60 protein-coding genes (2 of these 60 only partly in view) are annotated in these 54212 nt (G+C 73.9%); 14 read left to right on the forward strand and 46 right to left on the reverse strand.

Translation table 11 applies throughout. The annotated features are described in order from the left end of the window. The 3 genes in view from recD to recC are tightly spaced (each overlapping or abutting the next) and all read right to left on the reverse strand, a layout consistent with a single transcriptional unit that may run on beyond the window. Positions 1-1493, reverse strand: the 5' portion of a protein-coding gene (gene recD / locus ACYVKX_RS01970; protein ID WP_460828848.1) for an exodeoxyribonuclease V subunit alpha. Its footprint begins 253 nt before the window's first position; the window shows 1493 of its 1746 coding nt (coding positions 1-1493); the start codon lies at positions 1491-1493; its stop codon lies beyond the left edge, outside the window. Beyond that, on the reverse strand, positions 1486-4743 hold the full coding sequence (locus tag ACYVKX_RS01975) for a UvrD-helicase domain-containing protein (protein WP_460828849.1): 3258 nt from the start codon (positions 4741-4743) through the stop codon (positions 1486-1488). Before ACYVKX_RS01975 ends, recD begins: the two co-directional genes overlap by 8 nt. Next, positions 4740-8033, reverse strand: a complete 3294-nt coding sequence (gene recC / locus ACYVKX_RS01980; protein ID WP_460828850.1) for an exodeoxyribonuclease V subunit gamma — start codon at positions 8031-8033, stop codon at positions 4740-4742. The genes ACYVKX_RS01975 and recC overlap by 4 nt, the downstream gene beginning before the upstream one ends. A gap of 59 nt (positions 8034-8092) precedes the next feature. Between recC and ACYVKX_RS01985 the strand changes: the two genes are divergently transcribed. Both ACYVKX_RS01985 and ACYVKX_RS01990 read left to right on the forward strand, forming a co-directional pair. Then, a complete protein-coding gene (locus ACYVKX_RS01985; RefSeq protein WP_460828851.1) occupies positions 8093-8581 on the forward strand; it encodes a cupin domain-containing protein in 489 nt (162 codons plus the stop codon). Positions 8582-8622: 41 nt separating this feature from the next. Next, entirely contained in the window at positions 8623-8889 is a 267-nt protein-coding gene (locus tag ACYVKX_RS01990; RefSeq protein ID WP_460828852.1) for a GlsB/YeaQ/YmgE family stress response membrane protein, read from the forward strand. Positions 8890-8897: 8 nt separating this feature from the next. On the opposite strand, the gene ACYVKX_RS01995 is transcribed toward ACYVKX_RS01990, so the two are convergent. The 3 genes from ACYVKX_RS01995 to ACYVKX_RS02005 are packed head-to-tail and all read right to left on the reverse strand — an operon-like array spanning position 8898 to position 11352. Continuing rightward, on the reverse strand, positions 8898-9524 hold the full coding sequence (locus ACYVKX_RS01995) for a 3-oxoacid CoA-transferase subunit B (protein ID WP_460828853.1): 627 nt from the start codon (positions 9522-9524) through the stop codon (positions 8898-8900). Beyond that, positions 9521-10186, reverse strand: a complete 666-nt coding sequence (locus ACYVKX_RS02000; protein ID WP_460828854.1) for a 3-oxoacid CoA-transferase subunit A — start codon at positions 10184-10186, stop codon at positions 9521-9523. The genes ACYVKX_RS01995 and ACYVKX_RS02000 overlap by 4 nt, the downstream gene beginning before the upstream one ends. Next, positions 10183-11352, reverse strand: coding sequence for a thiolase family protein (locus ACYVKX_RS02005; RefSeq protein ID WP_460828855.1), 1170 nt, complete (start codon positions 11350-11352; stop codon positions 10183-10185). The genes ACYVKX_RS02000 and ACYVKX_RS02005 overlap by 4 nt, the downstream gene beginning before the upstream one ends. A gap of 70 nt (positions 11353-11422) precedes the next feature. Here ACYVKX_RS02005 and ACYVKX_RS02010 point away from each other — a divergent pair, with 70 nt between their 5' ends. Beyond that, positions 11423-12322 carry a LysR family transcriptional regulator gene (locus ACYVKX_RS02010; RefSeq protein ID WP_460828856.1) on the forward strand — a complete coding sequence of 300 codons (900 nt, stop codon included), beginning with the start codon at positions 11423-11425 and terminating at the stop codon, positions 12320-12322. 71 nt (positions 12323-12393) lie between these two features. Here ACYVKX_RS02010 and pcaDC read toward each other — a convergent pair whose 3' ends face one another. Genes pcaDC through pcaH form a run of 4 tightly spaced genes read right to left on the reverse strand, consistent with a single transcriptional unit; the run spans position 12394 to position 15911 of the window. After that, a complete protein-coding gene (gene pcaDC / locus ACYVKX_RS02015; RefSeq protein ID WP_460828857.1) occupies positions 12394-13578 on the reverse strand; it encodes a bifunctional 3-oxoadipate enol-lactonase/4-carboxymuconolactone decarboxylase PcaDC in 1185 nt (394 codons plus the stop codon). Next, positions 13575-14642: a lyase family protein gene (locus tag ACYVKX_RS02020; protein WP_460828859.1), complete on the reverse strand. Its 1068-nt coding sequence runs from the start codon at positions 14640-14642 to the stop codon at positions 13575-13577. The genes pcaDC and ACYVKX_RS02020 overlap by 4 nt, the downstream gene beginning before the upstream one ends. Before the next feature lie 4 nt (positions 14643-14646). Next, a complete protein-coding gene (gene pcaG, locus ACYVKX_RS02025) occupies positions 14647-15144 on the reverse strand; it encodes a protocatechuate 3,4-dioxygenase subunit alpha (RefSeq protein WP_460828861.1) in 498 nt (165 codons plus the stop codon). Next, positions 15141-15911, reverse strand: coding sequence for a protocatechuate 3,4-dioxygenase subunit beta (gene pcaH / locus ACYVKX_RS02030; RefSeq protein WP_460828862.1), 771 nt, complete (start codon positions 15909-15911; stop codon positions 15141-15143). The genes pcaG and pcaH overlap by 4 nt, the downstream gene beginning before the upstream one ends. A gap of 70 nt (positions 15912-15981) precedes the next feature. Between pcaH and ACYVKX_RS02035 the strand changes: the two genes are divergently transcribed. The 3 genes from ACYVKX_RS02035 to ACYVKX_RS02045 all read left to right on the forward strand — a co-directional run bounded on the left by ACYVKX_RS02035 (position 15982) and on the right by ACYVKX_RS02045 (position 18772). Continuing rightward, entirely contained in the window at positions 15982-16740 is a 759-nt protein-coding gene (locus ACYVKX_RS02035) for an IclR family transcriptional regulator (protein ID WP_460828863.1), read from the forward strand. 36 nt (positions 16741-16776) lie between these two features. Then, positions 16777-17949 (forward strand): 4-hydroxybenzoate 3-monooxygenase, encoded by a 1173-nt coding sequence (locus tag ACYVKX_RS02040; protein WP_460828864.1) that lies wholly within the window; start codon positions 16777-16779, stop codon positions 17947-17949. Positions 17950-18037: 88 nt separating this feature from the next. Then, complete coding sequence (locus ACYVKX_RS02045) at positions 18038-18772, forward strand: hypothetical protein (RefSeq protein WP_460828865.1); 735 nt, start codon at positions 18038-18040, stop codon at positions 18770-18772. A gap of 125 nt (positions 18773-18897) precedes the next feature. On the opposite strand, the gene ACYVKX_RS02050 is transcribed toward ACYVKX_RS02045, so the two are convergent. The 4 genes from ACYVKX_RS02050 to ACYVKX_RS02065 form a co-directional block, all read right to left on the reverse strand. Then, positions 18898-19350, reverse strand: coding sequence for a PGPGW domain-containing protein (locus tag ACYVKX_RS02050; protein WP_460828866.1), 453 nt, complete (start codon positions 19348-19350; stop codon positions 18898-18900). 124 nt (positions 19351-19474) lie between these two features. Next, positions 19475-20137 carry a hypothetical protein gene (locus ACYVKX_RS02055; RefSeq protein WP_460828867.1) on the reverse strand — a complete coding sequence of 221 codons (663 nt, stop codon included), beginning with the start codon at positions 20135-20137 and terminating at the stop codon, positions 19475-19477. Positions 20138-20334: 197 nt separating this feature from the next. Continuing rightward, complete coding sequence (gene npdG, locus ACYVKX_RS02060) at positions 20335-21012, reverse strand: NADPH-dependent F420 reductase (protein ID WP_460828868.1); 678 nt, start codon at positions 21010-21012, stop codon at positions 20335-20337. Between the two features lie 43 nt (positions 21013-21055). After that, entirely contained in the window at positions 21056-21622 is a 567-nt protein-coding gene (locus ACYVKX_RS02065) for a TetR/AcrR family transcriptional regulator (RefSeq protein ID WP_460828869.1), read from the reverse strand. Between the two features lie 42 nt (positions 21623-21664). Between ACYVKX_RS02065 and ACYVKX_RS02070 the strand changes: the two genes are divergently transcribed. Then, the gene (locus tag ACYVKX_RS02070) at positions 21665-22846 is read left to right on the forward strand and encodes an acyl-CoA dehydrogenase family protein (RefSeq protein WP_460828870.1); all 1182 of its coding nucleotides are present in this window, start codon (positions 21665-21667) and stop codon (positions 22844-22846) included. Here the strand turns inward: ACYVKX_RS02070 and mftF are convergent. The 7 genes from mftF to mftA are packed head-to-tail and all read right to left on the reverse strand — an operon-like array spanning position 22791 to position 28304. Beyond that, on the reverse strand, positions 22791-24125 hold the full coding sequence (mftF, locus tag ACYVKX_RS02075; protein WP_460828871.1) for a mycofactocin biosynthesis glycosyltransferase MftF: 1335 nt from the start codon (positions 24123-24125) through the stop codon (positions 22791-22793). The two genes, ACYVKX_RS02070 and mftF, sit on opposite strands and share 56 nt — an antisense overlap. Beyond that, complete coding sequence (locus tag ACYVKX_RS02080; RefSeq protein WP_460828872.1) at positions 24122-24844, reverse strand: mycofactocin-coupled SDR family oxidoreductase; 723 nt, start codon at positions 24842-24844, stop codon at positions 24122-24124. Before ACYVKX_RS02080 ends, mftF begins: the two co-directional genes overlap by 4 nt. Continuing rightward, positions 24841-25509 carry a mycofactocin biosynthesis peptidyl-dipeptidase MftE gene (gene mftE / locus ACYVKX_RS02085; protein ID WP_460828873.1) on the reverse strand — a complete coding sequence of 223 codons (669 nt, stop codon included), beginning with the start codon at positions 25507-25509 and terminating at the stop codon, positions 24841-24843. The genes ACYVKX_RS02080 and mftE overlap by 4 nt, the downstream gene beginning before the upstream one ends. Beyond that, positions 25506-26714, reverse strand: coding sequence for a pre-mycofactocin synthase MftD (mftD, locus tag ACYVKX_RS02090; protein WP_460828874.1), 1209 nt, complete (start codon positions 26712-26714; stop codon positions 25506-25508). The genes mftE and mftD overlap by 4 nt, the downstream gene beginning before the upstream one ends. Beyond that, positions 26711-27925, reverse strand: a complete 1215-nt coding sequence (mftC, locus tag ACYVKX_RS02095) for a mycofactocin radical SAM maturase (RefSeq protein ID WP_460828875.1) — start codon at positions 27923-27925, stop codon at positions 26711-26713. Before mftC ends, mftD begins: the two co-directional genes overlap by 4 nt. Further along, positions 27922-28212 (reverse strand): mycofactocin biosynthesis chaperone MftB, encoded by a 291-nt coding sequence (gene mftB, locus ACYVKX_RS02100; protein ID WP_460828876.1) that lies wholly within the window; start codon positions 28210-28212, stop codon positions 27922-27924. The genes mftC and mftB overlap by 4 nt, the downstream gene beginning before the upstream one ends. Continuing rightward, positions 28212-28304 carry a mycofactocin precursor MftA gene (gene mftA / locus ACYVKX_RS02105; RefSeq protein WP_460828877.1) on the reverse strand — a complete coding sequence of 31 codons (93 nt, stop codon included), beginning with the start codon at positions 28302-28304 and terminating at the stop codon, positions 28212-28214. Before mftA ends, mftB begins: the two co-directional genes overlap by 1 nt. Before the next feature lie 70 nt (positions 28305-28374). On the opposite strand from mftA, the gene mftR reads away from it, so the two are divergent. Next, positions 28375-28950, forward strand: coding sequence for a mycofactocin system transcriptional regulator (gene mftR / locus ACYVKX_RS02110; RefSeq protein WP_460828878.1), 576 nt, complete (start codon positions 28375-28377; stop codon positions 28948-28950). Positions 28951-29185: 235 nt separating this feature from the next. Here the strand turns inward: mftR and ACYVKX_RS02115 are convergent, their stop codons facing one another. Further along, positions 29186-29332 (reverse strand): hypothetical protein, encoded by a 147-nt coding sequence (locus ACYVKX_RS02115; RefSeq protein WP_460828880.1) that lies wholly within the window; start codon positions 29330-29332, stop codon positions 29186-29188. Positions 29333-29431: 99 nt separating this feature from the next. On the opposite strand from ACYVKX_RS02115, the gene ACYVKX_RS02120 reads away from it, so the two are divergent. From ACYVKX_RS02120 to ACYVKX_RS02135, 4 genes are read left to right on the forward strand one after another with little or no spacing between them, the layout of a single operon-like run. Continuing rightward, complete coding sequence (locus ACYVKX_RS02120; protein WP_460828881.1) at positions 29432-29677, forward strand: hypothetical protein; 246 nt, start codon at positions 29432-29434, stop codon at positions 29675-29677. After that, positions 29674-30546: an AAA family ATPase gene (locus tag ACYVKX_RS02125; RefSeq protein ID WP_460828883.1), complete on the forward strand. Its 873-nt coding sequence runs from the start codon at positions 29674-29676 to the stop codon at positions 30544-30546. Before ACYVKX_RS02120 ends, ACYVKX_RS02125 begins: the two co-directional genes overlap by 4 nt. 2 nt (positions 30547-30548) lie before the next feature. Continuing rightward, a complete protein-coding gene (locus tag ACYVKX_RS02130) occupies positions 30549-31649 on the forward strand; it encodes a vWA domain-containing protein (RefSeq protein WP_460828884.1) in 1101 nt (366 codons plus the stop codon). After that, positions 31646-32041 carry a hypothetical protein gene (locus ACYVKX_RS02135; protein ID WP_460828885.1) on the forward strand — a complete coding sequence of 132 codons (396 nt, stop codon included), beginning with the start codon at positions 31646-31648 and terminating at the stop codon, positions 32039-32041. The genes ACYVKX_RS02130 and ACYVKX_RS02135 overlap by 4 nt, the downstream gene beginning before the upstream one ends. Here the strand turns inward: ACYVKX_RS02135 and ACYVKX_RS02140 are convergent. The 24 genes from ACYVKX_RS02140 to ACYVKX_RS02255 form a co-directional block, all read right to left on the reverse strand. After that, positions 32020-32382, reverse strand: a complete 363-nt coding sequence (locus ACYVKX_RS02140; protein ID WP_460828886.1) for a hypothetical protein — start codon at positions 32380-32382, stop codon at positions 32020-32022. The genes ACYVKX_RS02135 and ACYVKX_RS02140 overlap by 22 nt on opposite strands. Next, positions 32379-32666 carry a hypothetical protein gene (locus tag ACYVKX_RS02145; protein WP_460828887.1) on the reverse strand — a complete coding sequence of 96 codons (288 nt, stop codon included), beginning with the start codon at positions 32664-32666 and terminating at the stop codon, positions 32379-32381. The genes ACYVKX_RS02140 and ACYVKX_RS02145 overlap by 4 nt, the downstream gene beginning before the upstream one ends. 2 nt (positions 32667-32668) lie before the next feature. Next, a complete protein-coding gene (locus ACYVKX_RS02150) occupies positions 32669-32911 on the reverse strand; it encodes a hypothetical protein (RefSeq protein WP_460828888.1) in 243 nt (80 codons plus the stop codon). Between the two features lie 2 nt (positions 32912-32913). Beyond that, entirely contained in the window at positions 32914-33141 is a 228-nt protein-coding gene (locus ACYVKX_RS02155) for a hypothetical protein (RefSeq protein ID WP_460828889.1), read from the reverse strand. Next, positions 33141-33392, reverse strand: coding sequence for a hypothetical protein (locus ACYVKX_RS02160; protein ID WP_460828890.1), 252 nt, complete (start codon positions 33390-33392; stop codon positions 33141-33143). Before ACYVKX_RS02160 ends, ACYVKX_RS02155 begins: the two co-directional genes overlap by 1 nt. Continuing rightward, the gene (locus ACYVKX_RS02165) at positions 33392-33976 is read right to left on the reverse strand and encodes an SRPBCC family protein (protein ID WP_460828891.1); all 585 of its coding nucleotides are present in this window, start codon (positions 33974-33976) and stop codon (positions 33392-33394) included. Before ACYVKX_RS02165 ends, ACYVKX_RS02160 begins: the two co-directional genes overlap by 1 nt. Positions 33977-34133: 157 nt before the next feature. Further along, the gene (locus ACYVKX_RS02170; protein ID WP_460828892.1) at positions 34134-35054 is read right to left on the reverse strand and encodes an XdhC family protein; all 921 of its coding nucleotides are present in this window, start codon (positions 35052-35054) and stop codon (positions 34134-34136) included. Next, positions 35051-37468, reverse strand: coding sequence for an aerobic carbon-monoxide dehydrogenase large subunit (locus ACYVKX_RS02175; RefSeq protein WP_460828893.1), 2418 nt, complete (start codon positions 37466-37468; stop codon positions 35051-35053). The genes ACYVKX_RS02170 and ACYVKX_RS02175 overlap by 4 nt, the downstream gene beginning before the upstream one ends. After that, positions 37465-37995: a (2Fe-2S)-binding protein gene (locus ACYVKX_RS02180; RefSeq protein WP_460828894.1), complete on the reverse strand. Its 531-nt coding sequence runs from the start codon at positions 37993-37995 to the stop codon at positions 37465-37467. Before ACYVKX_RS02180 ends, ACYVKX_RS02175 begins: the two co-directional genes overlap by 4 nt. Continuing rightward, complete coding sequence (locus ACYVKX_RS02185) at positions 37992-38864, reverse strand: FAD binding domain-containing protein (protein WP_460828895.1); 873 nt, start codon at positions 38862-38864, stop codon at positions 37992-37994. The genes ACYVKX_RS02180 and ACYVKX_RS02185 overlap by 4 nt, the downstream gene beginning before the upstream one ends. Before the next feature lies 1 nt (position 38865). Next, positions 38866-39129: a hypothetical protein gene (locus ACYVKX_RS02190; protein WP_460828896.1), complete on the reverse strand. Its 264-nt coding sequence runs from the start codon at positions 39127-39129 to the stop codon at positions 38866-38868. 176 nt (positions 39130-39305) lie between these two features. Then, positions 39306-40247 carry a hypothetical protein gene (locus tag ACYVKX_RS02195; RefSeq protein WP_460828897.1) on the reverse strand — a complete coding sequence of 314 codons (942 nt, stop codon included), beginning with the start codon at positions 40245-40247 and terminating at the stop codon, positions 39306-39308. Positions 40248-40437: 190 nt separating this feature from the next. After that, entirely contained in the window at positions 40438-41394 is a 957-nt protein-coding gene (locus tag ACYVKX_RS02200; protein WP_460828898.1) for a LysR family transcriptional regulator, read from the reverse strand. Next, positions 41391-41993: a nucleotidyltransferase family protein gene (locus tag ACYVKX_RS02205; protein ID WP_460828899.1), complete on the reverse strand. Its 603-nt coding sequence runs from the start codon at positions 41991-41993 to the stop codon at positions 41391-41393. Before ACYVKX_RS02205 ends, ACYVKX_RS02200 begins: the two co-directional genes overlap by 4 nt. Then, positions 41974-44346 (reverse strand): aerobic carbon-monoxide dehydrogenase large subunit, encoded by a 2373-nt coding sequence (locus ACYVKX_RS02210; protein ID WP_460828900.1) that lies wholly within the window; start codon positions 44344-44346, stop codon positions 41974-41976. The genes ACYVKX_RS02205 and ACYVKX_RS02210 overlap by 20 nt, the downstream gene beginning before the upstream one ends. Further along, entirely contained in the window at positions 44343-44819 is a 477-nt protein-coding gene (locus tag ACYVKX_RS02215) for a (2Fe-2S)-binding protein (RefSeq protein ID WP_460828901.1), read from the reverse strand. Before ACYVKX_RS02215 ends, ACYVKX_RS02210 begins: the two co-directional genes overlap by 4 nt. Continuing rightward, positions 44810-45688, reverse strand: a complete 879-nt coding sequence (locus ACYVKX_RS02220) for an FAD binding domain-containing protein (RefSeq protein WP_460828902.1) — start codon at positions 45686-45688, stop codon at positions 44810-44812. Before ACYVKX_RS02220 ends, ACYVKX_RS02215 begins: the two co-directional genes overlap by 10 nt. A gap of 113 nt (positions 45689-45801) precedes the next feature. Then, positions 45802-47643, reverse strand: a complete 1842-nt coding sequence (locus tag ACYVKX_RS02225; protein WP_460828904.1) for a phosphoenolpyruvate carboxykinase (GTP) — start codon at positions 47641-47643, stop codon at positions 45802-45804. Between the two features lie 42 nt (positions 47644-47685). After that, a complete protein-coding gene (locus ACYVKX_RS02230; protein WP_460828905.1) occupies positions 47686-48516 on the reverse strand; it encodes an enoyl-CoA hydratase/isomerase family protein in 831 nt (276 codons plus the stop codon). Further along, the gene (locus ACYVKX_RS02235; RefSeq protein WP_460828907.1) at positions 48513-49784 is read right to left on the reverse strand and encodes a CaiB/BaiF CoA transferase family protein; all 1272 of its coding nucleotides are present in this window, start codon (positions 49782-49784) and stop codon (positions 48513-48515) included. Before ACYVKX_RS02235 ends, ACYVKX_RS02230 begins: the two co-directional genes overlap by 4 nt. Then, complete coding sequence (locus ACYVKX_RS02240) at positions 49777-51048, reverse strand: hydroxymethylglutaryl-CoA reductase, degradative (protein WP_460828908.1); 1272 nt, start codon at positions 51046-51048, stop codon at positions 49777-49779. Before ACYVKX_RS02240 ends, ACYVKX_RS02235 begins: the two co-directional genes overlap by 8 nt. Next, a complete protein-coding gene (locus ACYVKX_RS02245) occupies positions 51045-51698 on the reverse strand; it encodes an FMN-binding negative transcriptional regulator (protein ID WP_460828909.1) in 654 nt (217 codons plus the stop codon). Before ACYVKX_RS02245 ends, ACYVKX_RS02240 begins: the two co-directional genes overlap by 4 nt. Continuing rightward, positions 51698-51937 (reverse strand): hypothetical protein, encoded by a 240-nt coding sequence (locus ACYVKX_RS02250; protein WP_460828910.1) that lies wholly within the window; start codon positions 51935-51937, stop codon positions 51698-51700. The genes ACYVKX_RS02245 and ACYVKX_RS02250 overlap by 1 nt, the downstream gene beginning before the upstream one ends. Positions 51938-51940: 3 nt before the next feature. Further along, positions 51941-52729 (reverse strand): COG4280 domain-containing protein, encoded by a 789-nt coding sequence (locus ACYVKX_RS02255; protein ID WP_460828911.1) that lies wholly within the window; start codon positions 52727-52729, stop codon positions 51941-51943. A 181-nt stretch (positions 52730-52910) separates the two neighbouring features. Between ACYVKX_RS02255 and ACYVKX_RS02260 the strand changes: the two genes are divergently transcribed. Both ACYVKX_RS02260 and ACYVKX_RS02265 read left to right on the forward strand, forming a co-directional pair. Further along, positions 52911-53627 carry a VIT1/CCC1 transporter family protein gene (locus ACYVKX_RS02260; RefSeq protein WP_460828912.1) on the forward strand — a complete coding sequence of 239 codons (717 nt, stop codon included), beginning with the start codon at positions 52911-52913 and terminating at the stop codon, positions 53625-53627. A 40-nt stretch (positions 53628-53667) separates the two neighbouring features. After that, positions 53668-54212, forward strand: partial view of a PucR family transcriptional regulator gene (locus tag ACYVKX_RS02265; protein WP_460828913.1) — the start only. It continues 1069 nt past the right edge of the window; the window shows 545 of its 1614 coding nt (coding positions 1-545); it begins with the start codon at positions 53668-53670; its stop codon lies beyond the right edge, outside the window.

The following is a 54212-nucleotide window of genomic DNA, read 5'->3' on the forward strand; positions in this document are numbered from 1 at the left end:
GGCGCGAACTCCTTGAGCCGCTGCGACCCCGCCACGAACACCCGGCGCCGCTGGTCCTGCCGCACCACCACACCGGTCTCGCCGTTGTAGACGTCGAGCGCGTAGTCGTTGCTGGTCACCAGCAGCGGGCGGCCGACGTACCACTCGCCGTGCACGTCGACCTCGGGGTCCTCGGCCAGCCACCGCTCGACCAGGCGGTTCCAGCGGCGTACGCCGAACGGCCCCTCGCGATGCGCGCAGAGCAGCCGGTAGCGGTCGAGCTCCGCCAGCGCGGCCGCCGCGTCCTCGTTGCGGGCTGCCGCCCAGATCGCCCGGGCCGCCGCGACCGAGTCGGGGCGCAGGGCCGTCTCGACCTGCTCCTCGTCGGACGCCTCCACCCAGGAGACCTGGTCGGACGGGGTGCGGAGCACGCGGACCACCTCGTCGGCGTCGCCGGAGCGGAGCGCCGCGGCGAGCAGCTTGATGTCCTCCTCGGAGCGGAAGTTCGTGGTCAGCGCCTCGACGGGCGAGTCCGGCCGGCCCTCGAAGCCGGCGACCAGGTCGCTCAGCACCGCGCCCGCGCCGACCGACGTCAGCTGCTGCGGGTCGCCGACGAGCACGAGCCGGCAGTCCGGGCGCAGCGCCTCCAGCAGCCGGCCCATCATCGTCAGCTCGACCATCGAGGACTCGTCGACCACGACGACGTCGTACTTGAGCCGGTTGGCGCGGTCGTGGCGGAAGCGGGTCGCGTTGTCGGGCCGCCAGCCCAGCAGCCGGTGCAGCGTCAGCCCCTCCGGACGGCCGACGAGGGCCGGCGCCTCGGGCCAGGTCCGTGCGACCGCGGCGAGCTCGATCGCGACCGCCTCCTGGAGCCGGGTCGCGGCCTTGCCGGTGGGGGCAGCGAGCGCGATGGCGAGGTCGCCGTCCGCCTGGTCGGCGAGCAGCGCGAGCAGGCGGGCGACCGTGGTCGTCTTCCCGGTGCCGGGGCCGCCGGTCAGGATGGCGGTACGCCGCCGTACGGCCGCCACGACCGCGGCCTCCTGCTCGGGGCTGAGGTGGGCGCCCCGGACCCTCGCGACCGCGGTGGACAGCCGCGCCTCGTCGACGGCCGGCGGGGCGAGTGCCAGCCGGGCGGCCAGGTCGTCGTGGACCTGGGACTCGAGCCGGTGGTAGCGGTCGAGGTAGAGGAGTCCCCGCTCGAATCGGACGACCCCGGCGTGGACGAGCGGCGACTCCTCGACCGGCCACTCGTCGGGCCAGGGCAGCTCGGGCGCCGTCGCGGTGACGGTCGCGAGGTCGAGGCAGACCGAACCGCGCCGGACCGCGCGCACGGCGAGCGCGACCGCGAGCAGCATCCGCTCGTCGGCCTCGCCGCCGAGGGCGCCGATGCGGGTGGCGACGTGCACGTCGGAGGAGGTGAGCACGCCGGCCTCGTTGAAGGTCGCGAGCAGCCCGGTCGCGCCGGTGGCGATCCGCCAGTCGTGCTCGTCGACGGGCTCGAACAGCTCACTCATGGCGGCCGTCCAGCAGGTCGGAGAGCTCCTCGACCAGCGCCGCCGGGGGCCGCCACGCGAAGACGCCGCACGGGGCGCCCTCGACGAGCGGCGTCGACGGCCCGCACATGCCGCGCAGGTAGAGGTAGAGCACGCCGCCGAGGTGCCGCTCCGGGTCGTAGCCGGGCTGGCGCCAGCGCAGGAACCGGTGCAGCACGGCGGCGTACAGCAGCGCCTGCAGGGGGTAGTCGGAGTGGCCCATCGCCGCGGCGAGCGCGGCCGGCGCGTAGCTGTGGGCGGTCGGCGGCGCGTCCATCGGGCCGAGCCAGTTGGTCTTGTAGTCGACGACCAGGTAGCGAGGGCCCTGCTCGGTGCGGAGCCGGAGCACCACGTCGACCGAGCCGGTGAGGTAGCCGCGCAGGGTCTGCTCCCCGAGCGGCCCGGCCAGCGCATCTGCGTACTGCCGCACGGGGTCGCCGGGCGGGAGGTGGCGCTCGAGCAGCGGCCCGATCGAGCCGAGGCGGCCGTCGCCGAGGGGCAGCTCGAACTCCATCTCGCGCAGTCGGTCGGCGAGCGGCACCGCGCGCAGGGTGGTGGGCGCCAGCGGCCCGAGCGGGGAGTCGCACACCGCGACCAGCGCGGCGGCGAGCTCCTCGCGGTCGAGCTCGACCGGCCACCAGCCGAGCTGCTCGTCGATGTGGCCGAGCAGCTCCGCGCGCAGGTCGGGCGCGTCGGGGTCGGTGTGCTCCAGCACCGCGTGCACGAGCGAGCCGAACGTCGCACCCACCGGCAGCCCGCCCATCGGCGAGGGCACGTCACCCGCGACCGGCGGTGCGACCACGGGCTCGGCCTCGAGCTCCTCGTCGTCCTTGCCGGTGATCTCGGGCTCGCTGGCGACCGCGCCGGCGGGGGTCACCTCGACCCTGCTCAGGGAGGAGTACGACGCCCGGCGCCACTCGGTGTCGACCTCGCGGGTGAACGCCCGGGCGGCGAGAGCCGGCGCGGGGTCCGCGGGTGGGTCGGCGCCCGGGTCGGCGAGCAGCGCTGCCTCCGGGGCGGGTCCACCACGGTCGCGCCAGGCGGAGAAGAGCGCGATCACGGCGTCGTCGTCCGGGACCGCCGGCGACTCCGGCACGTCCGGGGAGTCGGGGTCGCGCATCAGCATCCGGTGGAGCGGCGAGGCGACGGCGTTCTTGGTCGGCGCCCACCACGCGACGACCTGCGACTTCGCGCGGGTGACCGCGACGTAGAGCAGCCGCAGCCACTCGCCGGCCTCCTCCTCGGCCCACCGCCGGCAGTGGTCGGCCCAGTGCGCTCCCCCGCCGCCGACGTCGAGGCAGCGGATGCCGGCGTCGTCGTGGAAGAGCGGGCGGGTCGGCTTCGGGACGAACCGGTCGGCGAGGGCGGGGAGGTAGACGACGGGGTACTCCAGGCCCTTGCTGGCGTGGATGGTCACGAGTTGGACGGCCGCCGCGTCGGAGTCGAGCCGCCGGGTGCGCTCGACGCCGCGGCCGGCGCGGCCCTCGGCGACCTGCTCGCGCAGCCAGGCGAGCAGCGAGGGCAGGCCGTGCCGCTCGGTGAGCGCGACCTCGTGCAGCGCCTCGCCGATGTGGCGCAGGTCGGTGAGCCGGCGGTCGCCGCCGACCTCGGCGAGGACCCGTGCGGGCAGGCCGGCGACGTTCGCCGCCTCCAGCACTGCCGCGAGCCCGCGGGTGGCGAACAGCTCGACCCATCCCCGCAGCGTCTCCGCGACCTCGTCGGTCAGGTCGTCGCCGCGCGCGTCCAGGTCGGCGGCGGTGCGGCCGAGGAAGCAGGTCAGCGCGGCCGACCGCACGCGCGTGCTGCGGTGCGGCTGCTCCAGCGCCTCCAACAGGGTCAGCCACTCGACCCCGGCCGGGGTCGCGAACACACTGCCGCCGCCGGCGATCACCGCCGGCACCCCCACCTCGTGCAGCGCCTCGCGGACGGCCGCGAGGTCGGCGTGCCGGTAGCTGATCACCGCGACGTCCCGGGGCCGGATCGGCTCGCCGTCGAAGGTCGCGCCGGACGCGAGCAGGCGGCGTACGTCGAGCGCCAGGTCCCGCGCGACGTACGGCCGCACCTGGCCGACCGTGAGCGTGCTGTTGCCGCGGCGGCCGAAGGTCTCGCGCCGCACGACCCGCAGCCGGAACGGAGGAGTGCCGCCGGAGAGCCGGCTCTCGGCGTGGTGGGCGCGCACGTCGCGCACCACGATCCGCTCGTCGCCGAGCGTGGCGCCGGCGAGCAGCGTCTGGAAGGCGTCGAGCAGCGGGGCGTCGCTGCGCCGGTTGGTCGCCAGCGTCTGCCGGGTGGTCGCGGTCTCGGCGGCCCGGAGGTAGGTGGCGACGTCGCCGCCGCGGAAGGCGTAGATCGCCTGCTTCGGGTCGCCGATCAGCACCATCGTGGCGTGGCCGGAGAACGCCCGGTCGAGCACCTCCCACTGCACCGGGTCGGTGTCCTGGAACTCGTCGACGAGCACGATCCGCCACCGCGCCCGCATCCGCCGGGCGGCGGCACTCTCCGGTTGCGCCAGCGCGTCGGCGAGCTGGGAGAGCAGGTCGTCGTAGGAGAGGATGCCGAGCCGGCGCTTGCGCCGGTCGAGCTCGGTGCGTACGGCGACGGCGAAGCTCACCCGGCGCCCGGCCGGCGTCGAGCGGTCCTCGTCGGCGGGCTCCAGGCGCGCCTGCGGGTCGCCGACCGCGGCGCGTGCGATCGCCATCGCCTCGGCGTGGTCGAAGACCGGCTCGGCGTCGGCGAACGCGCGGAGGTAGAGGTCGTCGACGGTCTCCTTCACCAGGTCGTCGAGGTCCTCGACCAGCCGGGCGCGGGAGTCGGTGTCGCCGGCGACGCCGAGGGAGTCGAGCACCAGCGCGCAGAACTGGTGGGTGGTCGCGATCGTCGCGGCGTCGAAGCCGGCCAGCGCCTCGGTCACCCGCCGGTGGCCCCGGCGGCGCTCCTCCTCGCTCCACGAGCGCAGCAGGGTGACGAGGTCGGAGTCGACCACGCCACTCGCCGCCGGGTCCGCGCTCAGCACCCGCTCGGCCTCGACCAGCTGGGCCCGCACCCGCTCGCGCAACTCCTGGCTGGCCGCGCGCCCGAACGTCACCACGAGCAGCTGCTCCAGCCGGGCGACGCCCTCGGCGACGTACCTGGTCACGAGCGCGCCGATGGTCCAGGTCTTGCCGGTGCCGGCGCTGGCCTCGAGCAGGACGGTGCCGGTCGGCAGCGGGTCGGTGATGTCGAAGGGCGTCACAGCGGACCCACTCGCTCGGCGCCGGCGAGCAGCGGCTCCCAGATCGCCCAGGCGTGCTCGCCGAGCCCCGCCTCGACGAGCGTCTCGACCGGGGCGCCGACGCCGAAGACCCGCTGGTGGTAGGGGTCTGCGTCCTCGCCGGCGATGCCGAAGGCGTTGTGGGGGTCGGTCTCCCACTCGCGCCGCGCGGCCTCGACCGGCGGGGTGTCCTGCCCCATCAGCTCGCGCGCATGGGCCTCGGCCCAGGCCGCCCCGGTCTTCGCCGGCACCGGCAGCGCTGCGCAGAGCCCGCGGTCGCGGAGCTCGACGAGGTCGCGCAGCCACGCAGTCGCGCGGTGGTCGAGCGGGCCGCCGAGCGCGCGCTTCGGCCCGGCGCGCTCGCGGCCGATCGCGTGCGCGGTCCAGTGGTCGTCGGGGTGGGTCGCCGCCAGCGCCAGCAGGTCCACCCAGGCGTGCAGCCGCTGGCGGGCGTTGAGGCGGGAGTAGCCCAGGCTGACCACCCGGCTGCCGTAGACGCCGGGCACGGTGCCGGTGAGCCGGCGGCCGTCGCCGAGGTCCACGTCGACGTCGACCGAGCGGCGCTCGCCCTCGCGGAGGTCGGCGGTGCGCGACCACAGCCGCTGACACTCCTCGACGACCTCGTTGAGCGCGGCGGTGCCGAGCCGGCCGGGCGGGAGGGTGCCGCTGAGCTGCTCGGCGGTCATCACCGCGACCGGGTCCTGACCGGCGAGCAGCTCGCGCAGCAGCCGGTCGCCGATCTGCCACCTCTCCAGGCCGTCCAGCGTCACCGGGATCGCGTCGGCGAGGTCGTCGGGCTCGAACGGCGTGGCCACATCGAGCCGCCCGCGCAGGAACGTCCGGACCGGATGGCCGAGGAAGTCGCGCAGGTCCTGCAGCGAGACGTCCGGCGCCGTCCCGTCCGGGGTGAGCCGGGCCGGCAGCGGGCCATCGAGCAGCGGCGGCGGCTCCCGGCGCACGCTCCACGCCGAGCGGGCGCCGGCCAGGGCGGCGGTGTCGAAGCTGAACGGGGCGCCGCTGGCGAAGTTGCGGGCGTCGTAGGGCTGGAGCGGGTGGTGCGTCAGCACCCGGTCGCGCACCGGCTCGGCGGTGGTGCGGTCGGCGGCGTCGAGGATCTCGCCGAGGGGTACGGCGGGCGGGCGGGGCGCGCCGGACTGCTCGTCGGCTCCGGTGTAGGTGACGACGAGGTGCTCGGTCGCGGCGAGCACGGCGTCGAGGAGGAGCTGGCGGTCCTCGCTGCGCGGGTCGCGCTCGCCGGTGAGCGGGCGGCGGGCGAGCACGTCGTCGCCGTCGACCGCGCCTGCGCGCGGGAAGACGCCGTCGTCGAGGCCGACCAGGCAGACCACCCGGTGGGGCACCGAGCGCATCGGGACCAGCGTGGCGACGGTCAGGCTGCCGGTGCGGAAGTTGGCGCGCGTGGGCCGGCCGGCCAGCCGGGACTGGAGCATCGCGCGCACGTCGGAGAGCCGCAGCTCCAGGCCGCCCTCGTGCGAGGACGCGGCCACCCGGGCCAGCTCGCGCTCGAACTGCGGCAGCTGCCAGGCGTCGTCGGCCGGGACGTCGGTGAGCGAGCGGACGCCGTCGCGCAGCCCGGTCGTCCAGTCGGCCACGGTCCGCGCGGCCCCCAGCGCCGTCAGGGTGCGGTCGAGCCGCTGGACCAGCTCGGCGAGCCGGCCGGCCAGGTCGATCTCGCTGCTGCCGACGTCGTCGAGCGGCAGCCCGCGGCCGAGGTGGCGGTGGTCGTCGCCGCTCATCGCGACGCCGAGCAGGATCCGGTCGAGGCCGGTGCGCCAGGTGTTGTGCGGGAACCGCTCCATGCCGAACGCCCGGCGGTCCCCGGCGTCGAGGCCCCAGCGGACCCCGGCGCGCGACACCCAGCGGGAGACCCGGTCGAGCTCGTCGTCGGCGAGCCCGAACCGGCGGCGTACCGGCTCCGTCGCGGCGAGGTCGAGCACGTCGGACGCGGTGACCCGGCCGCCGGCGAGGTCGAGCAGGTCGCCGGCGACGGCGAGCAGCGGGTTGGTGCTGGTGAGCGCGCGGTCGGCGAGCCTCACGCGCAGCCGGTGGGCGGGGTGGCCGTCGGTGGTCGCGAGCCCGAACCCGGCCGAGACCAGCGGCGCGTAGGTCTCGATGTCGGGGCACATCACGAGGACGTCGCGGGGCTCGAGGGTCGGGTCGTCCTCGAGCAGGCCGACCAGCACCTCGCGCAGCACGTCGACCTGCCGGGCCGGGCCGTGGCAGGCGTGCACCTGCAGGCTGCGGTCGGCCGGGTCGAGACGGCGGGTCGCGCGCTCGTCGTACGACGGGGCGTGGCTGGCGCGCAGGTCGTGCTGGAGCCAGCCGAGCATGGTCGTGGGCGCCTGCTCGGGGATCGGCACCTCCACGGCCGGGATGCCGTCGAGCGTGCGGCGCAGCTCGCGGGCGTCGCGGCCGAGCGAGGCGAGCAGCGGGTGGCCGACCCGCTCGGCGGAGTCGTCCTCGTCGCGGGGGACGACGCCGCCGAGGCCGGCCAGGTCGTCCCAGAGCGCCGGCGACGGCTGGGGCAGGAACAGGTGGACGTCGCGGTGCTCGCCGAGCGCCTGGAGCAGCGCGACCTCGGTGACCGGGACGCGGGTGTGGCCGAAGAGCGAGAGCCGGTCCGGGAGCGGCAGGTCCCCGCCACCCTCCCAGAGCGCGCGGCAGGTCTCCTCGTGGCGGACGTCGGGCGGCGGCGCGTCCACCTGGCCGAGCAGCCGGCGCCAGAGCTCGGGCTGCCAGCGCAGGTCGTCCGGCAGGTCGCCGTCCTCCCCCTCGCGCCAGCCGGTGACGAGCGAGGGCCGCTGCCCGGCGTACGACGCGAAGAGGCGGGCGAGCCGGATCGCGACCGAGTAGCGACGGTTGCGCCGCAGCTCCCGGTCCGCGCCCTGCCGGTCCAGGCCGAGGTGCCTGGCGAGAGTGGCGAACCGCGGGTCGTCGAGGCTCTCGTCGATGGTCGCGAGCAGCGGCCAGACCAGCCGCTCCGGCTCCCACGGGTCGTCGCGCTCGCGGCCGAGCAGCAGGCCGACGAGGGAGGGCGGGTTGAGGAAGCGGACCCCCGCGCAGACCCCGTCGCCCCCGCGCGGTCCGGTGCCGAGCCGGTGGCTGAGCCGCTGGGTGAGCCAGCGCTCGACGCCCTTGGCCGGCACCACCACGACCTCGTGGGCGAACGGGTCGTCCAGCGGCGTGGCCAGCAGGTCGCCGAGCCGGTCCGCGAGCACGTCGGTGCGTGCGGCTCGGTGGATCTGCAGGGTCACGCCGGGCACCTTACGGCGAAGCAGGGACAGGAGGGCGGCGCGTCCCTACGCTGCTGACCATGAAGCGTCTCCTCCTCCCCGTCGCCGGGCTGTCGCTGGTCGCCGGGGGCTTCGGCGCCGGCATCGCCGTCTCCGCCACCGCCGCCGACGACCCCGCGCCGATCACCGTCACCCGCCAGTCGCTCGCCGAGGTCGAGGCCCCGACCGGCGCCCCGAACCGCACCCTCGGCCTCAGCCGCGTCGTGGTCATGCCCGGCGCCGCGCTCGCCCGCCACCACCACCCCGGCTCCCAGCTCGGGTACGTCGCCGAGGGCGTCCTCACCTACACCGTCGAGACCGGCCGGGCGAAGCTGATGAAGGGCCCCGGCGACGCCGCCGAGGTCGTCAAGGTGATCAAGCCCGGCATGACGGTCAAGGTCCGCCCCGGCCAGTGGCTGCAGGAGGAGCAGGGCGAGGTCCACCGCGCCGCCAACAACGGCGAGATCCCGGTCGTCATCTACCTCTCGACGCTGCTGAGGACCGGCCAGCCGGCGGCCATCCCGGACTGACGACTCGCGGCGGTGTTGGACGGCCGAGCAACACTGGAGCCATGATCGGATTCCTCGTCGCCGGCCTGATCATCGGCGCGCTCGCCCGCCTCTTCAAGTCCGGCAAGCAGGACCTGAGCATCCTCGCGACCCTCGGCCTCGGCGTCGTCGGCTCGCTCATCGGCGGGACCGTCGCCTGGCTGATCGGCACCGGCAGCATCTGGGAGCTGAACGTCCTCGGGTTCGTGCTCTCGGTCGTCGCCGCCGTGCTGCTGGTCGGCACCGCCGAGGCCCTCACGGGCAGCAACCGGCCCCAGCAGCTGCGCTAGGTCCCGCGTTAGAGCAGCGGTACGTCGAGGCGCTCGGCCAGGTCCGCGCGGGTCGTGCCGAACGTCTCGACGACACGCACGCCGTCCGCGCCGACCTCGAAGACCGCGAGGTCGGTGTAGACCCGCGAGACACAGCCGACTCCGGTGAGCGGGTAGGCGCACGACGGCACCAGCTTCGGCGTCCCGTCGCGATCGAAGAGCGTCATCATCACGAGCACCTGCTTGGCCCCGATCGCGAGGTCCATCGCGCCGCCGACGGCGGGGATCGCGTCCGGGGCACCCGTGTGCCAGTTGGCGATGTCGCCGCCGGCGCTGACCTGGAAGGCGCCGAGCACGCATACGTCGAGGTGGCTGCCGCGCATCATCGCGAACGAGTCGGCGGAGTGGAAGTACGCCGCACCCGGCGGCTCGACCACGGGGACCTTGCCGGCGTTGATCAGGTCGCCGTCGACCTCGTCGCCGACGGCGGCGCGGCCCATGTTGAGCATGCCGTTCTCGGTGTGGAGCACCACACCGGAGTCCGCGTCGAGGTGGTCGGCGACCAGCGTGGGCTGGCCGATGCCGAGGTTCACGTAGGCGCCGGGCGGGATGTCCCGCGCGACGCGAGCGGCCATCTCGTCCTTCGACAGGCTCATACCGCCACCACCCGGTCCACGTAGATGCCGGGCGTCACGACCGCCTCGGGGTCGAGCTCGCCGACCTCGACCACCTCGCGCACCTGCACGATCGTCGTGGTGGCGGCGGTCGCCATCACCGGCCCGAAGTTGCGCGCGGTCTTGCGGTAGACGAGGTTGCCCATCCGGTCGGCCCGGTGCGCGCCGACGAGGGCGACGTCGCCCCTGATCGGGTACTCGAGCACGTAGGTCCGGCCGTCGATCTCGCGCGTCTCCTTCGGTCCGTCGGGGCCCTCGGCCAGCGGCGTCCCGACCCCGGTCGGGCAGAAGAACGCGCCGATGCCGGCGCCGGCGGCACGCATCCGCTCGGCGAGGTTGCCCTGCGGCACCAGCTCCAGCTCGATCCTCCCGTCGCGGTACAGCCCGTCGAACACCCACGAGTCCGCCTGCCGCGGGAACGAGCAGACCACCTTGCGCACGCGGCCCTCGGCCAGCAGCGCGGCCAGCCCGGTGTCGCCGTTGCCCGCGTTGTTGGACACCACGGTGAGGTCGGTCGCGCCCTGGTCGATGAGGGCGTCGATGAGCTGCACCGGCATGCCGGCCAGGCCGAAGCCGCCCACCAGCACGGTCGAGCCGTCCGCGATGCCGGCGACCGCCTCCGCGGCGGATTCGCAGACCCTCATGACACGTTCTCCAGCACCACGGCGAGCGCCTGCCCGACGCCGATGCAGATCGCGGCCACGCCGTACCTCTCCCCGGACTCCTGCAGCCGCGCGGCGAGGGTGCCGACGATCCGGCCGCCGGACGCGCCGAGCGGGTGGCCGATCGCGATCGCGCCGCCCTTGGCGTTCACGATGGCGGGGTCGATGGCCCACGCGTCGACACAGGCCAGCGACTGCACGGCGAAGGCCTCGTTGAGCTCGACCGCGCCGACGTCCTTCCAGCCGATCCCGGCCCGCGCCAGCGCGCGATCGGCGGCCTCGACGGGCGCGTAGCCGAACATCGGCGGCTCGACCGCGGACGCCCCGCGGCCGGCTATCCGGGCGACCGGATCGATGCCCAGGCCGGCGTCCTCCGACCCCAGCAGTACGGCGGACGCCCCGTCGTTGAGCGGGGACGCGTTGCCCGCGGTGATCGTCCCCTCGGGCCGGAACGACGGCCTCAGCCCCGCCAGCTTCTCGGCGGTGGACCCCGGGCGGATGCCCTCGTCGCGGATGAGGTCACCCACCGGCACGACGAGCGAGTCGTAGAAGCCGGCCTCCCACGCGGCATCGGCGAGCACGTGCGACCGGGCGGCGAACTCGTCCTGCCGATCCCGGGAGATCGCGAACCGCTCCCCCAGCACCTCGTTGGCCTCGCCGAGCGAGACCGTCCACTCCGCCGGCATGCCCTCGTTGACGAGCCGCCAGCCGAGCGTGGTCGAGACCGCGGTGACGTTGCCGGCGGGGAACGCCCGCGACGGCTTCGGCAGCACCCACGGCGCCCGGGTCATCGACTCGACGCCGCCGGTCAGCACGACGTCGGCGTCCCCGGACTCGATGGTCCGCGAGCCGACGATCGCGGCGTCCAGGGAGGAGCCGCAGAGCCGGTTGACCGTCGTCGCCGGCACCGACACCGGCAGGCCCGCGAGCAGCACGGCCATCCGGCCGACGTTGCGGTTGTCCTCGCCGGCCTGGTTCGCGCAGCCCCACACGACGTCGCCGATCCGGCCCGGGTCCAGGCCCGGCGCCTTCGCGAGCACGCCGGTGATCGCGGTCGCGGCGAGGTCGTCGGGCCGCACCTCGGCCAGGGCGCCGCCGAAGCGGCCGAACGGCGTGCGCGCGGCGGCGTACACGAAGGCGGCGGTCATGCGTCCACCGTAGGCCGCGCCGACCGATCTTCTCCAATACCGAATCTCGGTCGATTGATAAGCTGTGTGCATGGAGCTGCGCCACCTGCGGTCCTTCGCCGTGCTGGCGGAGGAGACGCACTTCAGGCGGGCCGCCGAGCGGCTGCACATCGCCCAGCCCGCGCTCTCCCAGCAGGTCAGGCAGCTCGAGCGCGAGCTCGGCCTGCCGCTGTTCACCCGGACGACCCGCCGGGTCGAGCTGACCGAGGCGGGCGTGCGCTTCGCCGAGCACGCGCGGACCGTCCTCGGCGACGTCGGGCGGGCCGCGGACGACATGGCGCTGCTCGCCTCGGGCCGCGCGGGCCGGGTCTCGGTCGGGTTCATCGGCACGGCGACGTACGACGTCCTGCCCCGCGTCGCCCGCGAGGTGCGCGCCGCCCTCCCGGACGTCGACCTCATCCTCCGGGGCGAGCTGCTGTCACCGCAGCTCGTCGCCGGCCTCCACGACCGGACGTACGACGTCGCCCTCCTGCGCCCAGACCCGGTCAACCACAGCGATCTGAGCGTCCGTCAACTGCGCTCCGAGCGGCTCGTCGCCGTGCTGCCGGCCGGCCACCGGCTCGCGCGGCGCCGCCGGATCCCGCTCTCCGCGCTGGCCGGCGAGGCGTTCGTCATGCACCCGTCCGGCCACCGCTCCTCCATCCACGACCAGATCCTCGCCGCCTGCGCCGCGGCCGGCTTCACGCCGGACCCGGTGGTCGAGGTCGGCGAGACCGCGACCCTGGTCGTCTTCGTCGCCGCCGGTCTCGGCGTCGCGCTGGTGCCGGAGCCGGTGCGCAGCCTCGGCCTCGACGGCGTCGCGTACGTCGCCCTCACCGCTGCCCCGACGGTCGGCCTCGCCCTCGCCACCCGTGCCGGCGACGACACCCCGGCCGTGCGCCGGGTCGCCGACCTGGTCGCCGCCTGCGTCGCCCGTCGAGTTGGGCAGTAGTCGCCGTCGAGTTGGGCCAAAGTTCGCGAATCAGGCCCAACTCGACGGCGAACGAGGCCCAACTCGACGGGTCAGAGCAGGCCGTCCTCGCGCAGCACCTCGGCGGCGATCCGGAACGCCGTGTTGGCGTCGGGTACGCCGCAGTAGATCGCCGACTGCAGCAGCACCTCCTGGATCTCCTCGACCGTGAGGCCGTTGCGCAGCGCGGCGCGCACGTGCATCGCCAGCTCCTCGTGGTGGCCGCGGGCGATCAGCGCGGTGAGCGTGATCATCGAGCGGGACCGGCGGTCCAGGCCCGGCCGCGTCCAGATCCCGCCCCAGGCGTAGGCCGTGATCAGCTCCTGGAAGTCGCGGGTGAAGTCCGTCGTGGCCGCGGTCGCCCGGTCGACGTGCGCGTCGCCGAGCACCTCGCGGCGGACCCGCATCCCCTCCGACGGCGAGGCCGGAGCGGGCGACTCCCCGAGCAGGTGCGAGCGCAGCAGCCGGGCCACCTCGTCGGGCGCCTCGGCCGGGGCGAGGTGGGCGACGCCGGGCAGCTCGACGTACGTCCCGTCGGCGACGCCCGCGGCCACCTCGCGCAGCCTCTCGGGGGGCGCGGCGACGTCCTCGGCGCCCGCGACCGCGAGCACCGGGACCGTGATCCGCGCCAGGGCGTCGCGGACGTCGAAGGTCGCGAGGGCGCCGCAGACCAGCGCGTAGCCCTCGTCGTCGACGTCGGACAGCGCGTGCAGCAGCGCGCTGCCGCGCTCGGGCTCGCGCTCGAGGAAGCCGGGGGCGAACCACCGCCCGGCCGACGCCGCCACCAGCGACGGCGTGCCGGACGCGCGGACGGCGGCGATCCGCTCGGCCCACGACTCCTCGGTCCCGAGGCGGGCGCCGCTGCACAGCAGGGCCGCGGCGACGACCCGGTCGGGGGCGTCGAGCAGCAGCTGCAGGCCGACGGCGCCGCCCACCGAGTCGCCGGCGTAGGAGAACGGCCCGCGCGGCTGGCCGCGCTCGGTGAGCAGGTCGTCGACGGTCCGCAGCACGCCGGCCGCCAGCTCGGCCATCGTGAACGGCTCGTCGGGCACCGACCGGTTGTGGCCGTGGCCGGGCAGGTCCCATGCGACCACGTCGAAGGCGTCGACCAGCCCTGGCGCGCAGGCCGACCAGAGCGTCGCGGCCGAGGTGCCGAGCGACGGCCCCAGCACCAGCAGCGGCAGCTCGGCGCGGTGGCGGGCGGCCGTCATCCGGACGGCGGTGACGCTCGGGATCACGAGGGCTCCTCCTGCCGGGCGCGGGCGACCACCTGGTCGACGTACGCGCCCGCGTCGCCGAGGTACGTCGGCGACGGGTCGTCGGTCATGCTGCGCTGCTCCGCCAGGACGCTGTCGCCGGCGGCGGCGAGGTTCGCGGCCATCCGGCCGTCGTCCACGCGCAGCCCGGAGACGAGGTCCGCGGTCTGCGACGCCACGACCAGCGTGCGCCGGACCAGGTCGCGCAGCGTCGCCCACTCGGCGTGCCAGCCGCCGTCGGCGCGGTCGTCGACCTGCGACGCGGCGGCGAGGTGCAGGGTCGCGGCGAGCTGCGGCGTGGTGAGCGCGGCGCGGCGGACCAGCACCGACAGCACCGGGTTCGCCTTGCCCGGCATCGTCGACGAGCCACCGCCCGAGCCCTCCGCCAGCTCGCCGATCTCCGGACGCGACAAGACGAGCACGTCGTTCGCGATCCGCGCGCAGGCGTCCGTGCAGCCGGCGAGCGCGTCCCCGAGACGGGTGACCGGCGCGCGCGTGGTGTGCCAGCGCGGTACGCCGGCCGGCGCCTCGCGCCCGAGCTCGACCATCGCGGCGCGGGTGCCGGCGGCACCGCCGTACTGGCCCGGGAAGGACAGGCGCCGCAGGTCGTCGTCGGCGTCGAGCACCGCGGTCAGCCAGGCGGCGACCCGGAAGCCGAAGGTGGTCGGCACCGCGTGCTGGGTCAGCGTGCGCGCCACCATCGGGGTGTCCCGGTGTCTCGTCGCGAGCGCGGCCAGCGCGGTGACGACCACGCGGAGGTCGCGGCGCAGGTCGGCGACGGCCGCCTCGGCCATCAGCATCAGCGCCGAGTCGACGACGTCCTGGCTGGTGAGCCCACGGTGCACCTCGGGGTCCTGCTCGCGCAGCCGCCGCACGAGCGCGATGACCGGGTTGCCGCCGGCCTCCGCGAGCGCGGGGTCCAGGTCCGGCACCTCGAGCTCGCGGCCGAGCCACCGCGACTCCACCTCGACCATCGCCCGCAGGAACGCGATCGAGCCGAAGTGCAGTCCGGCGCGCTCGTCGCCGGGCCAGAACAGGTCCGCCATGTGCTCAGTCTCGCGCGAAGTCGAGGAAGACGGTCTCGTCCTCGCCCTGGAGCCGGATGTCGAACACGAAGCCGCGGTCGTCGGCCTGCGCGGCGAGGCTCGGCCACTGCGGGGGCGCGGCACCGGGCAGGTAGGCACGCGTGAACAGCCGGTCGAGCAGGCCGCGGGCGAAGACGGTCAGCGCGAAGAACGGCGACGCACCTCCCGGGCGCAGCGTCGTGAACTGGTAGTGCCCGGCCCGGTCGGTCTCCGCGCGGCCCCAGCCCGTGAACGTGTAGCCGTCGCGGCGCAGCGATCCCGGCACCTGCGGGACACTGCCGTCGGGCGCGAGCTGCCACAGCTCGATCAGCGCGTCGGGCACCGGGTCGCCGGCGCCGTCGAGGACGCGGCCGTGCAGCCGGACCGCGTCCGGCCGGCCCGGCGGGACGAGCTCGTGGTCGCCGTCGTACGGCAGCGCGTAGCCGAAGAACGGCCCGACAGTCTGGCCGGGGGTGGGGGTCACTGCTCGTCCTCCTCGAACACGGTGCGGCGGCTGCCGGTGAGCACGATGTCCCAGCGGTAGCCGGTCGCCCACTCGTGCGTGGTCACGTCGTGGTCGTAGGTCGCGACCAGCCGCTCGCGCGCGGCCGGGTCGACGATCGACTGGTAGATCGGGTCGAGCGCGAACAGCGAGTCGCCGGGGAAGTACATCTGGGTCACCAGCCGCTGCGTGAACTCCCGGCCGAACAGCGAGAAGTGCACGTGCGCGGGGCGCCACGCGTTGCGGTGGTTCTTCCACGGGTACGGCCCGGGCTTGATCGTCGTGAAGCGGTACCACCCGTCGGCGTCGGTGAGGCAGCGGCCGACGCCGGTGAAGCTCGGGTCGAGCGGCGCGGGGTGCTGGTCGCGCTGGTGGATGTAGCGGCCGCCGGCGTTCGCCTGCCAGATCTCGACCAGCTGGCGCCGTACCGGCCGGCCCTCGCCGTCGAGCACGCGGCCGGTGAGCACCAGCCGCTCGCCGATCGGCTCCCCGGCGCGCTGGATGGTCAGGTCGGCCTCGAGCGGGTCGACGTCGCGCTCGCCGAAGACCGGCGCCCACAGCTCGATCCCCTCGGGGTCGGCGTGGTGCGGGTCCTTCGTGGGGTGCCGCAGGATGCTGGAGCGGTACGGCGGGTAGTCGAGCCGCGGCCGGGTCTCGACGGCGCCCGCGGCGGCGTACCCCCGGACGATCGCGTCGATCTCGGCGGAGATCTCGGCCTGCGTCCCGGTGGCGGAGTCGGAGCTGGTCACCGGCCGACCGTAGGGAGCCGGCGACGACGCTGACGACGGCTGCCTTCCGGTCAGTGGAAGGATGCCTCCCGTGGCCGGCAACACCTCGACCCCCGGCGCGACGGTCGCGTCGCGCGCCCTCGCCCTGCTCGGCGCGTTCGATGACCGCCACCGGCGGCTCGCTCTGACCGAGCTCGCGGGCCGCGCCGGGCTGCCGGTGCCGACCGCGCACCGGCTGGTCGGCGAGCTGGTCGCCTGGGGCGCGCTGGCCCGGACGCCGGCTGGTGACTACGTCGTCGGCCACCGGATGTGGGACCTCGGGCTGCTGGCGCCGGTGCAGTCCGGGCTGCGCGAGCTGGCCTCGCCGTACCTCCACGACCTGTACGGCGCCACGCTCGCCACCGTCCACCTCGCCGTCCGCGACGGCAGCGAGGTGCTCTACGTCGACCGCCTGGCCGGGCACGCGTCCGTGCCGGTGGTCAGCAGCGTCGGCTCCCGGCTGCCGATGCACGCCACCGGCGTCGGCAAGGTGCTGCTCGCGCACGCGCCCGCGGCCGTGCAGCAGGACGTGCTCGCCGGCCTGACCCGCATCACGCCGTACACCGTCACCCAGCCGGGGCTGCTCCACCGCCAGCTCGCCAGGGTGCTCCGCGACGACCACGCCACCACGACCGAGGAGATGAGCCTGGGCGCCTGCTCGATCGCGGTGCCGATCCGGCGCGGGACCGACGTGGTGGCCGCGCTCGGCATCGTCGTGCCCTCACTCAAGGACCGCGCCCGCCTGACCGGCGCCCTCCACGTGGCCGCCCGCGGCGTCGGCCGAGCGCTTTCGTCCAGCGGAAGCGGCTGATGGTCCGGCCGTCTCGACCCGATCGAGACTCCGGGCATGCGAACCCAGGTCGCCATCCTCGGCGCGGGCCCGGCCGGCGTGCTCCTCTCCCATCTGCTGGCGGCCGAGGGCGTGGAGTCCGTCGTCGTGGAGACGCGCTCGGAGGAGTACGTCGCCGGCCGGATCCGCGCGGGCGTCCTCGAGCAGTCCACGGTCGACCTGCTGAACGACGTCGGGCTCGGCGACCGGCTCGCCCGCGAGGGCGACCGGCACCGCGGCATCCACCTCCAGTGGCCCGGCGAGCGGCACCACCTCGACTTCGTCGACCTGGTCGGGCGGTCGGTGTGGGTCTACGGGCAGACCGAGGTGCAGAGGGACCTGGTCGACGCGGCGCACGCCCGCGGCCAGCGGCTCGTCTACGAGGTGCGCGACACCGCGCTGCGCGAGCTGGAGACCGAGCGCCCCTCGGTGACCTTCACCGACGCGTCCGGGATCGCGCGACGGCTCGAGGCCGACGTGGTCGTCGGCTGCGACGGCTCGTTCGGCCCGTCCCGGGCGGCCGTGCCCGGCGCCGTACGCCGGACGTGGGAGCGGACCTACCCCTACTCGTGGCTCGGCATCATGGCCGACGTCGCGCCCTCGACCGACGAGCTCGTCTACGCCTGGCACCCCGACGGGTTCGCGCTGCACTCCATGCGCTCCGCGACCGTGTCGCGGTTCTACCTCCAGGTGCCCAACGACACCGACCTCGCCGACTGGCCCGACGACCGGATCTGGGACGGGCTCGCGACCCGGCTCGGCCACGGCCAGGACGGGTGGGAGCTCGCGACCGGCGCGATCACCGACCGGAGCGTGCTGCCGATGCGGTCGCACGTCTCGCAGCCGATGCGGCACGGCCGGCTGTTCCTGGCCGGCGACGCCGCGCACATCGTGCCGCCGACCGGTGCCAAGGGCCTCAACCTCGCCGTCGCCGACGTCGCCCTGCTCGCACCCGCCCTGGTCGCACTGCTGAAGGGCGACCACGCGCTCGCGGACGCCTACTCCGACACCGCGCTGCGCCGGGTCTGGCGGTGCACCCACTTCTCCTGGTGGATGACCACGATGCTGCACGCGAGCGAGGACCCGTTCGACCGCGAGCTCCAGCGCTCCCAGCTCCGGTGGGTCGCCACCAGCGCCGCCGGCGCGGCCGGCCTGGCGGAGAACTACGCGGGCCTGCCGATCGGGTACTGAGTATTGCCGACGACGATCGACCGGTCTGGACCTGTGGTTGGAGCCACACGATCGGGGGAACGTCCCCTCCACCCGTAGGAGGAGAGACATGATCACGAAAGCAGCGAAGCTCGTACTAGCGGGCTGTGTGGCGGTCGCGCTCACGTTCACCGGCGCCACCGGCGTCCAGGCGGCGAGCCCCGACCGGTCCCCGACCAGCGACACCGGCGCCAAGGCCGCCGGCCAGTGCGCGAAGCCGAAGGCCAAGGTCAAGAAGGCCAAGAAGGCCGTCAACAAGGCCCAGAAGAAGGTCAAGAAGGCGAAGAAGGCCAAGCAGAAGGCGGACGGTCCGCAGCAGCGCAAGGCCGCCGACAAGAAGCTGAAGAAGGCGAAGAAGCAGTTCAGGGCCAAGAAGAAGGCGCTGAAGAGGGCCAAGGCCAAGCTGCGCCAGTGCCGCAACAGCCAGGGTCCCGGCGGACCCGGCGGCCCGGGCGAGCCCGCGAACCCGCTCCAGCCGGCCTGCGACGCCGGGCTGCCGCAGGCGATCTGCGACGCGTTCGCGACGCTGCCGCTGCCGACGCCCGGTGGCGGGGACAGCCCGATCCAGGCACTGTGCGACGCCGACCCGACCGGCTCGCTGCAGCCGATCTGCGACGCCGCGGGCGGCACTCCCGGTCCGGGCGGCGAGAGCCCGATCCAGCCGCTGTGCGACGCCGGTCTCCCGCAGGCGATCTGCGACGCGGCCGCCGGAGGAGCGCCCGACCCGGGCACGATCCTCGGCCCGCTCTGCGACCTCGGCCTGCCGCTGCCGATCTGCGGCGTGCTCGGAGTGAGAGCCGCGTAGAGGTTCTCGGGAGCTCGGAAGGGGTGCGCCGTCGCGTGGGGGGCGGCGGCGTACCCCTCGAGTCTCTCAGTACGTGTTGGGAAGGGGCGGCGCGCAGCAGGCCATGACCCTTGCTCAACACGTACTCACCCCGGCACCGGCTCCTTGCGGATCCGGAACCGCCGGTAGCTGTAGACGATCAGCCCGACCGCGATCAGGCCCGACGCGATCTGCGTGATGCCGGTCGCGACGCCGCCGGGCAGCCAGCTCCACTCCGGGAGCGGCCACCAGCCGGGCATCTCCGGCCCCCAGATCCACAGGACGCCGCACAAGATCAGCCCGACCGCGAGCGCGCCGGACAGCGTGATCCGCAGCGCGTTCTCGACGCTCTCCGCGGCGCCGCGCAGCGCCTGCTTCTTGATCGGCTCGACCCGGCGCTCGGCCCACTCGTACTCCTGCGAGAGGATCACCAGGCCGGCCGCCAGCATCAGCAGCCCGGGCCCGGGCAGGATCAGCGCCGCGATCCCCGCCACCACCAGCAGCCAGCCCACGACCTCCAGGACGATCCGCTTCGCGGCTGCTCCCCCAGGGAATCCCATGCCCGAAGACTGTCAGACCGGGTCAACTGGCAGGGGACGAAATGTCGATAGTCCCTGACGTTTCGGCCCCGAATCGACCGTCCTGGGGGCCCAAACGTCAGGGACTATCCCGAAGAAGAGCCGGTCAGGCGGCCAGGGACAGCTCGTCGCAGGTGACCTCCGGGTCGATGCCGGCGGGCAGGCGGACGAGCCGGGCGTGCACGTGGGCAGGGATGCCGATGCGCAGCAGGATCGCCAGCGAGCCGATGGTGGCGACGGTGGCGTAGATCAGGTTCGCGTCGACGTCGGCGAGTACGCCGTAAGCGCCGGCGACCAGGGCGTCCACGATCAGCAGCGCCCAGGCCGAGGCGGCGACGGCCGAGACGTCGTGGCTGCGCCAGGCGGTGAGCGCGGCCGGGGTGACCAGCAGCGCGACCGAGCAGCCGAGGACGACGGTCGCGACGACCGGTCCGACCCACAGCGCCGACAGGCCGGCGGCGGACACGACGACCAGCCACAGCACCGGCAGCCAGAGCCGGGCGCGCGACCCACCGCGGAGCCACGCGATCACCAGGGCGCCTACCGTGGCGGGCACCGCGACCGCGGCCGGGAGGGCGACCCAGAGCTCGCGCTCGAGGACGCCGAAGACGGTCCAGGCGACGCCGCTGATGGCCGAGTTCGCCAGGGCGGCGACGCTCACACCGGCCGCCGTGGTCGTCGCGCGCAGCTTGCGGAACTGCGGGACCGTGTAGGCGGCGGCCAGCACGGTGCCGGCCAGTCCGATGATGGTGGCGAGGTCGAGGCTCATGTTCACTCCTTCCGGCGCGGGTTGCGCAGACAAGCGACACGGCCGCCGCGCACCGGGGTGCGCGGCGACCGCGTCGGTCAGACGTATCTGGACTCGGGACTAGTCCCGACGGGAAATACTACCCGTCAATGGCGCCATAGACGAACTATCTTGCGGTCAAAGGCCATGTTCGCGGGGTGATCTCCGGCACCTCGACCTCAGACGTCCGTGATCCGGACGCCGGCGTGCGCCTGGTAGCGCCGGTTCACCGAGATCAGGTTGGCGGTGAGGGCCTCGACCTGGTGGGCGTTGCGGAGCCGACCGCCGTAGACGCCGCGCACGCCGGGGACGACGGTGCACAGGTCCTGGACCAGGTCGGTCGCCTCACGCACGTCGCCGAGCACCAGCACGTCGGTCTCGACCGAGGCGATCTCGGGGTCGTCGAGCAGCACGGCGCTGACGTTGTGGAACGCCCCGACCACGGTCGAGTCCGCGAGGATCGCCGCCGCCTGCTGCGCGGCCGAGCCTTCCTCGACCGGGAGCGCATAGGCGCCCTGCTTGTCGAAGCCGAGCGGGTTCACGCAGTCGACGACGACCTTGCCGGCGAGCTCGGCCTTGAGCGAGATGAGCAGCTCGCCGTGGCCGTCCCACGGTACGGCGACCACCACGATGTCGCCCGCGGCGGCGGCGCCCGCGTTGTCGGCGCCGCGCACGTCACCGGGCAGCTCCGTCGACAGCTGGGCCGCGGTGTCGGAGGCACGGTCGGCGCTGCGGCTGCCGATCACGACGGGGATGCCCCCCGCGGCGAAGCGTCGCGCCAGCCCACGCCCCAGCGGTCCGGTGCCGCCGAGGACGGCGACGGTCAGGCATTGGAGGGACTCGGGGAGGTTGCTCATGGCCAGCACTCTGTCAGGCCACCGGGGCGGCCGAGGGAGCTGCTCAGGGAGTGGTACCGCCCACGCCGTGCACGACCAGGTCGGCCAGCGCCCGGTAGGCGGCGGCGTCCGCCAGTCCGGACGCGGCGGAGATCCGGCCGCCCTGGATCGCGGTCATCACCTGGGCGACCGCGGCGCCGACGAACGACGCGTCGACCGGGCGCAGCGACCCAGCCGCCACGCCGGCGGTGACCAGCTCCTGCACGCGCCGCGCCGCGAGGCCGGTGTTCTCCTCGTAGATCTTCGCCGCCGGCGCGTAGGCCTGGAGGTCGGCGTAGAACCGCTCCGAGGCCGGCGCCAGCTCCGCGGCCACCGCGGTCAGGTAGACCGCGAGCCGCGCGCCGGGATCGGGCTCGGCCGCGACCTGCGCCTCGATCCGCCCGGTCGCGCGGCGGAAGAAGCCGCGCACCGCGGCCAGCACGACCTGCTCCTTGCTCTCGGCGACCCGGTAGATCGTCGTACGAGAGCAGCGCAGCCGGGCGGCGAGGTCGCCGATCCCGAACTCGAGGAACCCCTCGGCGAGGAACAGCTCGATCAGCTCGTCGAGCAGCTGGTGGCGTGGGGGTGGCACGGGGATGACGCTATCAGTACCAATCGGCGTAGTGTGGTACTCATGCCCGCCACCCGCCTGCTGCCCACGGACGAGGCCGTCGACCTGATCGGCCTGGTCCGCGCGCTCGCCGACCGCGAGCTCGCCCCGCTCGCCGCCGAGGCCGAGCGCACCGAGACGTTCCCGCGCGAGGTGTTCCGCACCCTCGGCCGCGCGGGCCTGCTCGGCCTCCCCTACCCCGAGGAGTACGGCGGTGGCGGCCTGCCCTACGAGGTGTACCTCCAGGTGCTGGAGGAGGTCGGCACGGTCTGGGCGAGCGTCGGCGTCGGCATGTCCGTGCACGCGCTCTCCTGCTTCGGCCTGGCGACCGCCGGCACCGAGGAGCAGAGGCAGCGCTGGCTGCCCGAGATGCTGGGCGGCGAGCTGCTCGGCGCCTACTGCCTCTCCGAGCCGCACGCCGGCTCCGACCCGGCCGCGATGCGCACCCGGGCCCGGCGCTCCAGGTCCGGCGACGGCGACGACTGGGTGATCTCGGGCGCGAAGGCGTGGACCACCCACGGCGGGCACGCCGACTTCTACACGGTGATGGCCCGCACCGGCGAGGGCCGCGGCGACATCTCCTGCTTCCTCGTGCCGGCCGACGCCGAGGGTCTGACCGCCGACCCGCCGGAGCACAAGATGGGCCTGACCGGCTCGGCGACAGCGACCATGCGGTTCGACGACGTCCGCGTGTCGGCCGACCGGCTGCTCGGCGCCGAGGGCGACGGCCTGAGGATCGCGCTCGCCGGCCTCGACGCCGGCCGGCTCGGCATCGCCGCCGTCGCCACCGGACTCGCCCAGGGCGCGCTCGACCACGCGGTCGCGTACGCCAGGGAGCGCGAGACCTTCGGCGAGCGGATCATCGACCACCAGGGCGTCGCGTTCCTGCTCGCCGACATGGAGGCCGCCGTCCAGAGCGCCCGCGCGACGCTGCTCCACGCCGCCCGGCTCAGGGACCAGGGCCTGCCCTACGGCCGCGAGGCCTCGATCGCGAAGCTGGTCGCCACCGACAACGCCATGCGGGTCACCACGGACGCCGTGCAGGTGCTCGGCGGCTACGGCTACACCCGCGACTTCCCGGTCGAGCGCTATATGCGCGAGGCGAAGGTGATGCAGATCTTCGAGGGCACCAACCAGATCCAGCGACTGGTCATCGGCCGGTCGCTCGACCGCGCGAGCGGCGCCCCTGTGCGCCGCGCACGCTGACCGCGCCCAGCGACCGCGCCTTCAGTACGCCGGACCACAGCCCGGCCCCGTAGGCGAGGTCGTCGAGCCGGCGACCGGCGAGACCCTCGCCCGCGTTGACGAGGACGTCGACGAGCAGGGCACTGACCACGGCGCGGCGTACCGTCCGGGAGAGCAGTGCGGCGACGGCGACCGGCGGCCACCAGTGCCGCAGCAGCAGCGCGGACTCCTGCCGCACCGACCACCAGAGTCCGCGGCCGGCGAGGTCGACGGCGAGCCGGTCCCGGCCCTCGACGTCGGGCAGCGTGCGGCGCAGTGCCTGCACGCCGCGGGCGGTGCAGGCCAGCGCGACCGGCGCCGACCACCAGCGCCGGGCGAGCAGCGCCGCGGCGGCGGCCGCCATCGCCGGCGAGAGGACGGCGACGGCGCCCTTGTCGCCGTGGCGGGAGGCGAGCGGGGCGCCGCCGGTGCCGTAGACGTACTTGCGGCCCAGCCACGCGCGCAGGGTCGCGCGGGCGTCGTGGTGCGCGACCTCGGCCGGGTCGTAGCGGACCGTCTGTCCGGCGTCGACCAGCCGCCAGACCAGGTCGACGTCCTCGCCGACGCGCATGGTGGCGTCGAAGCCGTCACCGAGTCGGTCCGTGCGCCCGACCAGGCAGGCGCTCGGGAGCCACGCGACCGCGGCACCCGGCCGCACCGAGCACCCGGTGTCGCCGAGGCCGAGCGACGAGGCGGCCTCGTCGTACCGCTCGAACCAGCGCGGCCGCTCCGACCGCGCCCGCCCCTCGATGCGGGGCGCGACCAGGGCGACGCGGTCGTCGGCGAAGTGCCGGCCCAGCCGCAGCAGGGTGGCGGCGGCGACGGTGACGTCGCAGTCGACGAAGGCGACGTACGGCGTGCTCACCGTGGCCAGTCCCGCGTTGCGGGCCCCGGCGGGACCGCCGTTCTCCTCCAGGCGGATCACCTCCACATGGGGGGCATCGGGGGTCAGCGGGATAGGGGAGGCGTCGTCGACCACCAGGCAGCGCAGGGGCCTCAGCGCCTCCAGCGCGCGGTCCAGCTCGTCGGCGCGACCGTGCACCGGCAGCACCACGGTGAGTTCGGACGGGTCGAGCGGCGCGACGTCGTCGAGCACGGGGTCGGCGAGGTTGCCGTCCAGGAGCCGGCGCGCGAGGGCACCGTCGGCGACGTCGTCGGGCAGCGCTCCCGGCCGCAGCCGGACGACCCGCATCGGCGAGCCGCCGACGAGCACGTCGCCGCGCCGTACGCCGGGCTTGAGCCGGGCCCGTACGGTGCTCATGGCCGGAAGCCGCCGTCGGCGTGCACCACGCTGCCGTTCAGCACGCCGCCCTCGGCCGAGCAGCAGAAGGCGATCGTCGCCGCGACCTCGTCCGGCTCGAGCAGCCGGCGCAGCAGTTGGTGCGACGTGAACACCTGCGGATCGGGAACGCCGTAGAGGTCGGCGGTCGCGTCGAGCATGCCAGTCCGCGTCGAGCCGGGCGAGACCGCGACCGCGGTGACGCCGGTGGCGACGAGGTCGGCGGCGAGCCCCTTCACCAGGCCCACGACGGCGTGCTTGGCGGTGGTGTACGCCGCGAGGTGGAACAGCCCGTGGCTCGCGGCCGCGGACGCGACCGCGACGAACCGGCAGCCGCTGGGGTTCGGGCCGGCGAGCATGGCGGGTACGGCGGTGGCCGCGGTGTTCCAGACGCCCCTGACGTCGACGTCGAGCAGCTCGGCCAGCTCGCCGTCGGGTGCCTCCCAGAGCGGGTGCCCGCCGGCGATGACCGCCGCGGCGGCGACCGCGGCGTCGAGGCGGCCCCAGCGGTCGAGTGCGAGGTCGACCGCGCGCTGCTGGGCCGCGCGGTCGCGGACGTCGCCGACGACATGGGCCACCTGCTCCGCCTCGGGCGCCTGCTCCAGGTCGAGGCCGATGACGCGATATCCCTGTGCCACAAGGGCGCTGACGGTCGCGGACCCGATGCCGCCGGCCGCGCCGGTGACCAGCGCGACCCTCATGAGAGGCGCTCCACGACCTCGGCGACCATCCCCTTCAGCAGCCGCTCACCCTCGGCGGCGGAGGCGCCGGCCGGGTCGCCGAGCACTCCGTTGGGCGACACGGCGGCCACGCCGCCGGCCATCAGCGCGGGGAGGATCTCGCTCAACGGCTCGGTGTTCCCGGCCTCGGCGAGCTCGCGTCGCACCGACTCCGGCCGCAGGTGCAGCATCAACGAGGTCTCGGTGAGGCCGGCGTGCAGGTCCGCCCCTGCATTCAACGCGGCCTCGGTCGCGCAGGGCACCCACGCGACGTCGTGCCCCTCCTGCACCAACAGCGCAATTGCGCCGTTGAGGGCGGCCACGTTGCCGCCGTGCCCGTTGACGATCACGACGCGGGACGCCCAGGTGCGCAGCGACCGGACCAGCTCGACCACGACGTGGGCGAGCGCCTCGGTGCCGACCGACGCGGTGCCCGGGAAGGACTGGTGCTCGCCGCTGGAGCCGTAGGGGATCGCCGGCGCCGCCCAGGCACCGACCTCCGCGGCGACCCCGTGGGCGACGGCGGTCGCGATCACGGTGTCGGTGTCCAGCGGGAGGTGCGGGCCGTGCTGCTCGATCGAGCCGACCGGGACCAGCACGAGCCCGGCTCCTGCCGTCTCGGCCGAGGTGGCCCGTCCGAGGTTCATGAGACGTGGAAGCGCTCAGGCACCAGCAGGGTCTCGGGCGTGAGCTCGTCGATCGACGACAGCCCCAGCCCCAGCAGGGCCGAGTCGATGCCGCTGCGGAGGATGTCGAGCACGTTCTCCACGCCGGCCTGGCCGTTCGCGGCCAGCCCCCACAGGTAGGCGCGGCCGATGAGCACCGCCCGCGCACCCAACGCCAGCGCCTTCACGACGTCGGAGCCGCGGCGCACGCCCCCGTCCATGAGGACCTCGACCTGGTCGCCGACCGCGGTCGCGATCGGGTGCAGCAGCCGGATCGCGGCCGGCGTACCGTCCAGGTTGTTGCCGCCGTGGTTGGACACCGAGATCGCATCGACCCCCGCGTCCACGGCCCGGCGGGCGTCGTCGACGCGCGCGACGCCCTTGAGCACGAACGGCGTCCCGCTGATCTCACCCCACGTCGACCGCATCCACGCGACGTCCGCCCAGGACGGCGGCGGCGTGGTCACCCACTCGTAGTAGGCGCCGAAGAACGTCGGCCCCTTCATCTCGCCGGCGGGTGCCAGGTTGGGTGCGGTCAGGTCCGGGATGTGCCGGGGCCCGAACTGCCGCAGCCACCTGACCTTCGTGACGACCTGGGGAGCCATCCGGATCATCGCCTTGAGGTCGACCCTCTCGGGGATCTCGGGGCTGCCCCAGTCGCGGCCCGTCGAGAACGACCAGTCCAGCGTGGCGATCAGGCCCACGGCACCCGCACGATGGGCGCGCTCCATGCGCTGCGCCATGACGTCGCGGTCGCCGGTCCAGTACATCTGGAACAGCGTGCGCGGGCACGCCTCGACGACCTCCTCGACCGGCTTGGACGCGAAGTTGCTCAGCCCCATCAGGGTGCCGCGCGCGTCGGCCGCGCGGGCGACCGCGACCTCGCCGTCGGGATGCACCGCCTGTACGCCGGTCGGGCTGATCAGCACCGGCAGCGACACCTCGTTGCCCAGCACCGTCCGGCTCATCGCCCGCTCGGCGTGCTGGCCCGCGACGTGCGGGAGCAGCCCGAGCTCGGCGAACGCGGCCTGGTTGTCGCGCACCGTCTGACCGCGCTCGGAGCCGGCCAGCAGCGCGGCGTACACCGGCGCGGGCAGCCGCTTCTGCGCGCGCCGCTGGGCGACCGCGACCGACTCGAACCAGGGGTTCTGCCTCCAGGGGCTCTCTGCCCACTTCGGTCGAGTCACGGCACGAACCCCGCCAGCGGGCTCTCCGCGCAGTCGCTCACCGGAGGCCGAGAAGGGGGCCGCGTCATCAGCTTGAGCATCACGGGCTGGTTGCGCGTCGGCGTCGCCTTCGAGTGGTCCTGGCTGGCGGCCGGGATGCTGCGCGCGCCCTGCTCGACCAGCTGGCTGAGCGCCAGCTCCCCGTACCCCTGCACGCATTCGGGGTCCGGGCCGTCGAGCGGCAGGCCGGTGAAGAACTTCGCGGCCATGCAGCCGCCGCGGCAGGCGTCGTAGTGGGCGCACTGCGTGCACGCCCCACCGGTCTGCGGCGAGCGCAGATCCGCGAACAGCGGCGAGTCCTGCCAGACCCGGCCGAAGCCGCCGCCGGTCAGCACGTTGCCGGCCAGGAAGCTCTCGTGGATCGCGAACGGACACGCGTACACATCGCCGACCGGGTCGATCAGGCACACCACACGCCCGGCGCCGCAGAGGTTGAGGCCGGGCAACGCTCCACTCCCATCAGTGGGGCCGAACCCGGCGAGGTGGAAGAACGAGTCGCCGGTCAGCACGTTGTCGCCCCGGGCGAGGAGCCAGTCGTAGAGCTCGCGCTGCTGCTCCGGCAGCGGGTGCAGCTCGTCCCACACGTCGGCCCCACGACCGCTCGGGCGGAGCCGGGTGAGGCGCAGCGTCGCGCCGTACTCATCGGCGAGCGCCTGGAACTCGTCGAGCTGCCCGATGTTCTGCCGGGTGCAGACGACGCTGATCTTGGCGTCGGTGAAGCCCGCGTCCTTCAGGTTCTGGAGCGCGGTGATCGCGGTGTCGTACGAGCCCGGGCCGCGCACGTAGTCGTTGACCCCGGCGGTCGCGCCGTCGAGCGAGATCTGCACATCGACATAGTCGGTGCTCGCCAGGAGCCGGGCGCGCTCGGGGGTGATCCGCACGCCGTTGGTCGAGAACTTCACGCCGACCTGATGGTCCACGGCGTACTCCAGCAGGTGCCAGAAGTCCGGGCGGATCGTGGGCTCGCCGCCGCCGATGTTCACGTAGAACACCTGCATCCGCTGCAGCTCGTCGATCACCGCCTCGCACTGCTCGGTCGTGAGCTCGCGCGGGTCGCGCCGGCCGCTGCTCGAGAGGCAGTGCACGCATTCGAGGTTGCACGCGTACGTCAGCTCCCAGGTCAGGCAGATCGGCGCGTCCAGCCCCGACTCGAAGTGCTCCACCAGCCTCATGCCGCGCTCCTGCAGATCATGGCGGACTCGGCGAGGCCCTCCAGGGCGGAGAGGTACACCGGCCACGACTCCTCCGGGACACCGGCCGCCACGAGAGCGGACCGGACCGACCCGTCACCGTCCGCGGACCCCAGCCCGCGGACGACGGCGACCAGCTCGGGGCGCTTGAGGAAGACCAGCCTCCGGTTGCCGAAGTGGTAGGCCAGCGCCCCGAACGGCTCCGGGCGCAGCGCCACCGACGGCGACAGCGCCCAGGACTGATCCAACCAGGGCTCGTCCAGATTCATCAGTAGACGCCGCACATGCCGTCGATGGACACCTCTTCGATCAGGTCCTCGGCAACGAGCTCGTCGGCGCTGGTGGTCTCTTCCGGGTTCATGGCAGCCTCCTGTCGGATGTGGTGCCGGACACACTAATGGCATCCAGCGCCAAAAAGATAGGATGGGGTCATGCGCAGTCGGGGTCGGCCGGTCGCGACCAGCCACGCGGCGATCGAGCGCGTGGCGTTCCGGCTGTTCGCCGAACGCGGCTTCGATGCCGTGACGATGGCCGACATCGCCGCCGAGATCGGCGTCGGCCGGCGCACGCTGTTCCGCTACTTCGAGTCCAAGAACGACATCCCGTGGGGCCAGTTCGACCGCACCCTCGACGGCTTCCGCGCCATCCTCGCCGGCCAGCCCGCCGACCTCCCGCTGTCCGAGGCGGTCCACCGCAGCGTGGTCGCGTTCAACGACTTCCCCGCCGACGCCTCGCCCAGCCACCGCGACCGGATGCGGCTGATCCTGGAGACCCCCGCTCTCCAGGCCCACTCCGTGCACCAGTACGCCGCCTGGCGGGCCGCCATCGCCGATCACGTCGCCGACCGGCTCGGCCTCGACCCCGCCGACCTGCTCCCCCGCACGGTCGGCAGCGTCTCCCTGGCGCTCGCCCTCTCGGCGTACGAGAGCTGGCTCGCCGACCCGGACTCCGACCTCGCCCTACTGCTGGACGAGGCGATGTCCGGCCTGCGCGACTACCTCGGGTGAGCCTCGCCCGCCGGGATGACGAGCGAGGCGGCTGCCCCGGCGACGCAATTGCGCCGGAATGGCAGTCCGGGCGCGGCAGGCACTGCCATAGCAGCGCAATTGCGCCGACATGACAGCCGGACCCGGGCAACCACTGCCACAACAGCGCAATTGCGCCGAGATGGCAGTCGGGACGGCCTAGCCACGGCCCCACGACCAGCACGCATGGCGTCCGGGAGGAGAAGGCCGGGGACGATCAGGTCGCGATGAAGAGGATCTCGTCGCGGCCGTACTCCATGCCGGGGTGCTCCGCGGCGAGGTGGGCCTGGGTCAGCTCGACGAGCTCGTCCTCGTCCTTCCCGCGGATCGTCTCACCGCAGGGACAGGTCAGCCGGGTCTTCATGCGGCCAGCGTAGAACGGTCAGCGTAGAGCGGCCGGCCGCCTTCAGCGTTCCCTTAACCCACCCTCGCCGGGGGCTGCCGACCGACCTACAGTGAGGGCATGGCCGAGCCGACCGAGGTCCTCCGCGAGCTGTGGGACGCCGACCGCGCGACCGACGCCGCGGTCGAGTTGGACGACGCGACGCCGGCCAAGGTCTGCAAGCGGATGCGCGACGTCACCTTCGACGGCATGGCCGAGCCCGGGACCGACCTGCGCCAGGCCTGGCGCGACCGGCTCGCCCGCGAGGGCAAGCTCGGCACCGGCGAGACGATCCGCGACCTGGTGCTGGGCCGCGAGCGGGGATGACCCGGCCCGGGAGCGTCGCGGAGCTCACCGACGCGCTCCGCACCGACGGCTACCTCGCCGATCGCGGCCTCGCCACGGCGGCGTACGTCGCCCTCACCCTGGACCGGCCGCTGCTGCTCGAGGGCGAGGTCGGCGTCGGCAAGACCGAGGTCGCGAAGGCGCTGTCGCGGGTGCTCGGCCGCCGGCTGATCCGGCTCCAGTGCTACGAGGGCATCGACACCAACCAGGCGCTCTACGAGTGGGACTACGCCCGGCAGCTGCTGCAGATCCGCGCGCTGTCCGAGCGCAGCCTCGACGACGAGGCCGCGGTGGACGCGCTGTTCGGGCCGAGGTTCCTGCTGGAGCGGCCGCTGCTCGACGCGGTGCGCGCGGGCGATGGGGCGGTGCTGCTGGTCGACGAGGTGGACCGCGCGGACGACGAGTTCGAGGCGTTCCTGCTCGAGCTGCTCTCGGACTTCCAGATCACCATCCCCGAGATCGGCACGGTCGCGGCCGAGCGGCCGCCGCTGGTCGTGCTCACCTCCAACCGCACCCGCGAGCTGCACGACGCGCTGAAGCGGCGCTGCCTCTACCACTGGGTCGACTACCCGCCGTTCGAGCGCGAGGTCGAGATCGTGCTGGTGCGCGAGCCCGGCGTGTCCGAGACGCTGGCGCGCAAGGTCGTGGCCGCGGTCAACCGGCTGCGCGAGCTCGACCTGGCCAAGGCCCCCGGCGTCGCCGAGACCATCGACTGGGTGCGCACCGTCGGCGCCGTCGGCGCGACCGACCTCGACCGCGAGACGGTCGAGGACACCCTCGGGGCGGTGGTGAAGGACCGCGACGACCTGGACGTGGTCCGCGAGCGGGTGCACGAGCTCTCCGGTGGCTGACGGTGGCTGACCCGTTCCTCGAGACGCTGGTCGGCTTCGGCCGCGAGCTGCGTACGGCGGGCGTGCCGGTCGGCACCGGCGACATCCGGACCTACTGCGCGGCGATGGAGCCGCTCGACCCGACCGACCTGATGGACCTCTACTGGGCCGGCCGCACCACGCTGGTCAGCCGCCGCGAGCACCTGCCCGTCTACCACCGGGTCTTCCGCGAGTGGTTCCTCGGCGTGCCGGGCGAGCCCGACCAGGCGCGGCCGTTCGACCGGCCCGAAGCCGCCGATGCCTGGGCGAGCCTCCAGCTGCCCGAGCCCGAGCAGGCCGGCGAGGAGCGCGAGCAGGAGGAGGCCCGGACGGGCCTGGTCGGCTCCGACGTCGGCACGCTCCGGCACAAGTCGTTCACCGCGTGTACGCCGGAGGAGCTGGCCGCGCTGCGCCGGATCATGCGCACCGTGCGGCTGACGCCACCGCGGCGGCGCTCGCGCCGCACCATGCCGGCGCCGTCCGGGCGGCGACCCGACCTGCGGCGTACCGTCCGCGAGGCGATGCGCACCCACGGCGACCCGGCCACGCTGCGCTGGCGCCGCCGCCGCGAGCGGGTCCGGCCGCTGGTGCTGGTGCTCGACGTGTCCGGGTCGATGGCCGACTACTCCCGCGCGCTGCTCCAGTACGCCCACGTCACCGCGCGCACGGCCAGCCGGGTCGAGGTGTTCTGCTTCGGCACCCGGCTCACCCGGATCACCCGCGAGCTCGAGCACCGGCGTCCCGACGAGGCGCTGGACCGGGCCGCGAGGGCGGTCTTCGACTGGGAGGGCGGCACCCGGATCGGCGCCTCGCTGGACGCGTTCGTGCGCGACTTCGGCCGGCGCGGGGTCGGCCGCGGCGGCATCGTGGTGATCTGCTCCGACGGCCTCGACCGCGGCGACCCGGCGCTGCTGGAGTCCGCCATGCAGCGCCTCTCCCGGTTGAGCCACCGCGTCCTCTGGCTCAACCCGCACGGCACCGAGCCCGGCTCGCTCGGCATGACGGTCGCGGCGCCGTACGTCGACGAGGTGCTGGCCGCCCGCAGCCTGGCCGACCTCGAGGAGTTCGCGCGGAGGCTCGGGTGATCCGGCTCGGCTCGCTCGCGGGCTACCCGTTCGACGGCCCGCGCGTGCTCGCCGGCTGGTCGGCCCCGGCGGTCGCGGCGGTCTACGCGATCCTCTACCGGCCCGACCCGGGCCGCGAGCGGTACGCCGTCGTCTACGTCGGGCATAGTGAGGACCTGTCGGCCGAGGGGTTCCCGTTCCGCCACCCGGCCGCGCCGTGCTGGGTCGAGCGCGCCGGCGGCAGGTACGGCGTGCACGTCGCGACCTACCAGATCCCCGGCGGCCTGCCCGGCCACCGGGCGCAGCTCGTCGACGAACTGGTGTCGGTCTACCGGCCGCAGTGCAACGAGCGGCAGTACGACGCCACCTGGCGCGAGGAGTGGATCGGGCGTCAGCGCCCGACCGGCTCGTAGCCGACGGTCTCGTGCAGCCGCGACCGGCGGCGCCCGGACGCCGGTGCCGCCGGCGGCCGCTCGGCCGTCGGGGGCTGGTACGTCGCGCCGGCGACGATGCCCTCGGCCATGCCGTACAGCAGCGGCAGCGCGCCGGCGACGACGCCGCCGGTGCGGTTGATGTGCTGCAGGCCCGGCATGATCGGCTCGGCGTTCGCCTCGATCCGCCACACGATCTCGGCGCACTCCTCGAGGTTGGCCGCGATCCGCATCAGCTGGGTGCCGACGACGTAGAGGTAGATCGCGAGCCCCGCGATCAGCAGCGAGATGTCGACGACGGTCAGCACGACGAGGGTGGTCACGTCCGCACCTTCCCGAGGACCCGGCCGAGGAACAGGTGGTGCTCGAGACCCTCCGCGAGCACCGCGTCCACCCCGGCCGCGGTCGTGGCGATCAGCGCCGTGTCGTCGGTGTTCCGCTCCGCCTCGAGCAGCGTCGCCTTCACGGCCGCGACCCGGCGGTCGATGGTGCGCACCTCGACCACCAGGATCGTCAGCAGCGCCGCGACCGCGAGCACGACGACGAAGCCGCCGATCACGGCGCCCCACCACAGGCTCTCCTGGGTGTCGGTCAGCATGACGGTCATGGTCACCCTCCCAGCCGCTTCCGGCCGCGGCCCAGCCCCGCGACGATGGTGGTCGCGCTCTCGATCGTGGTGTTCAGCCCGGCCAGGCCGGCGGTGTGCTCCACCGACCTCCGCAGCGACGCGTCGATCTCGGCCGCCTGCCTCCCGATCCGGTGCGCCAGCAGCAGGATCGGTACGACGAGCGCGACGACGACCAGCACCACGACGATGCCGATCGTGTACCCGATGGCCCATCCGGTAGTCATGGCTACACCCCCTCGCAGAAGTCGCGGACCGGCTGGAGGCTGGCGTTCACGGCGGCGACCGAGGCCGGCACGGTCGCGGTCCGGTCGGCGACGACGCCGACCCCGCCGATCACGCCGTCCAGGGTCCTCCGGACGGCGACCAGGTGCCCGATCACGCGGATCAGGCCGAGCGCGGCGGCGGCGATGATCAGCGTCGCGAGCACGACGGTCACCCAGGCGACGGCGGGCATCAGCCGAGCAGCTTTCCGACCGACCCGGCGTACCGGACCGCGCCCTGCGCGACCGCCTCGACGGTCGCGCCGGTCTCGGCCAGCGTCTCGGGCACGCCGTCGAGCTCGCCGGCGAGCGCACCGCCGCCGGCGAGGATGTCGTCGGCCGCCCCGCGGATGCGCTCCAGCGCGGCGAGCACGCGGTTGAGCAGCGCCACCAGCACGGGCACGACGACCACCAGCAGCACGATGTTGCCGATCCACCACAGCATCAGCGACTCCTCAGCTCGGGTTGGTAGGGCAGGAAGAACCGGCGGAGGACCCGCATCAGCGCCATCCGCGCGGCCTGGAGGCCGATGCTCAGGCCGCTGGCCGGCCTGGCGGTGGCGCTGACCGACTCGCCGCGCTCCAGCGCGTCGATCCGGGCCCGGGCGTTGGCGGCGAACTGGCCCATGAGCACGGTCGTGACGTCGGAGATCATGCCGCGGCCGTACTGCGCCGCGGCGCCGGAGAGCTGGAGGTCCTGCTCGAGGCGCACCCGGGTGCCCGAGCCCGCCGGCGTCAGCACCGCGGTGACCCTCATCGCCGCCTGGCCACGGCCCTTCTTGTCCGCGCCGGAGGCGTCGATGACCATCCGCTTGGTGGCGTCGTCCCGCTCGACGATGCGCGCCCTGCCGTCGAACTCCAGCTTGACCGGCCCCATCCGGATGCCGACGCCGCCGCCGTAGGTGTCGTCGCCGAGGTCGTCGGTGAGCTCGGCGCCGGGCAGGCAGGCCGCGACCTGCGGGACGTCGCCGAAGAACGCCCACACCTTCTCGACCGGCTGGCCGACCTCGAATTCGTTGCTGAGCAGCATCAGGCGTGCCTCCTCGTGCCGAGGCCGTCGCGAGCGTCGTCCAGCGCGTGGGCTGGCAAGGCGCCGGCGCGAAGGCATACCGGTGTTGTCTGTCGAGCGACGGCAACGCTGCCAGCGTGCGCGATGGGCGGCGCGTAGCAGGTCGGGGCGCGGGGAGTCACGTCTGGGCCTCCTGGGGGGCGAGGAAGGCGTCGCGGCAGCCGACGCAGCAGAAGTGGTACGTCGCGCCGTCGCGATCGACCGGGAAGTGCGCGTCGTCGGCGGGCACCCTCATGCCGCACACCGGGTCGAGGGCGTCGGGCGTCTCCACCACCGGCAGCGGCCGGCGCACCTCCTCCACGGCGCCCCCTTCCACGGCGAAGCCTCCCGCCGCGCGCACCTGCACCAGCTCGGCGAGCACCGACACCGCGATCTCCTGGTGGGTCGTGCGGCCGAGGTCCAGCCCGACCGGCGTACGCACCCGGTCGAGGAGGTGCCGCGGCACGCCGCGCTCGGCCAGGTAGCCCAGCACGGCCTCGCCCCGCCTGCGGGAGGCGACCAGCCCGACGAACGCCGGCATCGCGGACGCCGCGTGGCGCACCGCGTCCTCGTCGCCGTGCCCCTGGGTCGCGACCACGACCACCGACCGCTGGTCGACGTCGGCGCTGGTGAAGTCCGCACCGTCGACGAGCTCGGCGCGCCAGCCGAGCGTGGTCGCGAGCTCGGTCAGCGTCCGCGCCATCGGCGACCGGCCGACGACCGCGAGGCGCACCGGCGGGTGGACGGGCTCGACGTAGATCTGCAGCGCACCCTCGCTCTGGCAGGACATCGGGATCGCGATCATCCCCTCGGGCAGCACCAGCTCCTCGCTCGCGCCGAGGTAGAGCAGCCGCGGCTCGCCGTCGCGGATCGCCCGCTGGGCCTCGCGGATCACGGTCGGCTCGGCGCACGCGCCGCCGATCCAGCCGTGGATCCGCCCGTCGGCGGTGACGAACGCGCGCGAGCCGATCTGCCCGGACGACGGCGCCTGCCGCCACACGACCGTGGCGACGGCGTACTCCCGGCCCTGCAGGTCGGCCGTGAGCTGGTCCTCGGTCATCGGTCGGTCCTGATCGGCGGGGCGCCGGAGACGTCGCGGCCCTCGGTGAGCGCCTCGTGGACGCGGTCCGGCAGCAGCGGCATGTCGACGTTGCGCACGCCCGCACCCTTGAGCGCGTCCATCACGGCGTTCACGAACGCCGCCGGTCCGCCGACGGTCGCGCACTCGCCGATGCCCTTGGCGCCGATGGGGTGGTGCGGGCAGGGGGTGACGACCTCGTGCAGCTCGTAGCCGGGGGTCTCCCACGCGGTCGGGAGCAGGTAGTCCATGAAGTTCGAGCCGATGCAGTTGCCGTCGGCGTCGAAGGTGATGAACTGCATGCTCGACATCGCGTAGGCCTCGGTGAGGCCGCCCATGATCTGGCCCTCGACGATCATCGGGTTGATGCGGACGCCGCAGTCGTCGACCGCGACCACGCGCAGCACGTCCCAGACGCCGGTCTGCGGATCCACCTCGACGGTGACGATGTAGCAGCCGAACGGCCAGGTGAGGTTGGGCGGGTCGTAGTAGGCGTTGGCCTCCAGGCCGGGCTCGAGGCCGTCGGGCATGTTGGCGTACGCCGCCATCGCGCACTCCTGGATGGTGACGCCGCGGTCGGGGGCGCTGCGGACGTAGAACCGCCCGAGCTCCCACTCGACGTCCTCCTCCGACACCTCGAGCAGGTGCGCGGCGAGCTTGCGCGCCTTGGCCTTCACCTTGCGGGCGGCCATCGCGACCGCGGCGCCGGCGACCGGCGTGCTGCGCGAGGCGTAGGTGCCCATGCCGAACGGCGCGGTGTCGGTGTCACCCTCCTCGACCACCACGTCGTCGGCCGGGAGGCCGAGCTCGTGGGCGACGATCTGCGCCCACGTCGTCTCGTGGCCCTGGCCCTGCGTCTTCGCGCCGGTGCGCAGGATCGCCTTGCCAGTCAGGTGGACCCGCAGCTCGGCGGAGTCGAACATCTTGATGCCGAGGATGTCGTACTCCCGGCTGTTGCCGGCGCCGAGCGGCTCGGTCATGCAGGAGATACCGATGCCCAGCAGCCGGCCGCTCTTGGCCGCCTCGGCCTGCTCCCGGCGGAAGCCCTCGTAGTCGATCGCCTGCAGCCCGACGTCCAGGCACTTGGCGTACTGCCCCGAGTCGGTGAGGAAGCCGAACGGCGTCCGGTGCGGGAAGTCGTCGTCGCGCACGAGGTTCATCCGGCGGAACTCCGCCTGGTCCATGCCCAGGTCGTCGGCCGCGGCCTGCACCATCCGCTCCTGGAAGAACATCGCCTCGGTGACGCGGAACGAGCAGCGGTAGGCGACGCCGCCCGGCGCCTTGTTCGTGTAGACGCCGCGCGCGGTGAGGTGGGCCGCCGGGATGTCGTAGCAGGAGAACGCCGAGTGCATCAGGCCGATCTTGAACTTGCTCGGCTGGGCGTCGCCGAAGAACGCGCCGTGGTCGGAGTCGGTGTGCATCCGGACGCCGAGGATCCGGCCGTCGCGGCGCAGCGCCATCTCGCCGGTCAGGTAGACGTCGCGGCCGAAGCCGGTCGAGATCAGGTTGCCGCTGCGGTCCTCGATCCACTTCACCGGCCGCTCGGTGAGGATGGAGGCGAGGATCGACATCACATAGCCCGGGTAGACCGGCACCTTGTTGCCGAAGCCGCCGCCGAGGTCGGGCGACACGATCCGGATCAGGTGCTCGGGCAGCTCGGCGATCAGCGCGACCGCGGCCCGCACGATGTGCGGCGCCTGCGTGGTCATGTAGACGGTGAGCCGGCCGGTCGCGCGGTCGAAGTCCGCGACCGAGCCGCAGGTCTCCAGCGGCGAGGGGTGCGAGCGCGGGTAGTGCATCTCGATCCGGGAGACGACGTCCGCCTCGGCGAACGCCCGGTCGGTGCCGTCCCTGTCGCCGACCTGCCACTCGAAGCAGACGTTGTCGGCCTGGCCCTCCTTGTCGTCGCGGATGACCGGCGCGTCCGGCGCGAGCGACTGGGTCGGGTTGACGATCACCGGCAGCGGCTCGTACTCGACCTCGATCGCCTCGCACGCGTCCTTGGCGATGTAGGGGTCGTCGGCGATGACGCAGGCGACCTCCTGGCCCTGGAACCGCACCTTGTCCGTGGCCAGCACGGCCTGGGTGTCGTAGCTCAGCGTCGGCATCCAGGCCAGGTTGCGGGTCGCCATCATCTCGCCGGTCAGCACCAGGCGTACGCCGGGGACGTCCCACGCCTTCGACACGTCGATGCTCTTGATCCGGGCGTGCGCGAGCGGGCTGCGCAGGATCTCCAGGTGCAGCATCCCGGGCAGCACGACGTCGTCGATGTAGTGGCCCCTGCCGCGGATGAAGCGGTCGTCCTCGACGCGCTTGCGGCTCGCGCCCATCCCGCCGATCTTGATCTCGTCGAGCGCCCGGCTCACGGGCTCGGCCACCGGCTCGGTCGCGGTCACTGCGCCGCACCGCCGTTCATCCTCCGCGCGGCCCAGAGGACCGACTTCACGATGTTCTGGTAGCCGGTGCAGCGGCACAGGTTGCCCGACAGCGCGAACCGCACCTCGTCCTCGGTGGGGTCCGGGTTCTCGTCGAGCAGCGCCTTCGCGGCGAGCATCATGCCCGGCGTGCAGAAGCCGCACTGCAGGCCGTGCTCGTCCTTGAAGCCCTCCTGGATCGGGTGCAGCTCGCTCGGGCCGGCGAGCCCCTCGACGGTGGTGACCTCGTGGCCGTCGGCCTGCACCGCGAGCATCGTGCAGCTCTTCACCGGCAGCCCGTCGACGAGCACCGTGCACGCGCCGCAGTTGGTCGTGTCGCAGCCGGTGTGGGTGCCGGTGAGCTGGAGGCCCTGGCGGAGCAGGTGCGCGAGCAGCAGCCGCGGCTCCACGTCCGCGGTCCGCGCGCGGCCGTTGACGGTGATCGTGACCCGGCGGACGGGTACGTCGTCGCCCGCTGCCGCGGGCACTTCCTCGAACAGCGTGCTCATGCAGCGGCCTCGCTCTGGGTGACCCGGGTCAGGAGCCGGGTGACGAAGGTGTGGACGACGTGGCGCTTGTACGCCGCGCTGCCCCGGTGGTCGGAGTTGGGCCGGGCGGCCTCGGCGGCGAGGTCGGCGGCCCGGGCCACCGCCTCGGCGGTGAGCGCCGCGCCGACCAGCGAGTCGGCCGCGGCCCGGGCGTCGATGGTCCGGCTGCCCACGCCGGTCAGCGCGATGCCCGCCCGGACGACCCGGTCGCCGCTGAACTCCAGCGCGACCGCCGTACCCGCCGTCGCGAAGTCGCCGACCCGGCGCTCGAGCTTGAGGAACCCGCCGGCGACGTCGCCCCGCGGCGCCGGCAGGACCGCCTCGACCGCGATCTCGTCGTAGGCCAGGACGTTCTGGAAGGGGCCGGTGACAAAGTCGCCGATCGGGATCGTGCGCCGTCCGGAGGGCCCCTGCGCGACGACGTGCCCGCCGAGCGCCGTGACCACGGCCGCCCAGTCGCCCTGGGGATCGGCGTGGCAGAGCGATCCGACGAGTGTGCCGCGGGTGCGCACGATCGGGTCCGCGATGAGCGGCGCCGCCGCGGCCATCGTCGGCTGGACGCGCGCGATCTCGGCCGAGCGCTCGAGGTCGCGGTGCCGGCACAGCGCGCCGACCCGGATGCCCCCGTCGGCCGCGACCTCGAGGTGGTCGAGGCCGGGCAGGCCGTTGACGTCGACGAGCAGCTCCGGCGCGGCGAACCGGAGCTTCATCAGCGGGACCAGGCTCTGCCCGCCGGCGAGCACCTTGGCCTCGCCGGCCCCCTCGTGCAGCAGCCCGATCGCCTCGCCGAGCGAGCGCGGCGCCTCGTAGCGGAACCGGGTGGGGTACACCTCAGCCCCCCTCGGCCGGCGCCGCCGGGTCCGGGATCGCCACCGGCAGCGACTCGACGTCGGTGGGGTCCGGCCGCGGCTGCTGGTGCGGCGGCCACGGCCCGGCCACCGGCTGCCCGGCGACCTTCATGAACTCGACCAGCTCCGGGAACGCCCAGACGGTGGGGCTCTTGCCCGCCCCTGCCCTCTCGACCCGGGGTGCGTCCTCGATGAGCTCGTACATGCGCGGGTTGCCCCGGCTGTGTCCGTCCGACTCGATCGGCACGGCCCGCCTCCTCGCTTCGCGTGGTGGCGCCACTGTGCTCCCGGTCACAGGCCCCGGCAACAGCGGATCAAGGGTTCGCTTAGGTGGTCTCGCCCGCCGTCCGGGTGGGACGTCATACGGACGGTGGAAGGGGACACACTGTCCGTATGACGTCCCGGCGGGGCGGGCGGGAGGGCTCAGGCGGCCGCGGGTCGCCAACCACCCCCACGGAGTCCGTCCTCGATCTGGGCGAAGAACTCGCCGGGGCGCAGCCGCAGCCCCAGGAGCGGGAGCCGCAGGAACGTCTCCCCCTGGAGCACCACGGCGTTCTGGCGCAGCGCGTCGCCGACGACGTTCTCTGCCCAGGCGTGGTGGATGCCGTCGATCTCCAGCACCAGGCCGTACGCGGGCCAATACAGGTCGAGGTAGTAGCGGTTGCGTCCGTCCCTGCGCAGCACCTGCCGGGCCGGCGCCGGCAGGCCCCGCCGCCGCAGCTCGCGGACGACGTCGATCTCCCCCAGCGAGCGCGCGCCGTCGAAGAGCTCGTTGACGACCTCGTGCAGGAGCAGTCGCCGCTTGTCCCTCCGGATCCGCAGCAGCTCCGAGCCCAACTCGGTCACCGGGACCAGACCTTGCTGGACGGCGATCGTGAGAACGTACGTCGCCTCCCGGTCGGTGCGCGCCCACAGCGCCGCCCGGACGGCGGCCGTCGCCGGGCGAGTGCGGGGGATGCCCACGCGGACGGTGTCGGCGGCGTCCCACCGCCGGGTCTGCCTGATGTTGAACCGCCGGTTGCGGCGTACCCGTGCCCCGCGCGGCACGGACACCCGGACCCGCTCGATCTGATAGCGCTCGAGCCCGGCCGCGATCAGGGCCGAGCCACCGTCGAGGCACGCCCTCGGTCCACCCTGGAAGACCGCGCCCCACATCTCGCCCGCCTCGGAGAGCCCGGCGTTGTGCAGCTGGACCGACTGGTCGCCGACCAGTCGCCAGCGCCCGCCCCGCACCTGTCCGGTGATCTCCCAGCGGGTGATGCCGAGCCGGTAGAGCTGTGGCCGCGACAGCACGCCACCCTGCCCGGCGGCGAGCTCGCGTGCGGCGGCGAATCGCCGGTCGTCGTACGACGGTCCTCGTGGCATGCTCCGACCCTCCACCGACGGCGCGTCCTCCGCGCCGCTCCCGGCCCGGTCTGGGGATGCTCCGACGCCGACAGCCACCTGTGGACGCCATCTGGCCCCCTGCCCGGCCCGCCGCCCGCCGGACGTCATACGGAGGGTGGAAGGGGACACACTGTCCGTATGACGTCCCGGCGGGGCGGGGCGGGAGGGCTCAGCTCCAGAGCGTGACGTGCACGGCGGGCTTGAACCGGCCGTGGGTGACGCCGCGGCCGCGCAGCATCGCCTGGGTCGCGCGCGGGGTGGTGACGAACCGCGCCATCTCCTCGGCTGCGGGGGTCGCCTGCTGGCCGCCGAGGATGGAGATGTTCCACGAGCCCTGGCCCTGCACCGGCCGGCCCGGCACCCGGACGAGCGCGCCGGCGGCGAGGTCCTGGGCGACCGCGAACGCGACGGCGAGCGTGACGCCCCGGCCCCGCTTGGCCTCCTCGAGCGCGGCGGCGTGGCTCTGGAAGATCTGCTGCCGCTCCTCGGGTACGCCGATGCGGTGGAGCAGCCCCGGGATGACCCCTGCGTCGTCGGCGGCCGACGGGCCCAGCAGCCAGGTCTGCTCGCGGAGCATCGCGAGACCGGGCTGCCCGCGGGTGAGCGGGTGGTCGGGGCCGACCACGGCGAGCACCTGGTAGTTGAGGAACAGCCGGCTGTCGAGCGCGCCGTCGGCGGTCGCGGGCCGGGGCCCGACGGTGGCGTCGACGGTGCGGGTGAGCAGCAGCTGCTCGAACTCGCGCGCCCGGTGCACGCTGAGCTCGACGTCGAGGTCCTGCGCGCGGTCGGCGAAGAGGCCGATGAGCCCCGGCGCGGCGTACTCCGCGAACAGCGAGGTCGTCGCGAGCCGCAGCATCCGGCGGCCGACCCCGGCCTCGCGCACCTCGAGCACGGTGCGGTCCTGGAGGCCGAGCAGCTCGACGGCCCGGCTGGCCAGCCGCAGCCCGCCGGGGGTGAAGGCGAGACCGGACGCGGTCCGGTTGAAGAGCTGGTCGCCGAGCTCCCTGCGCAGCTGGCCGACGTGCAGCGACACCGCGGCCTCGGAGACGCCGAGGTCGGCCGCCGCGGCCTTCACCGAGCCGAGCCGCACCACCGTCGCGAATGCGCGGAGCTGGGTCGGCGTCACGAGCCCCACCTCGCCAGCAGCGCCCGGTAGTCCGCCTCGGTGTCGACGTCGGCGGGCACGTCGGCGTCGACCGGTACCGTGACGAGCGAGGAGCCCGCGGCATCGACCAGCCCCCACACCGCCTTGTCGCCGTGCAGCGTCGCCAGCCGGTCGAACAGCCCGCGGCCGAGCCGGAACGGGTGGCCGAGGCCGTCGCGGTAGCGGCACACGGCCAGGTCCGCGTCGACCGACGCCACCGCGCGGACGGCGGAGGGAGAGACCTCCGGCTGGTCGCCGAGCATCAGCACGACGCCCGCGGCGGAGGGAGCGATCGCGGGCAGGGACGCGACGATCGAGGACGAGCAGCCCGCCCCGAAGCCCGGGTTGCGCACCACCTCGACGCCGGACAGGTCGACGGTCGCGGCGACCTCGTCGGCCGCGCCGCCGATCGCGACCACGACCTGCCCGAAGCCGCAGGAGCGCACGACCGACAGCGTCGCGTCGAGCAGCGTGCCGTCGCCGAGCGGCAGCAGTTGCTTGGGCCGGCCGAGCCGGCTCGATCCGCCGGCCGCGAGGACGAGGCAGGAGACGCCGGTGAGGTCAGTGAGGTGGCGTGGCACGGCCGTGCATCGCCTCCCACACTCGAGACGGGGTCAGCGGCATGTCGGCGTGCCGCACGCCGTACGGCGCGAGCGCGTCGATCACCGCGTTGACGACCGCGGGCGGCGAGCCGACGGTCGCGGACTCGCCGACGCCCTTGGCGCCGATCGGGTGGTACGGCGACGGGGTGACCGTCATGCCGGTCTCCCAGTCGGGCACCTCCAGCGCGGTCGGGATCAGGTAGTCCATCAGCGAGCCGCCGAGGCAGTTGCCGTGCTCGTCGTACCCGATGAACTCCATCAGCGCCATGCCGATGCCGTCGGCGAGGCCGCCGTGGATCTGGCCCTCGACGATCATCTCGTTGATGCGCGTGCCGCAGTCGTCGACCGCGACGAACCGCCGCACCCTCACCACGGCCGTGCCCGGGTCGACGTCGACGACGCAGATGTAGGCGCCGTACGGGTAGGTGAGGCTGTCGGGGTTGTAGGAGACCTGCGCGTCCAGCCCGCCCTCGACGCCCTCGGGCAGGTCGTCGGCGCCGTGCGCGCGCATCGCGACCTGCTGGATCGTGACGCCGCTGTCCGGCACGCCGCGCACGTCGAAGCGCCCCCCGGAGTCGGACTTGGTCCACTCCAGGTCCTCGGGCGCCACCTCGAGCATCCCGGCCGCGATCAGCCGCGCCTTCTCCCGCACCCGCCGCGCCGCGATCACCGCCGCGGCGCCGGACACCGGCGTCGAGCGGGAGCCGTAGGTGCCCAGGCCGTACGGCGTGTTGTCGGTGTCGCCGTGCACCACGTCGACGTCGTCGGGGTGGATGCCGAGCTCCTCGGCGACCAGCTGCGCGAACGTCGTCTCGTGCCCCTGCCCCTGCGTCTGCACCGAGATCCGCACCACCGCCGATCCGGTCGGGTGCACCCGCAGCTCGCAGCCGTCGGCCATGCCGAGGCCGAGCATGTCCATGTCCTTGCGCGGCCCGGCGCCGACGGCCTCGGTGAAGAAGGAGACACCGATCCCCATCAGCTCGCCACGTTCCCGCCGCAGAGCCTGCTCGGCCCGCAGCTCGTCGTACCCCGCGATCCGCAGCGCCTCCTGCATGGTGGCCGCGTAGTCGCCGGAGTCGTAGACCCAGCCGGTGCGAGACGTGTACGGGAACTGGTCGGCGCGGATGAAGTTGCGCATCCTCAAGGACACCGGGTCCATGCCGAGCTCGGCGGCGAGCAGGTCGACCATCCGCTCGACCAGGTAGACGGCCTCGGCGATGCGGAACGAGCACGCGTAGGCGACGCCGCCGGGCGCCTTGTTGGTGTGCACCGCGGTCATCGAGCAGTACGCCGCCTCGAGGTCGTAGCTCCCGGTGAAGACCCCGAAGAAGCCACCTGGGAACTTCCGCGGCGCGGCCGTCCCGTTGAAGGCCCCGTGGTCGGCGAGCACGTGGCTGCGCAGCGCGAGGATCCGCCCGTCGCGGGTCGCGGCGATCTCGCCGGTCATCACGTAGTCGCGGGCGAAGCCGGACGCGACCAGGTTCTCGGTGCGGTCCTCGGTCCACTTCACCGGCCGGCCGGTGAGCATCGAGCCGACGATCGCGCAGACGTAGCCGGGGTAGATCGGCACCTTGTTGCCGAAGCCGCCGCCGATGTCGGGGCTGATCACCCGGATCCGGTGCTCGGGGATGCCGGCGAACATCGAGTAGAGCGTGCGGTGCGCGTGTGGCGCCTGGGTCGTGGCCCACAGCGTCAGCCGCTCCTCGACCCGGTCGTAGTCGGCGACCGCGCCGCAGGTCTCCAGCGGCGCCGGGTGCACGCGCGGGAACACCAGCTCCTGCTCCACCACGACCTCGGCCCGCTCGAAGACCGCGGCGGTCGCGGCCGCGTCGCCGGTCTCCCAGTCGAAGCAGTGGTTGTCGGCCTTGCCGGCCACGTCGTCGCGGATCAGCGGCGCCTCCGGCTCGAGCGCCCGGCGTACATCGACGACCGGCTCCAGCACGTCGTACTCGACGTCGATCAGCTCGAGAGCGTCCCGTGCGGCGTACCGGTCCTCGGCGACGACGAACGCCACCTCCTGCCCCTGGAAGCGCACCTTGTCGGTCGCGAGCACGGCCTGGACGTCGCCCGACAGCGTGGGCATCCAGGCCAGCCCGCGCTCGGCCAGCATCGCGCCGGTGACGACGGCCTTGACCTTCGGGTGCGCCTCGGCGGCGAGGGTGTCGACCGAGACGATCCGCGCGTGTGCGACCGGCGAGCGGAGTACGGCGAGGTGCAGCATGCCGGGCAGCGCGATGTCGTCGAGGTAGCGGCCGCGGCCGCGCACGAACCGCCGGTCCTCCTTGCGGAGCATCCGGCCGTGCCCCATCGGGCCCCGATCGACCGTGGTCACGACTCGATCCTCCCCTCCGGGTGCTCGGCGGCCCAGCGCACCGACCGCACGATCGAGGCGTAGCCGGTGCACCGGCAGATCTGGCCGGAGATCGCCTCGCGGATCGTCTCCTCGCTCGGGTCGGGGTCGCGGTCGAGCAGGGCGCGCGCGGACATCAGCATGCCCGGCGTGCAGAACCCGCACTGCAGTCCGTGGCACTCCATGAACCCCTGCTGCACCGGATCGAGCACCCCGTCGTACTCCAGGTCCTCGACGGTGCGCACCTCGTGGCCGGCCGCCATCGCGGCGAGCACCGTGCACGACTTCACCGGCTCGTCGTCGTAGAGGACCACGCAGCTGCCGCAGTTGCTGGTGTCGCAGCCCCAGTGCGTGCCGGTGAGGCCGAGCTCGTCGCGCAGGAGGTGCACGAGCAGCAGCCGCGCCTCGACGTCGCGGGTCACCGGCTCGCCGTTGACGGTCAGCGTCACCTCCATGCGGCCACCCGCTCCCACGCCGTGCGGAGGGTACGCCGGGTGAGCTCGCCGGCCAGGTGCCGCTTGTAGTCCGCGCTCCCCCGCCCGTCGGTCACCGGCCGGCAGGACTCGGCCGCGATCGCGCCGGCGGCCGCCCAGGCGTCCTCGCTCGGCGCCATGCCGCGCAGCGCGGCGGAGACCGCCGGGATGCCGGTCGTGTTGGGGCCGACCGCGGCCAGCCCGACCCGGGCGTCGGCGATCGCGTCGCGCTCGTCGACCCACAGCGCGGCGCCGGCCGCGGTGACCGCCCAGTCGCCGGCCCGCCGGTCGACCTTCGCGTAGGCGCTGCTGCCGCGCGGGCGCACCGGGATGCGCACCTCGATCAGGATCTCGTCGTACCCGACGACGGTCTGGTAGGGCCCGAGGTGGAAGTCGTCCATCGACACCACCCGCTCCCCGCCCGGGCCCCTGATCAGGCAGCTCGCGTCGAGCGTGGTGCAGACCGAGGAGAGGTCCTCGGACGGGTCGGCCTGGCAGAGCGCACCGCCGAGCGTGCCGCGGTTGCGCACCGGCGGATCGGCGATCACCCGCTCGGCGTCCCGGAAGATCGGGCAGACGCTCGCCAGCTCGTCGGAGTCGAGCAGCTCGCGGTGCCGGGTCATCGCCCCGATCCGCACCTGCGTGTCGCCGATGTCGATGTAGCCGAGCTCGTCGTGCAGGTCGTTGATGTCGACGAGGTATTCCGGGTTCGCCAGCCGCAGCTTCATCATCGGCAGCAGGCTGTGCCCGCCCGCGATCAGCCGCGCCTCCTCACCCAGCCGGGACAGCAGCCCGATCGCGTGCTCGACGCTGGCCGCGCGCTCGTACTCGATCGGCGCCGGGACCTGCACGGGCCGACGGTACCGCGCCGCCGCCGCTTGTAACGCCCGGTTACCCACTCTTCCCACCAGGTTGCAACACCGTGGGAACAAGCAGTAACCCGGCGTTACAAGCGCGAGAGAGCTCAGCCCCGCGCCGCCTCCAGCGCCGCGGCGACCCGGCGGTGGGCCGCCCAGATCTCCTCGGGCAGATTGCCAAACTGGCGCAAATGCGCCGCGCGGAAGCCCATCTCCTGACACCACCGCTCCACGTCGATGGCGAGGACGGCGTCGAGGTCCTCGTCGGCGATGTCGAGGCCGTCCAGGCGCAGCTCCTCCCGCGTGGGGAGTACGCCGACCGGCGTCTCGCGCCCGGAGACCAGGCCCTCCTTGAGCTGCACGAGCCAGAGCAGCGCCCGCAGGTTCTCGCGGTAGCCGGGCCAGCGGAACCGGCCGTCCTCGGGGTCGCGCTGGAACCAGTTGACGTGCGCGAAGACCGGCGGGTTCGTCGCCGCGCCGATGATGCGCAGCCAGTGCGCGGCGTACTCGCCCTCGGAGTAGGCCATGAACGGCCGCATCGACATCGGGTCGTAGCGCAGCTGCCCGTCCACGCCCTCCGCGGCGAAGGTCGCCTCCGCGCCGAGCGTCAGCCCGTCGTAGACGCCCTCCGCGAGGTCGGTGATCGCCCGGACCAGCGGCTCGCGGTCGCTGGTGCGGCCGCCGAAGATGATCGCGTCGATGGGCACGCCGGCGGGGTCCTCGTAGTCCGAGGCCACGTTCGGCACGTTGGCCAGCGACGTGGTGAAGCGGCTGTTCGGGTGCGCCCACGGCGACCGGTCCTCGGGCGAGCGCTCGGAGATCGGCTCGCCCCTCCAGTCCCGCCAGCCGGCGACGTCGGCGGGCGGCTGCCTGGTGCGGCCCTCCCACCAGACCTCGTGGGTGTCCTCGTTGTAGGCGACGTTGGTGAAGATCGCGCCGGAGCCCGGCCGGATCGAGTCCAGCGCGGTCGGGTTGGTCCGCTCGTTGGTGTCCTTGGCGACGCCGAAGACGCCGTTCTCCGGGTTCATGCCGTAGACCCGGCCGTCCTCGGGGTTCACCCACAGCCAGGCGATGTCGTCGCCGTAGAACTCCACCCGGTAGCGGTCGCCGAGCGCGTCCGGCGCCAGCGTCATCGCGAGGTTGGTCTTGCCCGACGCGCTCGGGAAGCCGCCGCAGACGTGGTACTTCCTGCCGGTCTCGTTGTCGACGATCCCGAGCAGCATGAACTGCTCGGCCAGGAACCCGCGCGAGGCCCAGCCGTCGTAGCAGGCCTGGCGCAGGCCGTGCGCGATCTTGCCGAGCAGCGCGTTGCCGCCGTAGGAGGAGCCGAAGTGCAGGATGGTCCGCTCGTCGGCCACGGTGACGAAGTAGCGCTGGTCCTCGGGCGTGCCCTGCCCCAGGCTCTCCAGGTCGCCGGTCACGTGGACCGCGCGCACGAAGCTGTCGGGGTCGTCGAGACCGTCGACGTACGCCGCGCCGACCCGCGCCATCCGGATCATGTGCAGCACGACGGTGCGGCTGTCGGTGAGCTCGACGCCGGCGGCGTACCGCTCGAGCGGCGAGCCCGGCGGCGCCATCAGGTAGGGGATGACGTACATGGTCTTGCCGGCCGAGGCGCCGCGCATCCGGTCGACGAGCATCGGCTTCATCTCCGAGGCCGGCCGCCAGTTGTTGTAGACGCCCCTGTCGGCGGGGTCGTTGGTGGCGACCACGGTGCGCTCCTCGGAGCGCGCGGTGTCCTTGTGGTAGCTGCGGGAGTAGTAGAGCCCCTCACCCGCCGGCAGCAGCTCGCCGGCGTCGAGCGCCTCCTGCACCAGCCGGGCGTCGTCAGCCGCGTCGACGACCTCGATCCGCTCCGGCTGGGTGATCTCCGCCCAGTGCGCGACGTACTCGCGCACACGCGGGTTCTTCAGACCTGCCTCGTCGAGGACCGCCTGCACATCGACCATGAACAGCACACCTTTCGGCCAGCACGCCCGGGTGGGGGCACGCTACCGAACGTCGCGGGCGCCCGCGCCGCGGGGTGGGGCCGAAGGTCGGCCGAGCCCGCGCCGGGTCGGGAAGTCCGCGGGCCTCCGCTCGGCGAAGGCGGCCAATCCCTCGCGCGCGTCGTCCGAGGTGAATGCCCTCTGCCCGTACAGCGCCTCGGCGTGGAACGCGGCCTCGGCCGGCATGTCGGAGAGCCGGAGGACGCTCGACTTGATGACCTCCAGCGCGGTCCCGCTCCGCGAGAGCAGCCGATGCGCCAGCTCCAGGGCGGCGTCGACGACCTGACCGTGCGGGACCACGCGGTTGACCAGCCCCATCCGGAGCGCCTCGTCCGCGCCCACCTGGTCGCCCAGGAGCATCAGCTCCATGGCGTGCGCGTAGGGGACCTGACGCGCCAGCCGGGTCAGGGTCCCGCCGGCGGGGACGACGCCGACCCCCGCCTCGGGCAGCCCGAAGCGGGCCCGGTCGCTGGAGACCCGGAGGTCCGTGGACAGCATCAGCTCGAAGCCGCCCCCGAGGCAGAGCCCGTTCACCGCGGCGATGACCGGCTTGAAGAGGCTGGTGTGCTTCTGGTGGGCGCCGTCCCAGCGGGAGATGTCGAACCGCCCGTCGGCGAGCGCCGGGATCGACTCGTGCAGGTCGGCCCCGACGCAGAACGCCCGGTCGCCGGCGCCGGTGACCACGACCACCCCCACGGCGGCGTCGTCGCGGGCCCGGTCGAAGGCGGCCGCCAGCTCGTCGTACATCCGCAGCGTCAGGGCGTTGAGCTTGTCCGGCCGGTCGAGGGTGACCAGGGCGACGCCGGCGTCGACGCCGTAGGTGACGGCACTCATCGGATCGCGCCCGCGGCCCGCAGCGCGCCGATCCCGGCGTCGTCCAGTCCGCACGCCAGGCGCAGGACCTCGGCGGTGTGCGCGCCGAAGCCCGGCGCCAGGCCACGCGGCGACGCGGGTGTGCTGCTGAGCTTCAGGGGCGAGCCCACCATCCTGAGCCGGCCGAACGCCGGGTAGTCGACGTCGACGACCATGTCGCGCGCGGCGATCTGCGGGTCGCCGACGACCTCGGCGATGTCCTTCACGGCACTGAGGGGGACCAGGTCGCCGGCGATCCACTCGAGCTCGGCCTTGGTGCGGTCCGCGAACCAGCGCTCGACGACCGGCTTCACCTGCGCGGCGTACGTCGCCTCGTCGAACCGCTTGGCCATGGTGTCGATCGCCGGGTCGTCGGCGAGCTCCGGCTGGCCGAACAGCTGGCAGCTGAGCCGCCAGAACTTGTCGGTGTAGCCGCCGAAGAAGACGTAGCCGTCCTTGCACGCGAACAGCTCGTAGGGGCGGACGAACGGGTGCTGGTTGCCCAGCGGCTCGGCGAGCTTGCCGGCCACGGTGTAGGAGACCACCGCGTTCTCGGTGAGGCTGAGCACGGCGTCCTGCTGGGAGATGTCGACCAGCTGCCCCTCGCCGGTCCGCTCGGCGTGCCGGAGCGCGGCGAGCGTGCCGATCGCGCCGTAGAAGGTCGCGGCGAGGTCGCCGATGATCGTGCCCACGCGGATGGGCGGCTGGCCGGGCAGCCCGTTCATCGACCACAGGCCGCCGGTGGCCTGGGCGCTGTTGTCGTAGGCCGGGCGCCGGCGGTACGGCCCGGTCTGCCCGTAGCCCGAGAGCGCCGTGTAGACCAGGCGCGGGTTGACCTCGCGCAGGGCCTCGTAGCCGAGGCCGAGCCGGTCCATGGTCCCGGCCCGGAAGTTCTCGACCAGGACGTCGGCGCGCGCGGCGAGGCCGCGCAGGACCTCCTTGCCGTCCTCGGTGCCCAGGTCGAGCGTGATCCCCAGCTTGTTGCGGTTGAACTGCGCGAAGAAGGCGCTGAACTCCTGGCCGTCGCCGGCCGCGAGCATCGGCGGGAACGCGCGTGTGTAGTCCGGGTCGGACGGGTGCTCGACCTTGATCACGGTCGCCCCGAGGTCGGCCAGGATCATCGAGCAGAAGGGCCCCGCCACCACCCGGGTGATGTCGAGGACGACGACGCCGGCCAGGGCGCCCGGGCCTCGATCTGTGCCGCCAGAGAGCAGCGCGGCGAGCTGCTCGGCGAACCCGGGGTCAGCCATGGCGACGCAGCTCCGCCAGGACCTGCTCGGCGACGTCGACGCGGATCGCCCGGCCGGCGACGATGCGCCGCACCACGGCGTCGATCTCCTCGGGCCGGGCTCCGGCGGTCACCGCGACGTTGCGCGCGTGCAGCGACATGTGGCCGCGCTGGATGCCCTCGGTCGCCAGGGCGCGGAGTGCGGCGGCGTTCTGGGCCAGCCCGACCGCGAGGACGATCGCGGCCAGCTCGGAAGCGGTGCCGACGCCGGTGATCGCGACGTTGGCCCGGGCGCCCGGGTGGACCCTGGTCGCCCCGCCGACCAGGCCCACGGGCATCGGCAGCTCGAGCGTGCCGACCAGGTGGCCGTCGGCGGTCGCCTCGAACCGGGACATCGAGGTGTACCGGCCGTCGGCGGAGATCGCGTGCGAGTGGGCCCCCGCCTCGACCGCGCGGGTGTCGTTGCCGGTGGCGAGGACGACGGCCGTGACGCCGTTCATGATCCCCTTGTTGTGCGTGGCCGCCCGATAGGGATCGGCGACGGCGAACTCGGCGGCGTCGATCATGTCCTCGACGACGTCGGCACCGCCGAGCAGGTCCCGGTCGAACGTCGCCGAGACCCGGGCGATCCGCCGGTCGGCCTTGTTGGTCAGGATCCGCAGGAGCGTCCGGCCGCCGGCGATCTCGGCCACCCGCGGCGCGACCGCCTCGGCCATGGTGTTGACCGCGTTGGCGCCCATGGCGTCGCGCACGTCGACGACCAGGTGGACGACCACATAGGTCTGCCGGGACGAGACGACCTCGCGCACCAGGACCTCCCGTACGCCGCCGCCGTGCTCGACCAGCGCCGGATCCTGCGCGTCGGCCAGCGCCATCAGCTCCGGCCCCGCCGCGAGGAGCCGGTGCCGCGCGCCCGCCGGATCGGGGACGTCGAGCACCTGGATCTGCGCCTGCATGAGCGGGGGCGTCGCCGAGGTGACGAAGCCCCCGTGCCCGCGCGCCATCCGGGCGAGGTTGCTGGCCGCCGCGACCACCGACGGCTCCTCGGTGGCCATCGGCACGAGGACGTCTCGCCCGTCGACGACGAAGTTCGTGGCGATGCCGACCGGGATGCCGAGCACCCCGACGACGTTCTCGACCATGTGGTCGGCCTGGTCGAGGCCCAGGCCGTGCTCGGGGTCGAGGGCCCCGAGGTCGGCGACGTCGCAGCCGGCGAAGTCCGCGACCGCCGCGCGTCGCTGCCGGACGTCGAGGTCCCGGAACCGGCTGATCCTGCTGCTGCTCATCGCGCTCCCTCCCGGGGATCGGGGTCGCGCGGGGGGATCCCGCCCGCGCGCATGGCGGCCGCGAGGACCGGGTCGCCGTGGACGTCGTCGGGGTCCTCGAGGCCGCGCAGCACGCCCTCGTAGTCCTCGGCCGGCTTGTCCTGGCTGAGCTTGGCCTTCGCCACCACGCGCTCCGGGGCCAGGCGGAAGCCGACCACCGCGGGAGCGAGCCGGGCGGCGTACGCCGCCACGTCGCTCATGCGGAACGGCCGGGGTCGCGCCGACTCGAAGTGGTCGACGGTCCGGTCCAGCACGTCGTAGGTCGCCGCGGCGTCGAGCACCGTGAGCCGGCCGTGCAGGTGCACGGTGACGTAGTTCCACGTCGGCACGTACGGCCCACCGGCGTACCAGCCGGCGCTGACGTACCCGTGCGGACCCTGCACCACGACGACGACCTCGCACTCCCCCACCTGGTGCGCCTCCGCGTCGGTCCGCGCCAGGTGCCCGACGATCTCGACGCCCGAGGCATCCGGCGCGGGGATGGCGGGCAGCGGGGACACCACGAGCCCGTCCGACGTGGCGCTCACCAGGGTGACCCACGGATGCCGGGCGACCAGCCGCAGGACGTCCTCGTCGCCGCCGGTCCACGCGTACTCGGGCTGCCGGAGCATCAGGCGTGCTCCCGGCGCGAACGGCTCACATCGACGGCCATGGCGAGGGCGAACGCGGCGAGCAGGAGCACCGCGAGGCCGACGACCAGGCCCCGTCCGGAGAGGCCGGCGACGCCGACCAGCACCGCGCCCAGCCCGAGGACCGTCACGACCGCCGCCGCGATCTTGGGGTCGTCGCCGACGACGAAGTCGTACCAGAAGCGGCCGAAGCCGCGGACGAGCCTGCCGATCCGATCCATGGGTCAGACCTCCAGTGCGACGGGCGAGGGGACGGCGGCGAGCCGGCGGAAGCGCCGGACGAGGGCCTGCGACAGCGCCCACCAGGCCAGGAGGAGTACGCCGAGAGCGAGGTCCTCGCCGGGCCACTCCAGCGGTTCGGCCGACGCGCCGAAGGCGCCCAGACCCTCCAGGGACCAGAAGGTGCCGAACGTCGCGAGCAGCAGGCCCACGACGTACTTGAGCAGGTTCTCGGGCACGTTCGACAGCGGCTTGTGGATCGCTACGCCGGCGACGAGCACGACGACGGCCGCCACCAGCGCCGCGGTGACCGCGACGGGCATGCTGCTGGCGCTGAGGCCGAAGGTGATGACGATGAAGACGATCTCGACCCCCTCGAGGAACACGCCCTTGAAGGAGATGACGAACGCGAACCAGTCCAGGCCGAGCCGGGTGTCGGTGCCTCCCGCGCGCGACGCCTCCGTGGTGGCCCGGAACTCCTCCGCCTCGTCGTGCAGGGCCTTGAGCCCGCTCGACCGCAGCACCGCCTTGCGCAGCCACTGGAGTCCGAAGACGAGCATCAGGCTGCCGACGACGAGCTGCAGTGCCGCCTCGGGCAACCAGGTCGCGAGCGAGTAGCCGACCACGGCGGTGAAGACCACGAGCGCGACCAGCGCCGATGCGACCCCCGCCAGCGTCGATCGCCAGCCTCGGGTGAGGCCGATCGCGAGCACGATCGTCAGCGTCTCGACGAGTTCGACGATCGCGGCGATGAACACCGTCGCGGCGAGGGCCCATTCCGCAGAGGTCAGCACGCGACGATCGTCGCCAACCCGGACGGGGCCGAGGCATGTGGGACGCGTCAAAGTTCGGGAGCCGGCCTTGTCGGGACCGTCATCGACCGTCGGCGGCCACGCTCGACGGGGACGTCCGCACCTCGTGAGCGCAGCCTCTCCTTGCTTGCGGGAGTCCGCTCCGACGGCTCCCATGACGCCCATGACCACGGCACACGGCACCGACGAGATCGGCCACACCCACGTCGACATCTCCGGCGGCTGGCTGCGCGCGGCGACCTTCGGCGCGATGGACGGGCTGGTCACCAACGTCTCCCTGGTCGCGGGCGTCGGCGCGGCCAGCGGCTCCGCCACGGCGGTGGTGACCGCCGGCCTGGCCGGCCTGGTCGCCGGCGCGTTCTCGATGGCGCTCGGCGAGTACGCCTCCGTCTCGACCCAGAACGAGGCGATCCAGAAGGAGGTCGCGGTCGAGGAGCGCGAGATCCGGGACAACCCGCGCGCCGAGATCGCCGAGCTGGCCGACATGTTCGTGGACATGGGCATGACCGAGCGGACCGCCGCCACGGCTGCCGACGAGGTGCACCGCGACCGGCGCCGCGCCGTACGGCTGCACGTCACCCAGGAGCTCGGGCTCGACCCCGAGGAGACCGCCAGCCCTACGACCGCGGCGATCTCGTCGTTCCTCATGTTCTCCGTCGGCGCGATCGTGCCGCTCCTCCCCTACCTGCTCGGCCGGCCGTCGCTGCCCGGCGGCCTGGCCGCCGGGGGCGTCGGCCTGCTGCTCGCGGGGGCGGCCGCGTCGGCCTTCACCGCCGCGTCGTGGTGGTGGGGCGCGCTCCGCCAGCTGGGGTACGGCGCCCTGGCCGCCTCCGCGACGTACGTCGCCGGGCTGCTGCTCGGCGTCGGGCTCCTGCCGTGAACGCCCGCCAGCCGGGGCCGTGCGTCACTACGATGCCTCGATGGAGAGCTCGCGACGCGAGGCCCGCGGCGTGACCGCCGCCGACCTGGTCGTGATCGGGGCGCCCCTGCAGCTCTACCCCGGGTGGCTGCCGGCGGCGCCGCGCACGATCACGGGCAACTGCGTCATCCACGACGTGGGGGACGAGGTGCCGGACCACCCCGGCGGGGTGCTGCTCCTGGTCGGCGCGCGGCCCGGCGACCCGCTCTCGGTCCCGACGATCAGCGCGGCCGGTGCCCGGGAGTTCGCGTGCGTGGTGGTCAAGGCGCGCGGCGACGACCTGGGCGAGGTGATCGCCGCGGCCGAGGCAGCCGGCGTGGCGCTGATGGTGGCGCCGGACGAGACGTCCTGGCGTGACGTGGACCGGCTGGTCAGCGCGGTCGTGGACGCCCAGGGGTCGTCGACGCCGGCGTACGCCGAGGTCCGGCCCGGGGACCTGTTCGCCCTCGCGAACGCGATCGCCTACAGCGTCGGCGGCGCGACCTCCGTCGAGGACCACAACGGCCGGATGTTCGCCTACTCCAACCTCCCCCACCAGAAGATCGA

The sequence above is a fragment of the Nocardioides hungaricus genome (genome assembly GCF_054782915.1).

What these genes read in the sequence shown, in the direction of transcription:
- ACYVKX_RS01985 (WP_460828851.1), top strand. Translation starts at nt 8,093, where the DNA reads ATGAAGCGTCTCCTCCTCCCCGTCGCCGGGCTGTCGCTGGTCGCCGGG.
- ACYVKX_RS01990 (WP_460828852.1), top strand. Translation starts at nt 8,623, where the DNA reads ATGATCGGATTCCTCGTCGCCGGCCTGATCATCGGCGCGCTCGCCCGC.
- ACYVKX_RS01995 (WP_460828853.1), bottom strand. Translation starts at nt 9,524, where the DNA reads ATGAGCCTGTCGAAGGACGAGATGGCCGCTCGCGTCGCGCGGGACATC.
- ACYVKX_RS02000 (WP_460828854.1), bottom strand. Translation starts at nt 10,186, where the DNA reads ATGAGGGTCTGCGAATCCGCCGCGGAGGCGGTCGCCGGCATCGCGGAC.
- ACYVKX_RS02005 (WP_460828855.1), bottom strand. Translation starts at nt 11,352, where the DNA reads ATGACCGCCGCCTTCGTGTACGCCGCCGCGCGCACGCCGTTCGGCCGC.
- ACYVKX_RS02010 (WP_460828856.1), top strand. Translation starts at nt 11,423, where the DNA reads ATGGAGCTGCGCCACCTGCGGTCCTTCGCCGTGCTGGCGGAGGAGACG.
- ACYVKX_RS02020 (WP_460828859.1), bottom strand. Translation starts at nt 14,642, where the DNA reads ATGGCGGACCTGTTCTGGCCCGGCGACGAGCGCGCCGGACTGCACTTC.
- ACYVKX_RS02040 (WP_460828864.1), top strand. Translation starts at nt 16,777, where the DNA reads ATGCGAACCCAGGTCGCCATCCTCGGCGCGGGCCCGGCCGGCGTGCTC.
- ACYVKX_RS02045 (WP_460828865.1), top strand. Translation starts at nt 18,038, where the DNA reads ATGATCACGAAAGCAGCGAAGCTCGTACTAGCGGGCTGTGTGGCGGTC.
- ACYVKX_RS02050 (WP_460828866.1), bottom strand. Translation starts at nt 19,350, where the DNA reads ATGGGATTCCCTGGGGGAGCAGCCGCGAAGCGGATCGTCCTGGAGGTC.
- ACYVKX_RS02055 (WP_460828867.1), bottom strand. Translation starts at nt 20,137, where the DNA reads ATGAGCCTCGACCTCGCCACCATCATCGGACTGGCCGGCACCGTGCTG.
- npdG (WP_460828868.1), bottom strand. Translation starts at nt 21,012, where the DNA reads ATGAGCAACCTCCCCGAGTCCCTCCAATGCCTGACCGTCGCCGTCCTC.
- ACYVKX_RS02070 (WP_460828870.1), top strand. Translation starts at nt 21,665, where the DNA reads ATGCCCGCCACCCGCCTGCTGCCCACGGACGAGGCCGTCGACCTGATC.
- mftF (WP_460828871.1), bottom strand. Translation starts at nt 24,125, where the DNA reads ATGAGCACCGTACGGGCCCGGCTCAAGCCCGGCGTACGGCGCGGCGAC.
- ACYVKX_RS02080 (WP_460828872.1), bottom strand. Translation starts at nt 24,844, where the DNA reads ATGAGGGTCGCGCTGGTCACCGGCGCGGCCGGCGGCATCGGGTCCGCG.
- mftE (WP_460828873.1), bottom strand. Translation starts at nt 25,509, where the DNA reads ATGAACCTCGGACGGGCCACCTCGGCCGAGACGGCAGGAGCCGGGCTC.
- mftC (WP_460828875.1), bottom strand. Translation starts at nt 27,925, where the DNA reads ATGAGGCTGGTGGAGCACTTCGAGTCGGGGCTGGACGCGCCGATCTGC.
- mftB (WP_460828876.1), bottom strand. Translation starts at nt 28,212, where the DNA reads ATGAATCTGGACGAGCCCTGGTTGGATCAGTCCTGGGCGCTGTCGCCG.
- mftA (WP_460828877.1), bottom strand. Translation starts at nt 28,304, where the DNA reads ATGAACCCGGAAGAGACCACCAGCGCCGACGAGCTCGTTGCCGAGGAC.
- mftR (WP_460828878.1), top strand. Translation starts at nt 28,375, where the DNA reads ATGCGCAGTCGGGGTCGGCCGGTCGCGACCAGCCACGCGGCGATCGAG.
- ACYVKX_RS02115 (WP_460828880.1), bottom strand. Translation starts at nt 29,332, where the DNA reads ATGAAGACCCGGCTGACCTGTCCCTGCGGTGAGACGATCCGCGGGAAG.
- ACYVKX_RS02120 (WP_460828881.1), top strand. Translation starts at nt 29,432, where the DNA reads ATGGCCGAGCCGACCGAGGTCCTCCGCGAGCTGTGGGACGCCGACCGC.
- ACYVKX_RS02125 (WP_460828883.1), top strand. Translation starts at nt 29,674, where the DNA reads ATGACCCGGCCCGGGAGCGTCGCGGAGCTCACCGACGCGCTCCGCACC.
- ACYVKX_RS02145 (WP_460828887.1), bottom strand. Translation starts at nt 32,666, where the DNA reads ATGACCGTCATGCTGACCGACACCCAGGAGAGCCTGTGGTGGGGCGCC.
- ACYVKX_RS02150 (WP_460828888.1), bottom strand. Translation starts at nt 32,911, where the DNA reads ATGACTACCGGATGGGCCATCGGGTACACGATCGGCATCGTCGTGGTG.
- ACYVKX_RS02155 (WP_460828889.1), bottom strand. Translation starts at nt 33,141, where the DNA reads ATGCCCGCCGTCGCCTGGGTGACCGTCGTGCTCGCGACGCTGATCATC.
- ACYVKX_RS02160 (WP_460828890.1), bottom strand. Translation starts at nt 33,392, where the DNA reads ATGCTGTGGTGGATCGGCAACATCGTGCTGCTGGTGGTCGTCGTGCCC.
- ACYVKX_RS02165 (WP_460828891.1), bottom strand. Translation starts at nt 33,976, where the DNA reads ATGCTGCTCAGCAACGAATTCGAGGTCGGCCAGCCGGTCGAGAAGGTG.
- ACYVKX_RS02170 (WP_460828892.1), bottom strand. Translation starts at nt 35,054, where the DNA reads ATGACCGAGGACCAGCTCACGGCCGACCTGCAGGGCCGGGAGTACGCC.
- ACYVKX_RS02180 (WP_460828894.1), bottom strand. Translation starts at nt 37,995, where the DNA reads ATGAGCACGCTGTTCGAGGAAGTGCCCGCGGCAGCGGGCGACGACGTA.
- ACYVKX_RS02195 (WP_460828897.1), bottom strand. Translation starts at nt 40,247, where the DNA reads ATGCCACGAGGACCGTCGTACGACGACCGGCGATTCGCCGCCGCACGC.
- ACYVKX_RS02215 (WP_460828901.1), bottom strand. Translation starts at nt 44,819, where the DNA reads ATGGAGGTGACGCTGACCGTCAACGGCGAGCCGGTGACCCGCGACGTC.
- ACYVKX_RS02225 (WP_460828904.1), bottom strand. Translation starts at nt 47,643, where the DNA reads ATGGTCGATGTGCAGGCGGTCCTCGACGAGGCAGGTCTGAAGAACCCG.
- ACYVKX_RS02230 (WP_460828905.1), bottom strand. Translation starts at nt 48,516, where the DNA reads ATGAGTGCCGTCACCTACGGCGTCGACGCCGGCGTCGCCCTGGTCACC.
- ACYVKX_RS02235 (WP_460828907.1), bottom strand. Translation starts at nt 49,784, where the DNA reads ATGGCTGACCCCGGGTTCGCCGAGCAGCTCGCCGCGCTGCTCTCTGGC.
- ACYVKX_RS02240 (WP_460828908.1), bottom strand. Translation starts at nt 51,048, where the DNA reads ATGAGCAGCAGCAGGATCAGCCGGTTCCGGGACCTCGACGTCCGGCAG.
- ACYVKX_RS02245 (WP_460828909.1), bottom strand. Translation starts at nt 51,698, where the DNA reads ATGCTCCGGCAGCCCGAGTACGCGTGGACCGGCGGCGACGAGGACGTC.
- ACYVKX_RS02250 (WP_460828910.1), bottom strand. Translation starts at nt 51,937, where the DNA reads ATGGATCGGATCGGCAGGCTCGTCCGCGGCTTCGGCCGCTTCTGGTAC.
- ACYVKX_RS02260 (WP_460828912.1), top strand. Translation starts at nt 52,911, where the DNA reads ATGACCACGGCACACGGCACCGACGAGATCGGCCACACCCACGTCGAC.